Genomic DNA, 57,671 nt, shown 5'->3' on the forward strand with positions numbered 1-57,671 from the left:
CGCATGGTGGACGAGGACCAGTACTGCATCGACGTGCTGACCCAGGTGGCCGCCGCGACCAAGGCCCTGCACGCCGTGAGCCTGGGCCTGCTGGAAGACCATCTCGGGCACTGCGTCGCCGAGGCGGCGCGCCAGTCCCGGGACACCGGGGACGACACCCTCGTGCAGGAGAAGATCGCCGAGGCCACCGCGGCGATCGCCCGGCTCGTCCGCTGACCACGACCGACATCATTCCGACCTCCAGGAGGACTCCCATGACCACCACCGACATCAAGATCACCGGCATGACCTGCGGCCACTGCGTCCGGGGCGTCACCGAGGAACTTTCCGTGCTGCCCGGGGTGACGGGCGTCGAGGTGGACCTGGTGGCCGGGGGTACCTCCGTGGCGACCGTGACCAGCGAGGGACGGCCGCCGGCGCCGGAGGACCTGCAGGCCGCCGTCGAGGAGGCCGGGTACGCCGTGGCCACCCCCGGTCTGGAGTCGGCCTGAGATGAGCGCTGACCACGCCGCGACCGCCCCGGACCGGGCCACCGGGACCCGCAGGGTGGACCTGGACATCAGCGGGATGTCCTGTGCCTCCTGCGTCCAGCGCGTCGAACGGAAGCTGGGCAAGCTGGAGGGCGTGAGCGCCTCGGTCAACCTCCCCCTGGAGACGGCCGCCGTCACCGCGCCGGCCTCCGTCACCGACGCGGAGCTCGTCGCCGCCGTGGACCGCGCCGGGTACTCGGCTACCGTCCGCCGTCCCGCCGGCGTCCGGGGCGACCGTCCGGCGGAGCACGCGGGCGGGGACGTCCGGCGCGAGGACATCCAGCGCGGGGTCGTCCGGCGCGAGGACATCCGGCGCGGGGCCGAGGGGCCCGAGCAGGGTGAGCGCCCGGATCACGCCGAACACGGGGACCACATGGACCACGGGCCCTCCGGCGAGGCGATCCGGCCCCGGCTGATCGGGGCGGCAGTCCTCACGGTGCCCCTGTTCCTGATCTCCATGGTCCCCGCCCTGCAGTTCCCGCACTGGGGCTGGGTCGCCCTCGCCCTGGCCACCCCCGTGACCTTCTGGTCCGCCTGGCCGTTCCACGCCGCCGCGTTCAAGGCCGCCCGCCACGGTTCCTCCACCATGGACACCCTGGTCTCGATCGGCGTGCTCGCCGCCTGGGCCTTCTCCACGGTCGAACTGCTCCTGGACCCGGGCATGACGGCGCTGGCGGGGACGGAACACGCCGGCATGGCGGGCATGGCCTCCATGGCGGACCACCAGCTCTACTTCGAGACCGCCGGCGTGGTGACCACCTTCCTGTTGCTGGGCCGCTGGCTCGAGGCCCGGGCCAAGCGCCAGGCGGGCGAGGCCCTGAGGTCCCTGCTGGACCTGGGCGCCAAGACCGCCACCGTGCTGCGGGACGGCGTGGAGACCACCGTGCCCGCGGCCGCGCTGGTGCCCGGCGACGAGTTCGTGGTGCGTCCGGGCGAGAAGGTCGCCACGGACGGCTTCGTGGTCAACGGCCACTCCGCCGTGGACACCTCCCTGATCACCGGTGAGTCCGTCCCCGAGGAGGTCGGCCCGCAGGACACCGTCACGGGTGCCACCGTCAACACCTCCGGCCGCCTGCTGGTGCGGGCCACCCGCGTGGGCAGCGACACCACCCTGGCCCAGATGGGCCGCCTGGTGTCCGAGGCCCAGACCGGCAAGGCGCCGATCGCCCGGCTGGCCGACCGCATCTCCGCGGTGTTCGTGCCGATCGTGCTCGTCATCGCCGTGGTGACGTTCCTGGCGTGGCTGGCCCTGTCCGGTGACCCGCACTCCGCCTTCCGCGCCGCCGTCGCCGTGCTGGTGATCGCCTGCCCCTGCGCCCTCGGTCTGGCCACCCCGGTGGGGCTGCTGGCCGGCACGGGACGCGCCTCGCAACTGGGCATCCTCATCCGCGGCCCCCAGGTCCTCGAGGACACCCGCACCGTGGACACGATCGTGCTGGACAAGACCGGCACGGTCACCGAGGGCACCCTCGCCGTCACCGGCGTCACCCCCCTGAACGACTTCGACGCGGACACCGTGCTGCGGCTGGCCGGCGCGGTGGAGTCGCACTCCGAGCACCCGATCGCCCGGGCCATCATGGACGCCGCCCGCGAGGCCGGCGGCATCCCCAAGGTGACCGGCTTCGCCTCCTCCGCCGGCGGCGGGGTGCGCGGCCTCGTGCACGACGTCGGCTCACCGGCCGCCCCGGGCACCGTCACCGCCACCGGTGCCACCGGGGGTGACACCGCGCAGCCCGGCCGTGCGCAGCCGCGCACCGTCGCGGCGGGCCGGTCCGGGTACATCGGCACCCTGCTGGACTCCGGCACGCTCACCGAGGCGGAGACCGCGGCCCTCGACGCGGCCGAGGGCGCCGGTGCCACCGCGATCTGGGTGGTCGTCGACGGTCGCGTCGCCGGGATCGTCTCGCTGCAGGACACCCTCAAGGCGTCCTCGGAGCAGGCCATCGCGGAGCTCACGGAGCTGGGGCTGCGGCCGATCCTGCTGACCGGGGACAACGCGCAGGTCGCCGCCCGGGTGGCGACCGCCGTCGGGATCCCGGCCCGGGACGTGTTCGCCGGGGTGCGCCCCGAGGACAAGGTCGCCCGGGTGAGGCAGTTGCAGGAGGCCGGCCGGGTGGTCGCCATGGTCGGCGACGGCGTCAACGACGCCCCCGCCCTGGCGCAGGCCGACCTGGGGATCGCCATGGGGTCCGGCACAGACGTGGCCCGGGAGGCGGCGGACATCACCGTGATGGGCTCGTCCCTGCACCAGGTGGTGCAGTCGGTCCAGCTCAGCCGCAGGACCCTCGGCATCATCAAGTCGAACCTGTTCTGGGCATTCGCCTACAACACCCTGGGCATCCCGGTGGCGGCGTTCGGGCTGCTCAACCCGATGGTCGCCGGTGCGGCGATGGCCGCCAGCTCCGTGCTGGTGGTGGCGAACTCGCTGCGGCTCACGCGCTTCGCCCGGTAGGGGCCTGCCGCGCCGCGCGGGCGAGGACGACCGGCGCCGCGCGGGCGAGGACGACCGGCGCCGTGCGGGCGGTGACGACCGGTCGTCTCCTCCCGCACGGCGCTGAGGGGCGGTCAGGCGCCGTAGATGCCCTCGAAGAACGCCGTCAGCTCGTCCGTGGCGGACAGCGGGAGCACCTGGGCGACGTACTGGTCCGGGCGGACGACCACGACGACGCCGTCGCGGCTCAGGCCGCGGGCCTCGAAGATGTCATCCTCCGGATCCGTGCCCCAGACCTTGTTGAGGTTGGAGATCTGGAACGCGCCGACCTTCGGGCGGAACACGGCCGGCGTCTGCATCAGCTCGACCTCCTCGTGCGGCTGCTGGTAGACGACGTTGACGTCGAACAGCGCGTCGAGGTCCTTGCCCACGGGGGTGAACCGGTGTACCGGGGACTCGGCGGAGTCGAGCCACTCGGCCCAGGCCCGCAGCGCCGAGTCCTGCGCCGAGGAGACGGCGGAATCCGCGAACGCGTAGATCCGCCAGCGGCCGTCGGCCACGTGCTGGTGGCCCAGGTACTTCGGGTTGGTGTCGCAGACGCGCTTGACCGGGTGGGCCTTGAAGCGCTTGCCGAGGGGGAACCCGGTGGCCAGGTCCTGGTGCGTGGCATCGCCCCGGAGCCGCCCCGCCGGGTACTCGGTCATGAACCCGGCCGGGAACTCCGCGGTCTTGACGTAGAAGTCCTCCAGCGCGGTGGCGCTCTCCAGCTCCTCCGGCTTGGCCGCCATCATGGAGGACCACTCGCGGTCGAAGTCGATGAGGTCCTGGGCGATCTGCTGGCGCTCGGCGGTGTACGTGGACAACAGCGAGGCCGGGGCCAGCCCGGTGAGCACGTGGCCCAGCTTCCAGCCGAGGTTGAACGCGTCCTGGATGGACACGTTCATGCCCTGGCCGGCCTTGGCCGAGTGCGTGTGGCAGGCGTCACCGGCGATGAACACGCGCGGATCGCGCTGCCCGGCCTCCTCGACGGGGACGTCGTCGAAGCGGTCGGTCACCCGGTGCCCGACCTCGTAGACGCTCCACCAGGCCACGTCCTTCACGTCCACCGCGTACGGGGTGACGATCTCGTTGGCCTGCCGGATGATCTCGTCCAACGGCGTCTTGCGAACCGCGCGGGCGTCGTCCTGGCTCACCTCGCCCAGGTCCACGTACATCCGGAACAGGAAGCCGCCCTCGCGGGGGATGAGCAGGATGGAGCCGTGCCTGGACTGGATGGCGCACTTGGTGCGGATGTCCGGGAAGTCCGTCTCGGCGAGCACGTCCATCACGCCCCAGGCGTGGTAGGACACCGCGCCCACGTGCTGGGCGCCGATGTCCCGGCGGACTCCGGAGCGTGCACCGTCGCCGCCGACCACGTACTTGGCGCGCACCACGCGCTCCTGTCCCGGGTTCACCCCGGCCTCTGCGCTCTCGCCGGTCCGCCGCAGGGTGACGGTGACCGGGTACTCGCCCTCGCCCATCTCCAGCTTCACGTACTCCCAGCCCCAGTAGGGCTCCGTGCGCGAGGGCGCGTTCTTCGCGAACCGGGCGAAGTAGTCCAGCACGCGGGCCTGGTTGACGATCAGGTGCGGGAATTCGCTCACGCCGGTGGGGTCGTCGACGGTGCGCGCGGTCCGGATGATGTGGTCCGGGTTCTCGGGATCCGGCTTCCAGAAGTTCATCTCGGTGAGGTCGTAGGCCTCGGCGATGATCTCCTCGGCGAAGCCGAAGGCCTGGAAGGTCTCGACGCTGCGGGCCTGGATGCCGTCCGCCTGGCCGATCTCCAGGCGGTTGGGGCGGCGGTCGATGAGGCAGGTCATGACCTCGGGGAAGCTGGCGAGCTGGGCCGTGGCGGTCATGCCGGCCGGGCCGGAACCGACCACGAGGACGTCCATGGTCTCGGGCAGTTCGGGTGAGCGCTCGATGCCCACGCCGGCGGCGGGCTGCACGCGCGGATCGGTGGAGACGTATCCGTGGTGGTGGAACAGCATGGTGACTCCTGCGGTCGTGAATGCGGGGAGAGAAGGGGTGTTCTATAATCGAACATACAGTTCTTATAGCGAACAACTATGCGAGATCATATACGGTAGGTGACACCCCTCACAAGGCGGCGTGACCTGCTCCTCAGGACTCACCATGAAAGGGCCACCGGTGACCGCACCTGCCCACGGATCCTCCGACACCCCGTCCGCGACGCGCCCGAGGAAGGGCGCGGACGCGTCCGGCGGCGCCCCGCACTCCCAGACCCTGTCCCGTGGGCTGCACATGCTGGAACTGGTGGTCTCCGCCCCAGAACCGCCCACGATCGCCGAGGTCTCCGCCCAGCTCGGCGTCCACCGCTCGATCGCCTACCGGATCCTGCGCACGCTGGAGGACCACGGCCTGATCACGCGGGATGCCGCCGGACGGCTGATCGGCGCACCGGGGCTCGCCGTCCTGGCGCGCGGGGTGCAACAGGACCTGCAGTCCGCCGCGCTGCCGGAGTTGACGACCCTGGCCAACGAACTGCAGATGAGCGCCTTCGTGGCGGTCTGGGGACAGGGCGAGTGCATCACCCTGGTGACGGTGGAGCCCTCCCACGGTCACGCCGTCACCCAGCGTCCCGGCACCCGCCATCCCCTCGACCGGGGAGCCCCGGGCCTGGCCGTGCAGGCGGGCATGGGGCCCGAGGAGCTCGCCGAACTGACCGGGGGCCTGCCCCCGCGCCCGGAGGTGGAGCAGGCCCGGCAGCGCGGTTATGCCGTCAGCAACGACGAGGTGCTGGACGGCGTCTCCTCCGTCGCCGTCCCCCTGCGCGTGGACGGGCACCCGCCGGCCGCCGTCGCGGTGGTGTACGCGACCCGCCAGCTGGACGTCGAGGCCCTGGGCAGGAAGCTCGCGCTCAGCGCGGAGCGGGTCGCCGGCCGGCTCGGACAACGCCTGGCCACCGGCCACTGAGCCCTACGGCCACCGCGGCCGCGGTGAGGGGAGCCCGCCAGACGGCCCGCCTGCACGGCGCACGGCAACCGGCCCGCCCGGGGTACCGGGCGGGCCGGGCGGGCCGATGAGGGCCTGTCAGTAGGATCCGCGCGGCGTCGAGGCCGTCGGCCCGGACGCAGCGCCGCCCGGACCGGGCCCCTGGCCCGGGTCCGGGCACCACGTGTCCGCGAGGGCCTCGGAGCCGCGGGCCAGGAGCGCGACGTCGGCGCCGACGTTCACGAAGTCGGCCCCGGCCTCCACGTAGTCCCGGGCGTGGGCCTCGACGAAGGCGTTGACGCCCACGATCTTCCCCGCGGCCTTGACCTCGGCGATGACCGTCTTGACGGCCGCCACGACGTCGGGATGCGCCTGCTGCCCGATCAGTCCCATGGTGGCGGACAGGTCGGAGGGGCCGATGAAGACCCCGTCGACGCCGTCCACGGCGGCGATCTGCGCCGCGTTCTCCACGGCGGTGGCCGACTCGACCTGGACGAGGAGGGTCACCTGCGCCCCGGCGTCCTGGAGGTACCCGACGGTCCGGTTCCACCGGCCGGACCGGGCCAGGGCCGAACCGACCCCGCGCACCCCGCGCGGCGGGTAGTGCATGGCCCGCACGGCCGCCTGCGCGTCCTGGACCGTGTGGACCATGGGCACCAGCACGTTCTGGGCGCCCAGGTCCAGGACCTGCTTGATGACCACCTCGTCCAGGGCGGGGACCCGCACGAGCGCGAGCGTGCCCGTGCCGGCGATCACCCGCAGCTGGGACTGGATGGACTCCAGGGACAGCGGGGCGTGCTCGGCGTCGATGAGGAGGTAGTCCAGCCCGGCACCCGCGCAGATCTCGGCGGCGGTGGGGTCCCCGGAGGACAGGAACATCCCGGCCACGGGGCGCCCACCGCGGTCCCGGACGGCCTCGGCGGTGAACAGGTCCCCCAGGCTCGGTTCAGTGGTCACGCGAATCGGCATGTCACCGTTCCCAACGGTCCGTAGTCTGCGTACACGGTGTCCCCGGCGTAGACCCACATGGGCCGGGTGAAGGACCCGGCCAGGATGATCTCCCCGGCCTCGAGCACGTCCCCGTGCCCGGCGATCCGGTTGGCCAGCCAGTGCACCCCGTTGGCCGGGTGGTTCAGCACGCCGGCGGCCACGCCGGTCTCGATGATCTCCTCGTTGCGTGACAGGATGCCGGCGACCCAGCGCAGGTCCACGTCCCCGACGCCGACCGGGCGCCCGCCGAGCACCATGGAGCCCAGGGCGGCGTTGTCCGAGATGGTGTCCGTGATGGTGCGGCCCTTCATCTCGATGCGGGAGTCCAGCACCTCCAGGGCGGGCACCACGTACTCGGTGGCGCGCAGCACGTCCATCAGGTTCAGCCCGGGGCCGCGCAGCTCGTCCTTGAGCACGAAGGCCAGCTCCATCTCGATGCGCGGGTGGGTGTACCTGGCCCACTCGTACACGTGGCCGGACTCGACCACCTGGTCGTCGAAGATCACCCCGTAGTCCGGCTCGTCGATGCCGGTGGCCTCCTGCATGGCCTTGGAGGTCAGGCCGATCTTGTGGCCGACCTTGGTGCGGCCGGCCTCGACCTGTCGCTCGGCCCAGATGCGCTGGACGGCGTACGAGTCCTCGATCTGCATCTCGGGGTAGCGCGCGGTGAGCAACGGGACGGGCTGGCGGTCGATGCCGGCCCGGTGCAGTTCGTCGGCGATCTTCACGTGGGTCTCATGGTCGAGCAAGCTGGCTCCTCCCAGGGGGGCCCGTGGCATGCCGCCACGGGGTGGGCGTTGTGCCTCGATCGTATACGATAACGGCGCGACCTGCGTCACATGTCGCGGCCCCTGTTGGGACGAGGCGGGGGCGGTGCCGGCAGGCTCAGGGCAGGATGCGCAACCGCCGGGCGGTGGCGACCGCCTCGACCCGGTTGTTGCAGTGCAGCTTCATCATCACCGAGCGCATGTAGCTCTTGACGGTCACCGGGCTGAGGGAGAGGCGCTCCCCGATCTCGGCGTAGCTGCAACCGAGGGCCACCTGCGACATCACGTCCATCTCCCGTCGGGTCAGCGCGGGCACCTCGGCCGGCACCGTCCCCCGGCGCTCGAGGCGCTCCGCCACCGCGCGCACGGCGGCGACCAGGGTGGGGTCGTGGCTGGAGTGGGCGATCGCGATGAGCTCGGAGTGCGCGGTGCGCACGGCCTCCTCGAGGTCCCGGGCGTCACCGGCACCGGCACTGTCGGCCAGGCCGATCATGGACACCCGACGGTCGACCTCGTCGCGCACGCGCAGCTCCTGGGCGATCGCGCGGCCGGTGGACACCATGCCGTGGATCACCCGGTCCCCCACGGTGCCCGCCTGCCGCGTGGCGGCGTACAGCACGGCGCGCGGCCGCTGGCCCACCACCACGGGGATGGCCGCCATGGAGGAGAGCCCCTCGGCACTGACCACCTCGTCGAACTGGTGCGTGATGGACGGCGCGGTGACGTAGTCCTCGACGGTCAGCGGCCGGTCCCGGGCCATCGCCTCGCCGCCCAGCCCCTGGCCCACGGGCACCTGCTGCCCGGCCAGGACCCTGGTCCTGGCGCCCCGCAGCTCGGAGATCTCCAGGCGGCCGTCGTGCACGATCCCACCGAAGCACACGTCCGTGAGCGTCTCCTGGCGCACCTTGCGCAGCCACGCCCGGATGAGCTCCCGGTCATCAGGGCGCAGCAGTTCGACGGACGGGCTCAACACAGGCGGCTCTCCCCTCGTGTGTGATCCACAACACTTTAGCAAACAAGGAAGCCACGGCCCGCGCTGCCGGGCCGTGGCTTCCTGGGGTCGACGCGGATCAGGCGGCGTTCACCGGCTCCGCGGTCGCCTCCTGGGCGCCGAGGTCGGATCCCTTGGTCTCGCGCAGCATGGCCAGGACCACCACGCTGATCACCGCGATGCCCGAGAGCATCAGGCCCACGGCCCCGCCGCCGAAGGTCGCCATCAGGGTGGCCGCGGCCAGCGGCGGCAGGGCCCCGCCGAAGATCCCCGCCAGGCTGTAGGCCAGCCCGGCACCGGTGTAGCGGTACTCGGTCTGGAACAGCTCGGGCAGGAAGGACCCGGCGGCGCCGAAGCTCAGCCCGGCCACGACGAGCGTCCCGATCACGCCGAGGGTGAAGAACAGGAAGCTGCCCCCCTCCTCGGTCATCCCCGTGTTCAGCACCGGGAACATCACGAAGGACCAGACCAGGCCGACCACGCCGGCCAGCAGCAGGGTGCCCCGGCGCCCGATGCGGTCGGAGAGGATTCCCGAGCCCACGGTGGCGATCGCGAAGAACACGGAGGTGATGACGCCGGTGGTCAGCACCTCGTTGCGCTCCAGCTGCAGCACGGTCGTGCCGTAGCTGGTGAGGAACGAGGTCCCGATGTAGAAGAAGGCGAACAGGGAGCTGAAGGCCAGCCCGCCCAGCAGCATCTCCTTCCACTGCCGGCGCACGGACTCCCAGATCGGCAGGGTGCGGGGGGACGCCGACGCCCCGGCCGGCCCACCGGCCCGCACGTCCTCCGCCCGGGCCCTGGCCTCCGCGACGGCCTTGGCCTTGGCCGCCAGGAACACCGGGGTCTCCTCGATGCTCAGGCGGATCCACAGGCCGACGATCACCAGGGCGGCGCTGAGGACGAACGGCACGCGCCAGCCGATCTCCATGAACGCCCCGGAGGAGTCCCCGAGGGTGATGTTGGTGACGAGGAAGGTGCCACTGGCCAGGCCGAACGCGATCGCCGGGCCGAGCATCGGCAGGGAGGCGAAGTAGCCGCGCAGCTTCGGCGGGGCGTACTCGGCGGCCATCAACGCGGCCCCGGCCCACTCACCGCCCACGGCGAACCCCTGCAGGAAGCGCAGGGTCACCAGCAGGATGGGGGCGACGACCGCGAAGGCCCCGAGGCTCGCCGGCGTCGGCAGCAGGCCGATCAGCACGGTGGCCACGCCCATGATCAGCAGGGTGGCCACGAGGGCCTTCTTGCGGCCGATCCGGTCTCCGAAGTGTCCGAAGATGACCGCACCCACGGGCCGCGCGAAGAAGGCGACCGCGAAGGTGGCGAAGGAGGCCACCAGGCCACCGGCCTCGCCCAGGGTGCCGAAGAAGAGGGTGGGGAACACCAGCGCCGCCGCGGTGCCGTAGATGAAGAAGTCGTAGTACTCGATGGTGGTGCCCACCGTGGTGGCGACGGCGACGCGGCCCATCGGCGGCTTCTTGGCGGGCGCGGCGGCCTCGGTCAACGGCTGCTGCCGGTCATGGCTCATCAGGGTCATGGCCTCTCCTCAGTGCGGACGATCAATGTGATGCGCGCCACACTATGAGCCGAAAGGACCGCCCGTTACCTCCCGAAGGAGGTAACGGGCCCAGACCACGACGCCGGCCGGTCCCCCACGACGTGAGGTGCCGGCCGGCGTCGGGAGACGACGGGTCAGAGCTGGTTGCCGAGCTTGAAGCCCTTGGCGGCCTCACCCTTCCAGGTGCCGGACTCGTCGCCCTCACGGGTGTAGGAGAACCCGTCGGCGCCGATGGTCACGTCCATCTCGGAGTCGTCGGTGCGGGCCACGACCTCCTTCGGGTTCCCGTCCAGGTCGAGCACCAGGGAGGCGTTGGTGTACCAGGACGGGACGACCGGGTTGCCCCAGAAGTCGCGGCGCTGGTTGTCGTGCACGTCCCAGGTGACGACCGGGTTGTCCGGGTCGCCGGTGTAGTAGTCCTGGGTGTAGATCTCGATCCGGTGGCCGTCCGGGTCCAGGATGTAGAGGTAGAAGGCGTTGGAGACGCCGTGGCGGCCGGGGCCGCGCTCGATCCGGTCGGAGATGCGCAGGGCGCCCATCTTGTCGCAGATCGCCAGGATGTTGTGCTTCTCATGAGTGGAGAACGCCACGTGGTGCATGCGCGGGCCGTCGCCGCCGGTCATGGCGGTGTCGTGGACGGTGGGCTTGCGCCGCATCCAGGCCGCGTACACGGTGCCGGCCTCGTCCTGGATGTCCTCGGTGACGCGGAAGCCCAGGTCCTGCATGAACTTCGTGGCGCGCGGCACGTCCGGGGTGACCTGGTTGAAGTGGTCCAGGCGCACCAGCGCCCCCGGGGTGTAGAGGTCGTAGCGCCAGGCCAGGCGCTCGACGTGCTCGACGTCGTAGAAGAACTCGTACGGGAAACCCAGCGGGTCCTCCACGCGCACCGAGTCGCCGATGCCCTTGGTGAAGCCCTCCGGGCGGCGCTCCACGCGGCAGCCGAGCTCCTCGTAGAACGCCACGGCCTTGTCCAGCTCCTCGGGGCTGCGCACCCGGTAGGAGAAGGCGGCCACGGCGGCCACCGGGCCCTTGCGCAGCACCAGGTTGTGGTGGATGAACTCCTCGAGGGAGCGCAGGTAGATGGTCTCCTCGTCCTCCTCGGTCACGGTCAGCCCGAGCACGTCCACGTAGAACTCACGGGACTTGGCCAGGTCGGTGACCACCAGCTCCATGTAGGCGCAGCGCAGGATGTCCGGCGCCGGGGCCTTCGGGGTGGGGATCGGGTTGTCGGAGTGGATGGGGGCCTCCTGGGAGACGTAGAAGCCCGAGGACGTCATCGTCCGGTCGTCGAGGTGGGTCATGACTGGTCCTTGCTCTGGAAGGGAATGCTGGAAGGGGGAGGTGGGGGCGGTCAGGCCTGGAGGTCCTCGGCGGCCTCTTCCTGACGCCCGAAGACGGGGTTGTGGACCTCACCGAGGTTGATGTGCACGGCCTGCTGGTCCGTGTAGAAGTCGATGGACCGGTAGCCCCCCTCGTGGCCCAGCCCGGAGGCCTTGACGCCGCCGAAGGGGGTGCGCAGGTCGCGGACGTTGTTCGAGTTCAGCCACACCATCCCGGCCTCCACGTCCTGGGCGAAGTTATGGGCGCGCTTGAGGTCGTTGGTCCAGATGTAGGCGGCCAGCCCGTACTTGGTGTTGTTGGCCAGGGCCAGGGCCTCCTCGTCCGTGTCGAACGGGGTGATGGCCACGACCGGGCCGAAGATCTCCTCCTGGAAGATCCGGGCGTCCGGGGCCACGTCCGCGAACACCGTGGGCTGGATGAAGTTGCCTTCGGGGAACGCCTCCGGACGCCCGCCGCCGGCGGTCAGCCGGGCCTCGGACTTGCCGATCTCCACGTAGGACATGACCTTCTCGAAGTGCTCCGGGTGCACCAGGGCGCCCACCTCGGTGGACTCGTCGTGCGGCAGGCCGACCTTCACGCGCCGGGCCTGGGCGGAGTAGCGCTCGACGAACTCGTCGTAGATGCTCCGCTCGACCAGGATGCGGGAGCCGGCGGTGCAGCGCTCGCCGTTGAGGGAGAAGACGCCGAAGATGGTCGCGTCGATGGCGGCGTCCAGGTCCGCGTCCGCGAAGACGACGGCCGGGGACTTACCGCCCAGCTCCATGGAGAGGGCCTTGAGGTGGGGGCGGCGTTGCCGAAGATGATCTGCCCGGTGCGGGACTCGCCGGTGAAGGAAATCAGCGGCACGTCCGGGTGCTTGACCAGGGAGTCACCGGCGAAGCCCTCCTCGCCGTAGCCGTGGACGATGTTGAACACACCGGCCGGGACCCCGGCCTCCTCGAAGATGCCCGGCCACAGGGAGGCGGACAGCGGGGTGAACTCGGCGGGCTTGAGCACCACGGTGTTGCCGGTGGCCAGGGCCGGGCCCAGCTTCCAGGACTCGAGCATGAACGGGGTGTTCCACGGGGTGATGAGCCCGGCCACGCCGATCGGCTTGCGGTTGACGTAGTTGGCCTGGCGGCCCGGGACCTTGAAGGCGTCGTCGTGCTGGGCGACGATCAGGTCCGCGAAGAACCGGAAGTTCTCGGCGGCGCGCCGGGCCTGGCCCAGGGCCTGCTTGATCGGCAGGCCGGTGTCGAAGCACTCCATCTCGGCCAGGTCCTGGCCGCGGGACTCCACGATGTCCGCGACCTTGTGGAGGATGCGGGAGCGCTCGCGCGGCAGCATCGTGGGCCACGGGCCGTTCTCGAAGGCCTCCTTGGCGGCGGCGACGGCGGCGTCCACGTCCGCGACCTTGCCCGAGGCGGCCTTCAGGTAGGGCTGGTTGGTGACGGGGTTGAGCACGTCGAAGGTGTCACCGTCGATCGAGTCGACGTGCTTGCCGTTGATGTAGTGCTGGATCTTCTCCGGCAGGTTCGCCGGGGCGAAGTCGGTGTTCGGGATGGCCTGGGTCGTCATCGTGGGGTCCTCTCGGTGGGGCAGGCGGACGGCTGGGGTGGGTTCAGTGCTGGTCGGCGGGCGCCATGGTGTCCATGTACGCCGCCAGGGTGTTGGCGCGGTGTTGCCGGGCGGCCGTCTCGATGTCCTGGAACGGGGCACCGGCGGCGATGAGGTCGAGCAGCTGGTCGTGCTCGGCCACGGACTGGGGTGCCCTGCCGGGCACGTGGGCGAAGGTCGACGAGCGCAACGCGGTCAGGCGGTTCCAGCCGCGGTGCACGAGGTCCAGGATGTGCGGGTTCTGGTGGTGCTCGAACAGGGTGGAGTGGAACTCCTTGTTCAGGGCGGTGAACTCGACCGGGTCGAAGTCGTCCAGCAGGGCGCGCATCCGGGCGTTGATGACCCGGGCCCGCTCCAGTTCCCCGGCGGTGACCAGCGGGGCGCACTGGGCCGTGGAGAAGCCCTCCACCAGCGCCAGCGTCTCCATGGTGTACCTGTACTCCTCGGGGTCCACGCCGACGACGGTCGCCCCCACGTTGCGCTCGTAGGAGACGAGGTCGTCGTGCTGGAGACGACGGATCGCCTCCCGCACCGGCACCACGGACATCCCGAGCTCCTCGGCCAGCTGGGCCAGGACGAGCCGGCTGCCCGGGGCGAAACGGCCCTGCTGGATGCCCTCGATCAGCGCCTGGTAGGCCCGGTCCGCCTTGGAGTGGCTCTCCGCGGGGACCACGGTGTCCGGCACCCCCGCCGGCGCGGTGCCCCGGAGGGTGCTCACCGGGACCGCTCCGCGTCCTGCGCGGCCCGGTACTCGGCGTAGCGCTGCTTCCACTCGGCGTTCGGCGGGAACAGCCCGTCCACCGGGTGCCCCTCGGCCACGCGGTCGAACACCCAGGCGTCCTGCAGCTCCTGCGCGTAGGCGTCCTCGACGACCTCGTGCAGCAGTGCCGGCGGGATGACCACCACGCCGTCGTCGTCGCCGACGATGATGTCCCCGGACTGCACGGTGGTGCCGCCGCAGGCGATGGTGCCACCCACCTCCCAGGGCACGTGCCGGCGGCCGAGCACGGCCGGGTGGACGCCGCTGGAGTAGACCGGGATGTCCACCTCGGCGACGGCCGCGCTGTCCCGCACGCCGCCGTCGGTGATCACGGCGTTGGCGCCGCGCACCTTGGCGCGCAGGGCCAGCACGTCCCCGAGGGTGCCGGTGCCGGTCTCCCCGCGGGCCTCCATGACGACGACGTCGTCCTGCTCCACGGTGTCCATGGCCCGCTTCTGGGCGTTGAAGCCGCCGCCGAAGGCCTTGAACAGGTCCTCACGGTTGGGCACGTAGCGCAGGGTCTTGGCGTAACCCAGGATGCGCTGCCCGGGGTGCATGGGGCGCACGCCGTCGATCGTGGCGTTGTCGATGCCGCGCTTGCGCAACTGGGCGGTGATGGTGGCCACCGCGGTGGCGTTGATCGTGGCCTTCAGCTCCTCGGTGAGCAGTGAGCGGTCCGCCGTGGGCGCGGAGGGCACGTAGTGGAAACCCTCCGATCCGGCCCCGGTGGCGCCCTCCGCGGCCGGGACCGGCGGCAGGCCGGCGGCCTCGCGGGAGCCCCAGGCCTCCTCCCGCTGGGTGTCGTCGACCTTCGGCCCGTGTCCGTAGGGCGCCATCGGGTGCTCCCCGGCCACCACACGGGAGACGAGCCGTCCGGTGGAGGGAGCGTCGGGCGCATCGGGGGCGTCCACCTCCACCTCGACGACGTCACCCGGCTGGGCGACCGAGGAACCGGCCGGGGTGCCGGTCAGGATGACGTCCCCGGCCTCCAGGGTCATCAGCTGGGACAGGTCCGCCACCAGCTGGCCGAAGGGGAAGACGAGGTCGGCGGTGGTGTCGTCCTGCACCAGCTCGCCGTTGACCCACGTGCGCACGCGCAGCCCGGTCGGATCGACGGCGGCGGCGGGGATGACGCCCGGGCCCAGCGGGGTGTAGCCGTCGCCGGACTTGTTCTTGATGTTGGAGCCCTTGTCCGCGTGGCGCAGGTCGTACAGGCCCCAGTCGTTCGCTGCGGTGATCCCGGAGACCTTGGACCAGCCCTCCTCCGGGGAGACCCGGCGGCAGTCCTCGCCGATGACCAGGGCGATCTCGCCCTCGTAGGCCAGCAGCTCGGTGCCGGCGGGGCGTTCGATCTCGGCACCCGTGGTGGCGATGGAGGTGCCGGCCTTGAGGAAGTAGCCGGGGAACTGCGGCGAGCGCCCGCGCTGGGCGATGCGCGAGGGGTAGTTCAGGTGCAGTGCGATGACCTTGCCCGGGCGGTGCTCACGGGTGGTGAAGTCCACGGGGCCGGTGGTCGGCACCGCCGTGCCCTCTGCGTTGTCTGCCATGGTGTGTTGCGCCTCCGCGGTCAGGGGGTGGTCTGCGTCGTGTGATCTGCGTCGCTCACCACAGATCGTATACGATTTCGCGCGGAGCGCAACACCCGGGCCGGACCGGGGCCCGGACCAGCGGGTCCTGCCGGGCGGTCAGGCCTCCGGTTGGAGGTACCAGGCGGCCGCGGCGCCGATCGCGCGGCCCAGGAGCAGCGAGAGCGCGATCGCCACGAGGACGGTGAATTCCGTGGAGAGCCCGGGCAGCAGTCCGGACAGCGCGCCGATGCCCACGGAGTAGGCGGACCAGAGGATGCCCGCCCCCAGCGAGTAGAGCATGAAGGCGCCCCAGGGGATGGGGGTGATGGCGCAGGCCACGTTCATGGTCAACCGGCCCAAGGGGATGAAGCGCGAGGTCAGCACCCAGGAGACCGCGCCGTGGTCCAGGCGGTTCCGGGAGGCGTCCAGCGCCTTCCGCGCCCGTTCCCCGCTGAGCAGGCGCCAGTTCGCCACGTCCCGTTGCCGCACCAGTCCGTAGGTCGCCGCGTCCCCGATCAGGGCGCCGGCCAGCATGGACACCACCAGCAGGAAGCCGTTGGGCACGTTCTCCGTGGCCGACAGCGCACCGAGCGCGACGAAGACGGAGGTGCTCGGGACGGGCGGGAAGACCGCCGAGACGGCGACCAGCATCATCCCGAGCGGATAGACCCAGGCGGAGTCCGCAGCGCCGAGCACCTCCCGCACCGCGTCCATCGGTCCACCGGCCTCCGTCATCGCTCGGGTGACTGACGGCACGCCAGCCCCCGACCGGGTGGCCCGGGCCGCCCGGTCACCACCAGCATGCCGCCGGTCACCGGTGCGGACCAAGACCCGGAGGGGAGGAATCTGGCCGGCGGGTCAGTCCCCGGCAGCCAGCCGGCCGCGCAGGCGATCCCGCATGGCCGCGCTCGCCCGGTTCAGCCCGATGACCTCCACGGCCTTGCCGTACCGCGCGTACTTGTCCGTGATCGCGTCCAGGCTGGCCACGGTGGAGGCGTCCCAGACGTGGGAGCGGGACAGGTCGATCACGACCCGCTCCGGGTCCTCGAGATACTCGAACTGGGTGTAGAGGTCGTTCGAGGAGGCCCAGAACAAGGCCCCGTCGACCGTGTAGGTGGCGGTCGCGCCGCCGTCGGGACCGTCCTGGACCGCCCGGTGCACGGTGACCACGTGGGCCACCCGGCGGGCGAAGAGCACCATGGCCGCCAGCACCCCCAGGCCCACCCCGACGGCCAGGTTCCCCGTGGCCACGGTCGAGACCACCGTGATGAGCATGACCGTGGTCTCGGACTTCGGCATGGCCCGCAGGGTGGAGGGCCGGATCGAGTGCCAGTCGAAGGCCGACCAGGCCACGAAGACCATCACGGCCACGAGCGCGGCCATGGGCACCATCGCCACGGCCTCCTCCAGCAGCACCGACAGCACCAGGACCATCACGCCGGCCGTGAGGGTGGACAGCCGCGTCCGCGCCCCGGCGACCTTGACGTTCATCATCGTCTGCCCGATCACCGCGCAGCCGCCCATGCCCCCGAAGAGACCGGCGAGGACGTTGGCCCCGCCCTGCCCCAGGGCCTCGCGGGTCTTGTCCGAGCGGGTGTCCGTGATGTCGTCCACCAGCTTGGCGGTCATGAGCGACTCGAGCAGCCCCACGACCGCCATGGCCAGCGCGTAGGGGCCGATCACCTCGAGCGTCTCCAGGGTGAGGGGGACGTCCGGGATGAGCAGGGAGGGCAGGGCGTCCGGGAGTTCGCCCTTGTCCCCCACGGTCGGCACCGCCAGCTGCGTGGCGATCACCAGCACGGTCACGACGACGATCGAGACCAGCGGGGCCGGGACCGCGGTGGTGAGCCGGGGCAGGACGAAGATGAGGGCCAGCCCGATCGCCACCAGCACGTAGACGACCCACGGCACCCCGATCAGGTCCGGCAGCTGGGAGACGAAGACGAGGATGGCCAGGGCGTTGACGAAGCCGGTCATCACGCTGCGCGGGATGAACCGCATCAGCCGCGCGACGCCGAGCAGGCCCAGCAGGACCTGGATGACCCCGGCCAGGACGGCCGTGGCCAGCAGGTACTGGACGCCGTGGCTGGCCACCACCGGGGCGATCACGAGGGCCGTGGCCGCCGTGGCGGCGGAGATCATCGCCGGTCGCCCGCCGAGGAAGGCGATGGAGATGGCCATGACGGCGGTGGCGTACAGCCCCACCGTCGGGTCGACGCCGGCGATGAGCGAGAACGCGATGGCCTCCGGGATGAGGGCGAGCGCGACCACCAGCCCGGCGAGCACCTCGGTCTTCAGCCATCCCGGCCGCCGCAGCGTGGCCCGCACCGACATCCGGTCCTCCGGGCGGGCCCCGGAGGACCCCAGCGCCAGGTTCTGCCGGACCTCCGGATGGTTCGGTGCGGCGGGCTGTCCGGGGGACGGGGGCTTCTTGGATGACATGGCGGTGCCTCGGGGACGGTGCGGCGGTGGAGGTGACGGCCCCACCCTAGCCCGGGTGGTCCCGTCACCGGCGGCGTGCGCGCGGCGGCGGGTGACGGCAGCGTGCGAACACCGCGGGTGAGGACAGTGCGGCCGTCCCTAGACTGGGGCCATGAGCGATCAGCCCGAGAGTGCATCAGGACGGACCAACCCGGAGACCGGCCTCCCGGTGTCCGCGCCCCAGGCCGCCTGGCCGGAACGGGTGGACACCGGTCCCCGTCAGGTCAGCTACCGGATCACCGTGAACGCCCCCGCCGCCGAGCTGTGGGCGCTGCTGGCCAACCCCCACCGGCACCACGAGGTGGACGGCTCGGAGTCGGTGCAGTACACCAGGACCGGGCCGACCCGGCTGGCGGTGGGTGACGAGTTCACGATGGCGATGCGCAAGTTCGGCCTGCCCTACACGATGAGGCTGGTGACCACCGCCGCGGACGAGGACCGCGTGGTGGAGTGGCAGCACCCGGGCGGGCACCGCTGGCGCTGGCAGTTCGAGGACCGGGGGACGGCAGCACCACCGTCACCGAGACCTTCGACTACTCCTGGACGAAGCCGGTCGTGGCGCGCGCCTACGAACTGAGCCGGCGGCCGGCGGACAACGCCAACGGCATCCGGTCCTCGCTGACCCGGCTGGCTGGCCGGTACCTGTAGGGACGCCGACCATGGAGTCCGCACAGATCGGTTCCCTGATCTCCGCCGTCGCCGACGACGGCACGCGCATCGCCGTCCAGCTCCTCGGCGCCGGATCCGGCCCGCCGGTCCTCGTCCTGCCGGGCGGGCCGTGCCGCTCGCCGGAGTACCTCGAGGACCTGGCCGGACTGGCCGGGGCCCGGCCGCTGGCCGTCCTGCACCCGCGCGGGACGCCGGCCACCGGAAGCCTGTCCCGGGGGTGGTGGGCGGACGCCGGTGACGTGGTGGCCGCGCTCGACGCCCTCGGGCTGGACCGTGCCGACGTGCTGGCCCACTCCGCGGGGGCGCAACTCGCGCTGGCCACGGTGGCCCAGCATCCGGACCGCGTGCGCTCCCTCCTACTGCTCACTCCGTCGCTGACCTGGCTCACCGACACCGCGCACGACGGCGCGGCGATCGCCGGGCGTCGCACGGAGCCGGTGATCAGCCGGGCCATGGCCTCGCTGGCCGGCCCGACACCGGAGGACGAGGCCCGCTTCCAGGCCGATTCACCGGTCCAGCGCCCCGCCGGGTACGCGCGATGGACCCGGCGGGAGCAGGAGCATTCACCCCTCGGGTCGACCTCGCTCGCGGCCTCCGGTGCCTGGTCCCGGGACATCCCGGACGACGCCGCGCACCGCATCCGGCAGGCCGCCCTGCCTCCCACGCTCGTCATCGGCGGCACGGAGGACATCCTCGTCGGCGATGCCCCGGTCCGTGCAGGCGCCCGCGTGCTGGGAGCCCGACTGGAGATGATCGAGGACTGCGGCCACTATCCCTGGGTGGAGCAACCCGAGGCGTTCCGCGGGCTCGTGGATCCCTGGGTGGCACTGGACGCTCCCGGCCCCCGTGTCGAACAGCAGTCCGGCCGGCCCCGGTTGACGCGGGCGCCCCGCCACCACTCCTGACGGCCCGCACCGGGACGGGCCCCGGCGATAGCGCCGGGGCCCGTCCGGGTCAGGTGCGGATCGTCAACAGGACGGCTCACTCCTCCGTGTAGTCGATGACCACGCGGCCGGCGATCTTGCCGTGGTGCATCTCGTCCAGCACCGCGTTCACCTCGGACAGCGGACGCCGCGTGTAGGTGGGGTGGATCAGTCCGCGCGCGTAGAAGTCCAGCGCCTCGACCATGTCCTGGCGGGTCCCGACGATCGAGCCGCGGATCGTCAGGCCCTTCAGGACGATGTCGAAGATCGGCGCCGGGAAGTCTCCCGGCGGCAGCCCGTTGAACACGATCGTCCCGCCGCGGCGGGCCATGGCGATCGCCTGCCCGAAGGCCTTCGGGTGGACCGCGGTCACGAGCACGCCGTGGGCCCCTCCGGTCTTCTTCAGGATCTCCTCGGCCGGTTCGGCCACGTTGGCGTTGACCAGGACCTCCGCACCGTGCTCCTGGGCCAGCGCCAGCTTGTCGTCGGCGACGTCCACGGCGACCACGCGCATCCCCATGGCCACGGCGTACTGGACGGCGATGTGTCCCAGCCCGCCGATGCCGGAGATGACCACCCACTGGCCGGGACGGACCTCGGTCTGCTTCAGGCCCTTGTAGACGGTCACCCCGGCGCACAGTACGGGACCGACCTCGTACGGATCCGCGCCCTCCGGGATGATCGCCGCGAACCGCGCGTCCACCAGCATGTACTCCCCGAAGGAGCCGTCGACGGAGTAACCGCCGTTGGTCTGGCTCTCGCACAGGGTCTCCCAGCCGGTCCGGCAGTACTCACAGCTGCCGCACGCACTCGACAGCCAGGCGTTGCCGACCATCTGTCCCACGGACACGTCGGTCACCCCCTCGCCGACCTTCTCGACGATGCCGACGCCCTCGTGCCCCGGGACGAAGGGCGGGGTGGGCTGCACGGGCCAGTCACCGTCCCGGGCATGCAGGTCGGTGTGGCACACGCCGGTGGAGATCAGCTTCACCAGCGCCTGGCCGGGCCCGGGTTCCGGGATGGGCAGGTCCTTGACGGTGAGGTCCTTGCCGAACGACTCGACGACGGCGGCCTTCATCATGCTCATGGCATCCTCCTAGATGCAGGGAAAGGGGTGTGGTGTCCTGGGCGGTCGGGCTCGGGGCCGGGTCTAGAAGAAGCCCTGCTTGCCCTCGGCGTAGGACACCAGCAGGTTCTTGGTCTGCTGGTAGTGGTCCAGCATCATCAGGTGGTTCTCCCGGCCGATGCCGGAGGACTTGTACCCGCCGAAGGCGGAGTGCGCCGGATACGCGTGGTAGTTGTTCACCCAGACCCGGCCGGCCTGGATGGCCCGCCCGGCCCGGTAGGCGGTGTTCCCGTTGCGGGACCAGACCCCGGCGCCCAGGCCGTAGAGGGTGTCGTTGGCGATGGCCATGGCGTCGTCGAAGTCCCGGAAGGTGGTCAGCGAGACCACCGGGCCGAAGATCTCCTCCTGGAAGATGCGCATGTCATTGGTGCCGCGGAAGATGGTCGGCTGCACGTAGTAGCCGCCCGCCAGGTCCCCGTCGACCTCTGCCGGCGCCCCGCCGATCAGCACCTCGGCGCCCTCCTGGCGGCCGATGTCCAGGTAGGACTTGATCTTCTCGAGCTGGTCGTTGGAGGCCTGGGCGCCCATCATGGTCTCCGGGTCCAGTGGGTTGCCCTGCTTGATGCGCCTCGTGCGCTCGACCACGGCGTCCAGGAAGCGGTCCGCGATCGACTCCTGGACCAGGGCACGGGACGGGCAGGTGCAGACCTCGCCCTGGTTGAGGGCGAACATGGTGAAGCCCTCCTGGGCCTTGTCCCAATAGGCGTCGTCCGCGGACATGACGTCCTCGAAGAAGACGTTGGGGGACTTGCCGCCCAGCTCCAGGGTCACCGGGATGAGGTTCTCGGAGGCGTACTGCATGATGAGCCGGCCCGTGGTGGTCTCACCCGTGAACGCGATCTTGCGGATGCGCTTGCTGGCGGCCAGCGGCTTGCCGGCCTCCAGGCCGAACCCGTTGACGATGTTCAACACGCCGGGAGGCAGCAGGTCCCCGATCAGCTCGGCGAGTACGAGGATGGAGGCCGGGGTCTGCTCGGCCGGCTTGAGCACCACCGCGTTGCCCGCGGCGAGTGCCGGTGCGAGCTTCCAGACGGCCATGAGGATCGGGAAGTTCCACGGGATGATCTGCCCGACCACCCCGAGCGGCTCGTGGTAGTGGTAGGCGGTGGTGTTCTCGTCCAGCTGGGACAGGCTGCCCTCCTGCGTGCGGATGGCACTGGCGAAGTAGCGGAAGTGGTCGATCGCCAGGGGGAGGTCGGCGTTGAGCGTCTCGCGGACGGCCTTGCCGTTGTCCCAGGTCTCGGCCACCGCGAGCATCTCCAGGTTCTGCTCCATGCGGTCCGCGATCCGGTTCAGGATCAGCGCCCGCTCCGCCGGCGACGTCCGGCCCCAGGCCGGCGCCGCGGCGTGGGCGGCGTCCAGTGCCGCCTCGATGTCCTCGGGCGTGCCCCGGCCGACCTCCGTGAACACCTGTCCGGTCACCGGGGTGGGGTTCTCGAAGTACTGGCCCTTCACCGGCGGGACCCACTCGCCGCCGATGTAGTGGTCGTAGCGGGGCCTGAAGCTGACCTTGGCACCCTCGGTGCCGGGGTTCGCGTAGACGGTGGTCTCGGGATCTGCGTAGACGGTCATGTCGACTCCTCGGGGATGGAACGGGCGCTACCCTGCGCTGACTGTGACGGTACTCACAGTGGGGTTGCATCCACGTTGCATCCGCGCGGGGCGTGCCCCCGGCCGGTCAGCCGCCCGCGGTGATCCGCTCGATCGTGCTCACGGCGAGCGCCCGGCGCGGCGAGTCGGCCGGCAGCATGCGCAACGCCGTCGACCACAGGTCCAGGTCCCCCGCGGCCTCCGGACGCCCCAGGTACGACCACAGTTGCTCGAGACCGGCGTCCTGCAGCACGGCCTCGCGCAGGTCCGCGTGCAGTTCCCGCCGGATCTCCAGGATGCCGGGTGCCTCGGAGCGCGGCAGCACCATCCCGACGGCGCAGCGCAGCGCCGTCTCCAGGTCACCGCGGCGCAGCGCGTCCCGGGCGAGGCCGGCGTCCGTGCGCAACGGCCCGCTGATGCGGTACGGGCGCGAGTCGAGCCCGACGGGGCCGGCGTCCCGTGCGCCCCCGGCCCGGCCGGCCCCGGGGGCCAGGCCCGGGGCCGACGGGCCCGGGGTGGACGGGCCCGTCCCGCCCTCCGCGAATCCGGCCAGCATCCGGCGCAACCGGTGCAGCTCGGCCCGCAGGGTCACGTCCTGGCCGCGCCGGCCGTAGAGCATGTCCTCGAGCGCGGCCCCGTCCAGCCCGGGGCGTGCCAGTCCAGCAGGGTGAGGATCTCCGCGTGCCGGCCGGACACCTCGCGCAGGGCGGCGCCGTCCCGCCCCAGCCGGGCCGGCAGCACGCCGGTGACCCGCAGCAGCAGGTCCCGGCCCGCGTCCTCGTGCGCGGGAGCACCCGGACCGGGGGCCTCGCCGCCGATCGAGGCGGCCCGGCCGGACGCGGCGGTACGCACCGCCGGTCCCGCTCCGCGCGCCGCACGGCCGGGCACGACGACGGTGGAGCCGGCCACCCGGCCGGCTCCCGTCCGCTGCCACGTCAGTTCGACGGCGGAGGCCGCGGCGGCCAGCAGCGGCAGGGCCAGCGGGGAGACGGCCTCGTCCCCGCCGGTCAGGTCCAGCACGCCGAGGATCGACCCGTCCGCGGGGTCCCGCAGCGGCACCGCCGAGCAGCTCCAGGGGTGGACCACCGGGTGGAAGTGCTCGGCCCGGCTGACCTGCATGGGACGTCCGGTGGCCAGGGCGGCCCCGGGGGCGGAGGTTCCGACGGACGTCTCGGACCAGTCCGCTCCCGGCACGAAGCCCATCACCTCGGCGCGCCGGGCCGCGGCCGGGTCACCCTCCACCCAGAGCAGCTGGCCCGCGGCGTTGCCCAGGGCCACGATCAGTCCGGCGTCCGTCGCCGGCTGCACCAGCAGGCGGCGCACGACGGCCAGGACCCCCGCCAGGGGGTGCTCGCTGCGGGCATGGCGCAGGTCGTCGTCGGCGAGCACGGCGGGCGCCACCGAGGCGTCGATCCGGCCCCGGACGGCCAGGGACCGCCTCCAGGACTGGACCACGTCCTCCCGCAGCGGACCGCCGTCCGGCAGCGGCAGGGCGGGGAGCCCGGGCGCGGACCCGGCGTCCCCCGCCGTGGCGCCGGCGGCCAGGGCCGCGAGCTCGTGGTGCGCCCGCTCCACGTGCCGCTGGTAGGAGGGCGCCGCGAGCCTGGGGATCACCGAGGGTCCATCAGTCGCGAGCGGATGAGGAAGCGCTTGCCCTCGGGGGCCTCCACCGAGAACCCGGACCCCCGGCCGTCGACCACGTCCAGGGTCAGGTGGGTGTGCTTCCAGTACTCGAACTGCTCGCGGCTCATCCAGAACGGCAGCTCGGTGCCGTCGGGCAGGTCGAAGGTGCCCAGCAGGATGTCCGCGTCACCGGTGCGGAAGTCACCGTCCGGGAAGCACATCGGCGAGGAGCCGTCGCAACACCCGCCGGACTGGTGGAACATCAACGGCCCGTGGACCCGCTGGAGGGCCTGCACCAGGTCCAGCGCGGACCGGGTCATCCCGACGCGCGAGACCTGCTCACCGGGCACCTGGGGGCGGGCGTCGAGCACGGAGGGATGGCCGGCTCCACTCGGAGCCTCCGGGGACGCGGACGTCATCGCGGTCTCCTGGGGGTAGGGGATCCCCTCACCGTATCCTTAAACGTGATCCGCGTCACGATCAGGGAACCCGCGGGTGCGCACGGGGTCCTCCACCGGCGGGCCGGGGGGACGACCGCGACCCACCGCCTCCCCGCACCGGCATCCCGGGCCTGACCGGGGACGGGACCGCTCAGGCGGTCCGGGCCCCGGCACGGCGCTCGGCCGCGGCGGCGATGTCCGCCAGGTCCTGGCGCATCGCCGTCCGGGAGACGGCCACCCCCAGTGGCGCCGTGAGGGCGCCCAGCAGCTTCCGCGCACGACCGCCGTGCGCGTGCTCGCCCTGGAAGCGCATCACCAGCTGGGTCCTCGGGGAGGCAACGGCGCCCCCGGTGACCGGCCGCAGCTCGAACTCAGTGCGGTAGCGCGTGCCGTGGGACTCGGCCTGCAGTTCGGTCCGGCGTCCGGGCTCGACGGCCGTGACGGTCATGTCCTCGGTGGCCTCCTGGCCGAACATCACCCGGGACTCCCGCCAGCGGGTGCCGACCCGGTAGCCGGTGTCCCCGGAGAGCCGTTCCACGCCGCGCACCCCGCCGAGCACCTGCGCGGTGCCCTCGAGGTCGGTCAACACCTCCCAGACGGCGGCGGCGGGGGCGTTGACGTGGACGACGACGGACAGTGGCTTCATGGGGACGGACCTCGGTGGACGGCAGGTGGAGCGGACGGGATCACCGTACCGCTCCACCTGCTGTCCGCTGAACCGTTCCGGCCCAGGACTGAACCGTTCGGGTTCAGTACGCCTTGACGCGCTGCTCGACGATCAGGTGGATGAGGGCGAACCGACCCTCGTCGTCGATCGCCTTGAGCGCGGCCTCCAGGGCGCCGGGCACCTCGGAGTCCTTCTCCACCCGCACGCCGAAGCCGCCGAAGGCCTCCGCAGTCTTGGCGAAATCGGGGTTCTTCAGCTGGGTGCCGGAGACGCGGCCCGGGTAGTCCCGCTCCTGGTGGGTGCGGATCGTGCCGTACTCCTGGTTGTCCATGACGATGATCAGCGGGGTGGCACCGTACTGTGCGGCCGTGGCCATCTCCTGGCCGTTCATCAGGAACTCGCCGTCACCGGCGATGGTCACCACGCGGCGGCCCGGGTAGTTCAGGGACGCCGCCACGGCGGACGGCACCGAGTAGCCCATCGAGCCGTTGCGGGCCGAGACCATGGCCGCGTAGGAGTTGGTCGGGAAGTAGCGGTGCGCCCAGTTGGTGTGCTCACCGGCGCCCAGGGTGATCATGGCGTCCTCGGGCAGGGACTGCACCAGGTTGGCCATGAGGGTGTCCATGCGGGCCTGACCCTCGGAGGGCTCGGCCGGCGGCAGTGCGGCGAACGCCTCCTGCTCACGGCGCATCCGGGCGGTCCACTCCTTCCAGGAGTCCTTCACCTTGAGGTCCATGCGCACCAGGTCGCGCACGAACACGTCCGGCTTGGCCACGATCTGGTGGGAGACGGGGCCCGAGCGGCCGCGCAGGGACGGGTCGATGGTGACCAGGAAGTTCTTCTTGTCCCAGTGCTGGCGGATGGTGAAGCCGTCGGTGACGACGTCGCCCGGGACGGTGCCGACGAAGACGATGAGGTCGGTCTCCTCGAGCAGGTCATAGGTGGGCTTCGGGCGTCCGTAGCCGATCGGGCCCACGTAGGACGGCGAGTTGAAGGGCACGGTGCCCTCGGTGCGCCACTCGGCGGCGGCCGGGATGTGGTGCTCCTCCAGCCACGTGGTGAGCATCTCCGCGCCCTCGGTCGTCCAGTCGTTGCCACCGGTGATGAACAGCGGCTTGTCGGCCTCCTGCAGCGCGTCGTGGAGCGACTTCCAGTCCTCGACGGTCATGCCGCCGGGGGCCACCGGGATGCAGGGGTGCAGCGTGGCGTCGATCTGCTCCTTGATGACGTCCTCGTGCAGGCCGACGATGACCGGGCCGGGGCGGCCGGAGCTGGCGGCGAACATGGCCTCGGCGACGATCTCGGAGGCGCGGCTGGCGTGGTCGAGGGTCATCACGCGCTTGGCGCCGGACTCGAACCACAGCTGCGGGTCGAACTCCTGGAACGCCTCCTTGCCGCGGTGCTCGAAGGGGATCAGGCCCACGAACAGCACCATCGCGGTGGAGTCCTGCCAGGCGGTGTGCAGGCCCACGTGGGCGTTCGCGGCACCGGGGCCGCGGGTGACCATGGCGATGCCCGGGACCGGGTTCATCTTGCCGTCGGCCTCGGCCATGTAGGCAGCCCCGCCCTCGTGGCGGCAGATCACGTTCTCGATGGAGGAGTTGTGCAGGCCGTCCAGCACGTCCAGGTAACTCTCCCCGGGCACCGAATAGACGCGCTTCACGCCGTGGGCCTCCAGCGTGTCCACGATGACGTGGCCGGCGGACTTGGTCTCGGACGTGTTCTGCTCAGTGCTCATCAAGGCTCCTTGGACTGTGTGCGGCGGCGGCGGCACTGCCGCACCGCGACCCGGGTGTTCCCACGGGCGGGCCGGGGTGGACTCCGAGCAAAGATACCCCAGCGCGCCGGACCGCCCGTCACCTGTGGCGGGATGTGTCGTCAGTGAACTGATGATCTCCCGGGCCGGGCCCCGACCCGCCCCGCTGGCCCCTCCGGACGGCCCCGGGCGGGCACCCTCCGCCTCCCACCGGCCGGTGGCGGGGACGAATTCTGTCCTACAGGATCAACCGAAAGTACAGTGCTGAGATGTTCTCCCCCCACACCACGCGCCGTCTCACTCAGGCCGCAGCCCTTGCCAATACCGCCGCCGGTGACCACGGCGGCCAGACCCTTCCCGAACGACTCGACGAACAACACCTGGCCGACATCCTCGCCGACGTGTCCCCCCACGCCGGCGAGGCCCGTCCGGCCGGTGCCGAACCCCCCTCCAGTGCCACCCTGCGCTCGGTGCGCAAGTTGCGGGCCGCCATTGCCGGCATCTGGCACGATGCCGCTGCCGAGGACGCCGGGGCCGCCCTGGCGGGCATCAACCACCTGCTCTCCGCCGCCGGCCCCGTGCAACTGATCCTGCCCGGGGGGCCCGACGGCGAGAGGCCGGGCACCGCGGCCACGGCGCCGCACTCGGCGGGCGGGCCGGCACCGGGCTCCCCGGCCCGGACCCCGGCGGTCCTGGACGCCGGACGCGAGGGCGATCCCGCGGAGAAGGAGCTGTCCACCGCCTTCGCACTGGCGCTGACCGACGTGGCGCTGGCCGGGGAGCTCACCCGGTTGCGGACCTGTTCCGGGGAGGCGTGCGACAACGCCTTCGTGGACCTGACCCGCAACCGCTCCAAGCAGTTCTGCGATGAGGCCAACTGCGCCAACCGGGCCCATGTCCGCGCCTACCGGGCGCGCCGGGCGGCCGAGGCGGGGGGCGAGGAGACCGGTGCGGTGTCCGCGGACCGGGACGTGCGGCAGGACGCGGACCGCGACAGCGCCCCGGACGGGGAGGGTGCGAAACCCGGCAAGAAGGCGAAGAAGGACAAGGGCAAGAAGAAGTCCAAGAAGCACAAGAAGTAGTGCGGGGACGCCGTGGGCACACCGCCGGGTGATGCCCACGGCGTCGATACCGGCCGGCGCTGCCGCGGCGCGGAGGCGGGGAGGGCCTAGTCGGACCCGGGGCTCTCGTCGGAGGCGGCGCGACCGGCCGCCTCCTCGCGCTTGCGGCGGGCCTCGGCCTTGCGCCGGGCCACGGCCTGCTGGTGCAGTTCCTCCGAGGAGCGGTGCACCCCGGAGCCCTGGGACAGGTGCTCCGGGTTGTCCTTGGCGGCCAGCTGCAGCATGGCCACCACCACGAGGGACACGATGAAGAAGACGCCGAACGCGATCAGCCCGATGTCCACGCGCAGGGGGTTGTCCGAGCCTCCGGAGGCGGTGAACAGGGCGACCCCGCCGCCGACGACGGCCAGGGCGAAGGAGAAGACGAGTGGTCCCTTGATCGACGCCAGGAACCCGGGCCTGCCCTCGTCCTTGCGGGCCCCGGGCTGACGGGGGTCCCGGGACTGCGGGCCGGTGCTGGGCGTGCTCACGAACTGTTCTCCTGGTCTACGGGTTCCGGTGCGGCGGCCGTGCGGGGCCGCGGCGCACCCGTCCATTCTACGGGGTGTAGAGAAACCCCTCGACCCCGCACCGGGAAACCGGCCCCTACCTGCGCGGGGCCCGTGGCTCGGCGGCCTCGCGGGCGGCCGGGCCGGCGTCGTGCCGGAAGCCGAAACCGGAGATGGCCAGGAGCACGGCGATGACGATGGCCCCGCCGCCGACGATGCCGAGCATCCCGTGCGGGTCCAGGTGCAGGAAGATCAGCAGGCCGATGCCGGACAGGATGCCGACGCCGCCCGTGTAGAGCTGGTCGCGCGCGGGCACGAACTCCCTGCGGTACCGCGCCCAGGCCACCACCTCGGCGAGGCCGGACCCGATGAGCGCGACCGCGGCGATCAGCCCGGCGACGAACGCCGTGCCGGCGAAGAGCAGGGCGATCGCGCCGACCATGAACACGGCCGCGGCGATGGACAGCGGACCGCGCATGCCCTCGGGCACGGGCTCGCGGCGCAGGTACTCCCACAGCCCCGAACCGGAGAACACGAAGTACGCGGCCAGGCCGTACTTCAGCACGCCCAGCCCCGGCTCCTGCAGGAAGATGGTGGTCAGGCCGAAGATCGCGGCGATGAGGGCGCGCACGAGGATCGGCTTCCACATGATCGCGGCGGTCTCGACGGGGGCTTTTGCGGCAGGCACCCGTCCATTCTAGGCCGGGCGCCGGAACGGGCCGGCCGTGGCCGCTCCGCCCTCAGTGCTCGCCGGTGCGCATCCACGCGTCGGAACGCGCCCGCAGCCCGAGCGTCACGGCGCGGGCTCCCATGAAGACGCCCGCGAAACCGGCCCACAGCAGCGCGAGCTGGACGCCGGCGCCCGGGGACTGGCCACCCTGCGCCGCGCCCGGGGCGAGCCACGCCAGTCCGGCGAGCGCGGGCAGGTACACCACCAGGTTCACGACGCCGGCCAGGGCCAGGTAGCGGGCGTCACCGGCCCCGATGAGCACGCCGTCCAGGACGAACACGAACCCGCTGACCGGTTGCGACGCCGCGAGCACCAGCAGGCCCGCGGTGGCGGCGGCCCGCACCGCCGGATCCGGCGTGAACAACGGCGGCAGCACCCAGGCCAGCACCGCCAGCAGCAGGCCGGTGACCAGCCCGAACCACAGGCTCCACCGCACCATGGTGCCGGTCAGGGCGCGCGCCTCGTCCCTGCGGCCGGCGCCCAGCTCCCGGCCGATGAGCGCCTGGGCGGCGATCGCCAGCGCGTCGAGGGCGAAGGCCAGGGTGGAGTAGACGGTGAACACGAGCTGGTGCGCGGCGAGCGTGGCCACGCCCAGTCCCGTGGCGGCCATGACGGTGGCCAGGATGGCGACCCTCAGGCTCGCGGTGCGCAACAGCAGCCAGGAGCCCACCTGCGCGGTCGCCCGCATGCCCGCCCACGACGGCGCCAGGCCGGTCCCGGCGGCACGGAACCTGGGCAGCAGCACGGCCAGGTAGACGGCGAACATCCCCCACTGCACGATCGAGGTGCCCGCCGCGGACCCCGCCACGCCCAGGCCGAGGCCGTAGACCATGAGGAAGTTCAGCCCGATGTTGAGGCCGAAGCCCACCCCGGCCACGGTCAGGGGCGTCCGGGTGTCCAGCAGTCCGCGCAGGATGCCGGTGGCGGCGAGCACGCCGAGCATGGCCGGGATGCCCGGCATGGACCACTGCAGGTAGGCGACCGCATGCTCCTGGACCGCCCCGTCCGCGCCGATCAGCCCGGCCAGCGGGGCGGCGGTGACCCAGCCGGCCACCGCGAGGGCGAGGCCGAGCAGCAGGGCCAGCCAGACGCCGTCGCGCCCGCGGTCCATGGCCGCTCGCCGGTTGCCCGCGCCCATGAAGCGGGACACCGCCGGGGTGGTCGAGTAGGCCAGGAAGATCATCAGCCCGGTCACGGTGTGCAGGATGGTGGTCCCCACCCCCACGCCGGCCAGTTGCGCCACGCCGAGGTGGCCGATGATCGCGGTGTCGGCGAGCAGGAACAGCGGCTCGGCCAGCAGGGCCCCGAAGGCCGGGACGGCCAGGGCGAGGATCTGCCGGGAGACCGGCCGGGTGTCGCGCGGGGCCGCCCGGTGTTCGGGGCGCTCGGCGTCCCGGGTGGTCATGGGCCCTCGGCGGTGGTCACGGTCCCTCAGCTGACGAGCGGCAGCAGCGTGTAGGCCACCACGATCGAGACGAGGTTGTTGAACACGTGCAGGATCACCACGAACGCCAGTGACCTGCCCGTGAGGACGTAGGTCACGCAGATGGCCGCCGCCAGGGTCAGATAGGGGACGACCTCCACGGGGTTGAACTGGAAGCCCGTGCTGATGAAGTGGATCATCGCGAACAGCACCATGGAGATCGCCACGCAGACCCAGACGTTGATGTACCGGGAGAGCTTGCCGATCATCAGGTGCCGGAAGATGTACTCCTCCACGAGGGGTGCCATCAGCACGGTCACCAGGAGCATGGGCAGGAAGTCGACCTGGGTGGTCATCTCCTCGATGGCCAGCTGGTTGGCGCTCTTGATCGGCTCGCCGGCCGCGAACACCACGAGGGCGTTGACCATGATGCACGCGAACCAGACACCCGGGATGAGGCCCGCCTTCAGCCAGCCCCGGTCCCGGAAGGTCTGGAAGGACCGTACGAACGGCCGCCAGCAGGCGATGAGCACCAGCGCGGAGAGCACCGCGTAGGAGATGAGGTTCACGGCGAAGGTGAACGAGGCCGTGTTGACGGTGCCGTCGGCGTCCGTGAACCGGTCCATGAACCCCGGGACCAGGGCCACGACCGCCGCGCCGCCCAGGATGAAGATCAGCACGTACGCCAGGACCGTGGCCAGGTCCATCCACGTGAAGGGTCCCGGGTCCAGCACGATCCGCTCGCGCTGTGCCCGCCCCGGCCAGCCCGGGGGGATGCCACCAGGTCCACCGTGGGCCGGCTGGACACCGGACGGAGCGCCCGGCATCCCGGCGGTGCGGGGGCCCGATCCGGGGTGACCGTACCGTTGTCCCCGCTTCGGCCACCCGGGCGGGATGTCCTGCGCGGCGGACTGCGGGCCCGGCGGCGGGGCGGAGTGCTGGTACTGCGGTGCCTGCCGCGGGTCCTGGGTCATGAGGCCATGCTATCGGCGGGCCCCGAGGGGTCAGGCGCTGCCGCGGGTGAAGATCGCGGCACGGACGTCGTCGTCCTCCTCGAGCCCGGCCCCGAGCGCCGAGCCGATCGTGGCCAGCCCGCCCACGAACCAGGCGAGCTTGAGGTACTGGGGGAAGTGCGCGGGGTCTCCCGTGACCTCCGCGAACACGTCGGGGTCCACCAGCAGCAGGGCGCCGGCCAGGGCCGCCGCGAACAGCCCCACGTGCAGCACCATCACCCCGATCAGCACGGAGGAGACCGTGGCGATGTTGAACACGGCGACCTGCTCACGCTCGGCGCGGCGCCGCGGCCTCTCCCACAGGTTCGCGCCGACCACGAGGGACACCGTCACGGACAGGACGGCCACGGCGCCCACGAGCGCCATCTGCAGCCCGTTGTACTCCGCCGAGAGCAGCCACAGGTCGGTGGTGATGAGGGTCAGTGCACCGGTCGCCAAGGCAGCGGACAGCGATCGGGACAGGCTCGCGGCGAGCAGCCACGGCCGGTTGGCACGGATGGTGCCGAGCAGCAGCCGGGCGTTCGAGGACCCCACCCGCCAGGCGAACAGCCCACCGCTCTCGGCACCGCGGTCCTCGACGTCCGTGGCCAGTTGGCGCGCCGCGTCCACGGCGGCCCGCAGTTGCTGCGGCGAGGGATCGCTCTCATCCGGGTCCAGGCCCAGGATCCGTGCGACGACGTCACGCACCGCGTCCGCGACGCCCACCCCCGCCAGGTCCAGGGACACGACCCCGGCTGAGTGCGCGGGGGAGACCTGCGCGGTCAGCGTGTGCCGGCCCTGCCGCAACGGTTCCTCGCACACGCCGACCGCGAGGTCCCAGTCCCGGTCGAGCATGCAGTCCCGCGTGGACTCGAGAAGGTCCAGCGAGTCGTCGTCCTCGGCATCCCCGAGGTGTCCCCGCTCCACCTGGACCTGCCAGGACAACCCCGGGTAGGCGGTTGCCAGACCCTCCTCGAGTTCCGCGGCCAGGGCTCCCTCCTGCGCCGGAACGGACACGTCCGCCCGGATCAGCACGCCCAGCCGGACGATGGTCCCGGGACGGGTCGGGTCCGCGCCCGGGGCCCGGTGCTCCGAGGCCCCTGCCCCGTCCGGTGCCCTCACCGGTCGCGGATCCCGGACTCGTCCGGCTCGGGGTCCGTCACCACGGGCCCGGGACCCGTCACCAGGGGAACGGAGCCGGTCACGACGGGGACCGGACCGGCACCGGCCGGGACCGTCCCCTCGCCGCTGACCGGCAAGGCTCCGGTGCCCGGCGAGAGGGCCTCCGCCTCGGCGTCGAGGTCCACGCCCGCGGTGAACTGGGACATGTACAGCCGGTGATAGGCGCCCCCGGCGGCGAGCAGCTGATCGTGGGAGCCCTGCTCCACGATGTCCCCGTGCTCCATCACCAGGATCACGTCCGCGTCGCGGATGGTGGACAACCGGTGGGCGATGACGAACGAGGTCCGGTCGGTCCGCAGCGCCGCCATGGCCTCCTGGACCAGCACCTCGGTCCGGGTGTCCACGGACGAGGTGGCCTCGTCCAGGATCAGCAGGGCGGGATCGGCCAGGAAGGCGCGGGCGATCGTGATGAGCTGGCGCTCCCCGGCGGAGACGTTGGCGCCCTCGTCCTCGATGACCGTGTCGTAGCCGTCTGGCAGGGTGTGCACGAAGCGGTCCACGAAGGTGGCCCGCGCCGCGGCCACGACCTCCTCGTCCATGGCGTCCAGCCGCCCGTACCGGATGTTCTCCCGGATGGTCCCGCCGAACAGGACGGCGTCCTGCAGCACCATGCCCACCTGGCCGCGCAGCACGCCCCGTTGCAGGGAGCGGATGTCCACGCCGTCGAGGCGGATCGCGCCGGCGTCGATCTCGTAGAACCGCATGATGAGGTTCACCAGCGTGGTCTTCCCGGCACCGGTGGGCCCCACGATGGCGATGGTGTGCCCGGGCTCGGCGGTCAGGGACAGGTCCGTGATGAGCGGCTTCTCCGGGGTGTAGGAGAAGGCCACGTGGTCGAACTCGATCCGCCCGAGCACCGGCCGGGCCAGGTCCGCCGGCCGGCGCCCGGACGGGTCCAGGGTGCCCGCGCGCTCCTGGTCGGCCAGGTCCGGGTCCTGTTCCTCGGCGTCGAGCAGCTCGAAGATCCGCTCGGCGGAGGCCACGCCGGAGATGAGCATGTTGGACATGCCCGCCACCTGGCCCAGCGGCTGGTTGAACTCCCGCGAGTACTGGATGAAGGCCGTGACGGCGCCGAGGGTCATCTGGCCCGTGGCCACCCGCAGACCGCCCACCACGGCGATGCCCACGTAGCCGAGGTAGTTCACCCACTGCATGATCGGCATGATCATCCCGGAGTAGAACTGTGCCCGGAACGAGGCCTCGTAGAGCTCCTCGTTGCGCTCGTCGAAGCGGGCGCCCATGTCCTGCTGACGGCCGAACGCCGTCACCAGCTCGTGCCCCGTGAAGGACTCCTCGATGTGGCCGTTGAGCCGGCCGGTGTTCTTCCACTGGGCGGTGAACAGCTTCTGCGACTTCGAGCCGATGATCCCCACCACCACGCCGGACAACGGGAGCGCGATCAACGCGATGAGCGCCAGCTGCCAGGACAGCCAGAACATCATGATGACGATGCCGATGATCGTCAGCGCCGAGTAGACCAGGGTGGCGAACGCCTGCTGCATGGCCTGCTGGACGTTGTCCACGTCATTGGTCGTCCGGGACAGCAGGTCACCGCGCTGCCGGGTGTCGAAGTAGCTCAGCGGCAGGCGGTTGACCTTGGCCTCGATGTCCTGGCGCAACCGGTAGACCACGCGCATGACGATGTCGTTCAGGACCCGCCCCTGCAGCCACATGAACAGCTGGGCCACCACGTACATGCCGAGCACGATGAGGATGAGCCGGGCCAGTTCCGCGAAGTCGATGCCCTGGCCGGGCACGAAGTCCATCCCGGACAGCATCTCCGCCGCCTGGGCCTGGCCGGTGGCGCGCAACCCGTCGATGACCTGTTCGGCGGTCATGCCGGCCGGCATCTGGGCCGAGACCAGGCCGCCGAAGATCACGTTCATCGCGTCACCGAGGATGGCGGGGGCCCAGACGTTGAAGACCACGGCCACGACGACCAGCACCACGACCAGCGTCATGCCGGTCCGCTCGGGCCCGAAGGTGGCGAACAGGCGCTTGGCCGAGGGCCAGAACGCCTTGGCCCTGCGGGGAACCGCGGTGTCGCCCCACTCGTCCGGTCCCACGCTGTCCTGCAGCTCGGCGATCTCCTCGTCCGTGATCGCGACGGCGTCGCCGGCACCCTGTCCCCGGCGGTCCGCCGCGCGCAGGGCCCTCCGGCCCCTCTTCCGGTTCGCTCCGTCCGCGCTCATGCCACTTCCTCCGCACTGATCTGGGAGTCGACGATCTCCCGGTAGGTCTCCGACGTCGCGAGCAGTTCCTCGTGGGTGCCACGGCCGACGATCCGGCCCTCGTCCAGGACCAGGATCTGGTCGGCATCGGTGATGGTGGAGACGCGCTGGGCCACGATGATCGTGGTGGCCCCCCGGGTGTACCCGGTCAGGGCCTGGCGCAACCGGGCGTCGGTCGTGACGTCGAGCGCCGAGAACGAGTCGTCGAACACGTAGACCCGGGGCCGGGCCACGAGCGCCCGGGCGATGCACAGGCGCTGGCGCTGGCCCCCGGAGACGTTGGTGCCGCCCTGGGAGATCGCGGAGTCCAGTCCGGTGCGGGCCGCCTCCCCCTCCCCCGTCGTGCGGTCCCGGACGAATTCCGTGGCCTGGGCCGTGTCCAGGGCCGCCCACAGATCGGCGTCCGTGGCCTCGGGGTTGCCGAACCGGAGGTTGTCCGCCACGGACCCGGAGAACAGGAACGGCTTCTGGGGGACCAGTCCCACGGCCGCGGTGAGCGAGGCCCTGGCCTGCTCGGTCACCGGCACCCCGTCGATGAGGACCTCTCCGCCGGTGGCGTCGTAGAGCCGGGGGATGAGGTTCACCAGCGTCGACTTGCCCGAACCGGTGGAGCCGATGATCGCGGTCGTGCGGCCCGGCTCGGCGGTGAAGGAGATGCCGTCCAGCACGGGCGACTCCGCACCCGGGTAGGCGAAGCGGACATCGCGCAGTTCCACCCGGCCCTCCTGGCGCTCGGGCACCCTCGGGGCGGCCGGTTCCCGGAGCGAACCGGAGGTGGACAGCACCTCACCGATGCGCCGGGCACAGACGACGGCCCGCGGAAGCATCATGAACATGAAGGTGCCCATCATGACGGCCATGAGGATCTGCAGGAGGTACTGCATGAACGCGGTCAGGGCGCCGACCTCCACGAGTCCCTGGTCCACGCGCAGGCCGCCGAACCAGAGCACGGCGGCGGTGGCCAGGTGCAGGACCATGGTGATGACCGGGCCCATCAGGACGAACAACCGGCCGATCCGGACCGAGGTGTCCGTCAGCGCGGCATTGGCGTCGGTGAACCGCTGGGCCTCGTGGCGTTCCCGGACGAAGGCGCGGACCACGCGGATGCCCATGATCTGTTCGCGCATCACGCCGTTCACGCCGTCGATGTTGTCCTGCATCCGTTCGAACAACGGCATGAGGGTGCGCACGAGCAGGCCGACGATGACCAGCAGCAGGGGAACCGAGACCCACACGAGCCAGGACAGGCCGGGATCCTCCTGGATCGCCATGATGATGCCGCCGATGGACATGATCGGGACCATGACCATGAAGTTCAGCGCCATGAGCACGACCATCTGCACCTGCTGGACGTCGTTCGTGCCGCGGGTGATGAGGGTGGGGGCGCCGAAGCGTCCGACCTCCTCGGCGGAGAACCCGTCCACCTGGGAGTACACGGCCTTGCGGACGTCCCGGCCGAGGGCCATCGCCACACGGGCGCCGAACCACACGGCGGCGATCGCCGTGGCCACCTGGACGATGGCGACGCCGAGCATCACCGCCCCGGTCCGCCAGATGTAGCCGGTATCACCCCGGGCGATGCCGTCGTCGATGATGTCGGCGTTCAGGCTCGGCAGGTACAGCGTGGCCAGGGTGGCGGCCAGTTGCAGCACCAGGACCGCTACGACGGAGCGCCAGTAGGGCCTGCCGTAGTGCCGGACGAGTTTCCAGAGCACGGTTCACTCCCGGGTCATAGTGGGGTCCGCGAAGGATCCGCTTCGACGGACGAGGGTGGCGGGACCGTGACGGGACCCCGTGACCGCGCGCCAGGGCCGTGGCGGGGTGGCGGGAGGTCGGGGACCGGAATGGTCCGTGGTCCATCATGCCCTACCCGGTTCGCCGCCGGGGCCGTTGCGGGCCCGGTGGGAGGGATCCCGCAGGATCGGAATCACCCGGCCGCAGGGGCCCGGGGTGCGCGCCGCGGCCCCGGGCCGGGGGGATCAGGTCAGGTGGTCGCAGCGGCCCTCGGCCCAGTCCGCGTGGCGCTGCGCGGAGCGGTGCATCACGGCGCGGGCCTCCGCGGTGATGCAGCCGGTGAAGTTGTCGTAGAGCCGGTCGTAGTCGTACCGGTCCAGGTAGTCGGCGATCCGCAGCGCCACCCGCCCGGACAGGGGCAGGTAGTTCGGGAAGGACCGCATGAACGTGGTCCAGGCCCGGTCCCGCGCCACGCCCACGGTGTCCCCGGCCAGCAGCACCCCCCGCCCGTCCTCGGCGGTGTAGTGCACCACCACGCTGCCCGGGAAGTGGCCACCGGGCTGGGAGGCCGTGACCCCGGGCAGGGGTTCGATCGTTCCGGACCACAGTTCCAGGTTCCCCGGCCGCCGGGCCAGCCACGCGGCGTCGGGCGCGGAGACGTAGACCGGTACGCCGTCGAACGCCTCGGACCAGTCCGACTGGACCCCGTACATGTGCGGGTGGGAGGCGATGATCCCGGCCAGCCCGCCGAGGCCGGCCACCGCCTCCACGGCCGCCCGGTCGATGTGGGCGGGGACGTCCACCAGGAGGTTCCCGGCCGGCGTCGTCAGCAGCTTGGCATGCTGGCCGATCCCGACCCCGCCGCGCACCGGCAGCGCCCAGAGGCCCGGCTCCAGCGGGGCCGGTTGCACGCGGGCACCACCGGAGCGCAGGGCGCCGACGGTCGTCCAGCGCTGGCCGTCGGCCGGGACCCACTGGCGGTCGTCGGCGCAGATCGCGCACGTCCCGGGCAGGGCGTCCGGGTCGTGTTCCACCCCGCAGGTGGTGCACAGCACGGTCCGGTCCCACGGCTGGTCAGGTGTCGGCTGGGTGTCCATGGTCAGTGCAGTGTAGGCGGCGCGCCGCGGGACGGGACAGGCCCCGGGGCGTCAGCCCCCGGCCCACTCGTGGGAGGCCTTGTTGCGCAGGCCGACCAGTTCCAGCGCCCTGCGCTCCAGGGACTGGTCCTGTTCGGTCACCGCCCGCCACTGCTTGACCGGCACGGCCTTGCCGTTCGTCCCGGTGGAGACCATCACGGTGAGCCCGTGGGCGATCAGCTTGGGCTCGCGCTCGCGGCGGTCCCCCGCCCGGGCGCGGATGGAGACGTGCATGGAGCGTGCCGAGGTGTGGACCAGGCGGGCCTCGATCTCCACCAGGTCCCCCACCCGCACCGGCTGGTAGAAGCGGACGCCGCCGGCGAAGACCGCCACGACCGGCAGCCCGGACCAGCGGGAGGCACAGACGTTGGCGGCCTCGTCGATCCAGCGCATCACGGCCCCGGCCTGGACCTTCTCCCCCGGGTAGACCTCCCGGGTGTTGGCCACGAAGCGCAACACCACGGTCTCGGCGGTCAGCTCCCCCTCCGGGGGCGGGGCGGACACCATGGCCTCCTCCACCTCACGGCGGATGGTGCCGCGGACCCTGGCCAACCGCGCGCGCTCCAGCTCCTCCGGGGTAGTCGGTTCCCACGGACGGACGGGCACCGGTGCACCGGCGTCGTCCACGGCCACGTAGACCATGACGCACTCGGTGCACACCACGGCCTTGCCGTGCTCGTCCCGGGTGTCCGGCAGCACCACCCGGGTCTGCACGTGCACCGAGGTCCGGCCCGTGTACACCACGCGGGCCTCGACGATCACGCGGGTCTCCACGGGCACCGGGTTGGCGAAGTGCATGTTCCCCACGTAGGAACCCACCACGTCGCCCCCGGACCAGCTGGCGGCCGCGGCGTAGGCCGTCTTGTCGATCCAGGTCATCACGGTTCCGGCGTCGACCGAGCCGTCCGGGTGGTCATAGGCCTCGGCACGGAACTGGAGGGCGACGGAACTTCGGGGCATGACACGAAACTAGCACCCGTGACGTACGCCACGTTGCCGCCATTCTCACCCAGCGGAACCGGAGGCAGGTGCGCGGGGCGGGCCGGCGGACGTTCACGTTCGGCCGGACACGGCGCACCACGGCAGAATGGAGGTCATGGAGACCGCCCCACATCCGGCCGCGCCCGTCGGCGAGCGCCGGCACGAGATGACCCTGCGCTTCCTGGCCGCCCCCACGGACCGGGGCCACGCCGGGACGGTGGACGCCGGACGGGTCCTGGAGTGGATCGACAAGGCCGCGTTCGCCGCGGCCACCGCGTGGTCCGGTTCCTACTGCGTGACGGCCTACGTGGGGAACATCCACTTCCACGATCCGGTGCAGGTCGGCGAGATGGTCGAGATCACCGCCACGGTGCTCTACACCGGCCGCAGCTCGATGCACATCAACACCATGGTCCGCTCCGGGGATCCGAAGACCGGGCTCCTCGAGGAGCGGGCCCGCTGCCTGGTGATCTTCGTGGCGGTGGACGGCGCCGGGCGCTCCACCCCGGTCCCGGAGTTCGTGCCCCGCACGCTGGAACAGCAACTCGCCCGGGACTACGCCGTCTCCCGCATCCCGGTCCGGGACGAGATCGGCGCCGAGCTGAAGAAGCAGACGTACACGGACGCCGGGACGGCCGAGAAGGTGGTCCTGCGCTTCCTGGCCGTGCCCACGGACGTCAACTGGGGCGGCAAGGTCCACGGCGGGATCGTCATGGAGTGGATCGACCAGGCCGCCTACCTCTGTTCCTCCCGGTACTGCGGGCGGGACACCGTGGCCGTGTTCTCCGGGGGCATCCGCTTCCTGCAGCCCCTGCACATCGGGGACCTCGTGGAGGTCGAGGCACGCCTGATCTACACGGGCAACAAGGGCATGCACATCGCCGTGGAGGTCCGCTCGGGGGATCCCAAGGGCACCGAACTGCACCTGACCACCAATTGCATCACCGTGATGGTGGCCCGTGACGACGAGGGCACCTCCGTGCCCGTGACCCCCTGGGTGCCCGTCACCGAGGAGGACCGTCGCCTGTGGCAGCACGCCCGCGACCTCCTGGCCATCCGCGGCCGGGCCCCGGGCAACCGGCTGCCCAACCATCTCCTGGAGGAGGCCTGATGGACACCCGAGACTGGGACGTGAACCTGCCGGGTTCACCGGACCTGCCCGCACGCGCCCCGGCCCGGCCCGCCGCCGTGCTGGCGGGACTGGACAGCGACGACCGGCAGGTCCGTGAGGCGAGCTGCCGGGTGGCCGCCGCGCAGGGCATCACCGAGGCCGCCGGCCCGCTCGAGCGGTTGCTCACCGACCCGGACCCGCGCGTGCGCAGCGCAGCCGCCCAGGCCCTGGGGGCGGTGGGCCGGGAGAGCGCCGCCCGGGCCCTGAACGGGCTGCTCATGGACCCGGACTCCGTGCTGGCCTCCGCCGCGGAGGACGCCCTGGTGCAGATCGCGGACCGCCTGGACCGTCCCGACCTGCGCCCCCGCACCGAGTACTGAGGCCTCCCGCCCCGGTACCCTTGAGGGCACCATGCAATGCCCCCATTTCGACGCCGGCGAGTGCCGGTCCTGCCCGCTGATGGGCGTCCCGTACCCCCGGCAACTGGCGGATAAGCAGGCCGGGGTGCGGGCCCTGCTGGACCCGGTGGCCGGGGCCACGGCCCCGGACGGCACGGACCTCTGGCTGGACCCGGTCGCCTCGGCCGAGTCGGGTTTCCGCAACAAGGCCAAGATGGTCGTCACGGGCACCGCCGCCCGCCCGCGGCTGGGCATCCTGGACCCCCGCCAGCACCCGAAACACCACGACGGCCGGGGGGTGGACCTGCGCGACTGCGGGCTCTACGAACCCGCCCTCGGCGCCGCCTTCCCGCACCTGGCCGCGGTCATCACCGCCGCCGGGCTCACCCCCTACGACGTGGGGTCCCGTAGCGGCGAGCTCAAGCACGTCATCACCACCCTCTCCCCGGACGGCGGGCTGATGGTCCGCTTCGTGCTGCGCTCCACGGACCAGCTCCCGGCCCTGCGCCGCGCCGTCCCCGCCCTGCTCAGGGCCCTGCCGCACGCCGAGGTGGTCACCGCCAACATCCTCCCGCAGCACCAGGCCCTGCTCGAGGGCGAGGAGGAGATCCACCTGGCCGGGGACCAGACCCTGACCATGCGCCTGAACGGCGTCCCGCTGCACCTGCGCCCGCAGGGCTTCTTCCAGACCAACACGGCAGTGGCCGCCCGCCTCTACGCCGAGGCCTCCGCCTGGCTGGACACCACGGACGCCGCCAGCGTGTGGGACCTGTACTGCGGCGTGGGCGGTTTCGGCTTCCAGCTCGCCGAGGTCCGGCACGGTGACGGCCCGCTGCCCGTAGGCGCCCCGCGGCAGGTGTGGGGCCTGGAGACCAGCGCGGACGCCGTGGCCGCCGCCCGGATGACCGCCGGGGAACTGGGGGTCCAGGACCGGGTGCGCTTCGCCGTCGGGGACGCCACGGACCCGGCGCACCGGCCGGACGGGCTGCCGGACGCCGTGGTGGTCAATCCGCCGCGGCGCGGCATCGGCGAGGACCTGGCTGGCTGGCTGGAGACCTCGGGCGTCCCCCACGTGCTGTACTCCAGCTGCAGCGCGACCACGCTGGCGAGGGACCTGGCGCGGATGCCCGGTCACGTCCCGGTCCGGGCCCGGCTGGTGGACATGTTCCCGCAGACCGGACACTACGAGGTGCTCGTGCAGCTGCGGCGGCGGGACTGAACCGCCGCGCCGCCCGCCCGGCCGCACCCCGGACCCGGTGATCGCACCCACCGGCCCCAGTGATTCCGGCCACCCTTTCACCGGCAGCACACCGCGCCGCAGGGTCCCGTGGCTAGCATGAGCCGCAAGGCTCCCCGCGGGCCATCCGTCCACACGACCGTCCGAGGACCATCCGAGGAACAGGAAGACCGCATGCACCCCCTGACCAAGCCCGTCACCCTGACCGGGCCGGCCCGACGTCACACGCTCCGCCACTTCCGTGCCGTGATCTTCGACATGGACGGCGTGGTCACGGACACCGCCGGAGTGCATGCCCAGGCGTGGAAGGACCTGTTCGACTCCTCGATCAGTGCCGTCGGGGCGCTGCCGCAGAACGTCGCCGCGGTGCAGGCCGACCCGGCCTGCCTGCGCCCCTTCGACGCCGCGAGCGACTACCTCGCCCACGTGGACGGCAGGCCCCGCGAGGACGGGGTCCGCTCGTTCTTCGCCTCGCGCGGCCTGGTCGTCCCGGAGGCCGCCGCGCTCCTCGGTTCGGACGGCGAGCCGGTCCCCGTGGCACCGGCGGCGGGCCCGACGCCGGCGCCCGGCCGGGGCGGGCACCTCACCGTCCAGGCCCTCGCGGCGAAGAAGCAGGGCTTCTTCGAGGCCGTGCTGGCCCGGGACGGCGTCCGGGTCTTCCCCGAGGCCCTCGAGCTGCTCACGCGGCTGCGCTACGAGGCGGTGCCCACCGCGCTGGTGACCTCCTCCCGGAACTCGACGGCGGTGCTCAGCGCCGGACACGTCCAGCGGTTGTTCGACGTGGTGGTGGACGGCAACACGGCGCTTGAGCTGGGACTGCCCGGCAAGCCGGACCCGGCCATGTTCCACCTCGCGGCCCAGGAGCTCGGGGTGGAGCCCGCTGACGCGATCGTGCTCGAGGACGCCGCCTCCGGGGTCCAGGCGGCACGTGACGGTGGCTTCGGCCTGGTGGTCGGCGTGGACCGGGCGCAGGATCCCGGGCGCCTCAAGCAGGCCGGGGCCGACGTGGTGGTCGAGGACTTCACCGAGCTGCAGTTGGACCAGCGCACCACCCGCCCCTTCGACCCGGCCTGGGTGCTCGCCTACGACGACTACGACCCGGCCGAGGAGGGCACCCGGGAGGCGCTGTGCACCCTGGCCAACGGCTACTGGGGCACCCGCGGGTCCGTCCCCGGCACCACCGCCGACGCCGTCCACTACCCGGGCACCTACCTGGCCGGGATCTTCAACCGGTTGGAGTCCACGGTCCAGGGCCGCACGGTGGAGACCGAGCACATGGTCAACAGCCCGGACTGGACCTACATGCGGGTGACCCTGCCCGGCGGGGACGAGCTGCTGCCGGGCAACCCGGACATGATCTCCTACCGCCAGGAGCTGGACCTGCGCCGGGGCCTGCTGACCCGCACCTCCCGGTTCCGGGACCGGCACGGACGCACCACGCGCGTGACCACCCGGCAGTTCCAGTCCTTCGCCGGTCACCACCTGGCGGCCCTGGAGCTGACGGTGGAGGCGGAGGACTGGTCCGGCCACGCCACGGTCCGGTCGATGGTCGACGGCCGGGTGGCCAACCAGAACGTGCCCGATGACCGCGGACTGTCCGCACACCACTGGGAGCCGGTGCAGTCCCGCGAACTGGACGGCGAGACCGTGCTGCTCGAGACCGTGACCACCCAGTCCCGGGTATACGTGGCCATGGCCGCCCGCACCCGCTTCCAGTCCCCCGCGGACGCCGCGGAGCCCCTCCGGACCCCGGTCGAGCTCGGCCCGATGGTGGCCGGCCACGACATCGAGATCGAACTGACCGAGGGCGTGCCGGTGATGTTCGACAAGATCGTGGCCGCGTCCAACACGCATGACCACGCCGTCTCCACCGTGTGGCACAACGCGGCCAAGCGGATCGAGCGGACCGGTTCCTTCCGCCAGCTGCTGACCTACCACGAGGAGATGTGGGGCATCAACTGGAACCGCTTCGCCGTGAAGCTGGAACCGATCCAGGAGCAGCCCGAGATCATGCCCGAGGCCTTCAGCGGCCTGTACGGGTTCCTGGGCGCCAACCAGCGCCACCAGCTGGCCCTGAACCTGCACACCTTCCACGTGCTGCAGACCTCCTTCGGCTCCCGCCGGGACCTCGATGCCGGGCTCGGCGCCCGGGGCCTGCACGGCGAGGGCTACCGGGGCCACGTCTTCTGGGACGAGATCTTCGTCTATCCGATGCTCACCCTGCGCCGTCCCGAGCTGACGCGCGGGCTGCTGATGTACCGCTACCGGCGCCTGGGCGAGGCCCGGGCCAACGCCCGCGCGGAGGGTTTCCAGGGCGCCATGTTCCCCTGGCAGTCCGGTTCGGACGGACGGGAGGAGACGCCCACCGAGCTGTGGAACCCGCGGTCCGAGATGTGGATGCCGGACAACTCGCACAACCAGCGCCACGTCTCCCTCGCGGTCGCGTACTCGGTCCTGCGCTACATCGAGGCCACGCGGGACCACAGCTTCATCTCGGACTACGGGGCGGAGATGCTGGTGGAGATCAGCCGCTTCTTCGTCTCCATGACCCACTACAACGAGGAACGGGGGCAGTACGAGCTCCACGGGGTGATGGGGCCGGACGAGTACCACGACGGTTACCCGGGCACCCCCGGCTCGGGACTGCGGAACAACGCCTACACGAACGTGTTGCTGTCCTGGGTGCTCTCCGAGACGGTGCGCCTGGTCCGCTGGCTGGACGGCCTGGATGACCCGCTGACCGAGTGGCTGGACGTGTTCCAGGACGAGCTGGACCTGTGGGAGCAGATCAGCCTGAGGCTGCGGGTGCCCTTCCAGGAGGGCGGGGTGATGAGCCAGTTCGACGGCTATGAGGACCTCGAGGAGTTCGACTGGGACCACTACCGGGACACGTACGGCAACATCGGCCGGCTGGACCTGATCCTGCAGGCCGAGGGGGACTCGACCAACCGGTACAAGCTCTCCAAGCAGGCGGACGTGCTCATGCTCGCCTACCTGTTCTCCTCGGAGGAGCTGCAGGGCATCCTCGAGCGAATGGGGTACCACTTCACCTCGGCCGATTTCGCCGCCACGGTGGAGTACTACCTGGAGCGCACCTCCCACGGGTCCACCCTGTCCCGCCTGGTGCACGGCTGGGTGGCCGCCCGCACCGACCGGTCCAGTTCCTGGCGCCTGTTCGAGGAGGCGCTCGAGGCCGACCTCTCGGACACGCAGGGCGGCACCACCCGGGAGGGCATCCACCTGGGGGCGATGGCGGGCACGGTGGACATGGTCATCCGTTGCTACGCCGGTGTGGAGACCCGGTCGGACACCCTCTGGCTGCACCCCCTGCTGCCGCTGGAGGCCTCGGGCGTGCAGTTCACCATCCGCTACCGCAAGCAGCCGTTGAGCGTGCGCATCACGCAGTACTGCATCACGCTGGAGCTGCTGGAGGGCTCGGCCCGGCCGATCCACCTGAACGTGGAGGGCCGGGAGAAGACCATGCATCCCGGGGAGAAGTGGACAGTGCCCCTGCTGAACCGGCACCCGTCCCTGACCGCCTCGGTGGACCCCATGGCCTGCGTCTCCCCGGACGCCAACCGGCTCGGGATCCTCTGATGAGCGGTGCCGGCTCCCTGGTGGGCGGACGGGCCGTCGTCGCCGCGCCCATGGCCGGCGGCCCGTCGACGTGGCAGCTCGCCGCCGCCGTGACCCGGGCGGGCGGGATCGGCTTCCTCGCGGCGGGGATGCGCCCGGTCGATCGGCTCGTGCAGGACGTGGCCAGCGCCCGTGGCGCCCTGGAGGGCACGGAGCGCGCCGTCCTCGGGGTCAACCTCTTCGTCCCCGAACCGGCGAACACCGCTGTCCCCGGGGACCGGAAGGCACCCGGTTCTCCGGCCCGACGCCGGCGCGCGGAGGCGGTGCGCCGGTACCGTTCCGGCCTGCTCGCCGAGGCCCGGCGCCTGGGCGTGGAGCTGCCGGCCCCGGAGGCCCTCGACCCGGACGCGATGGACGGCTGGGAGGCCAAGCTCGAGGCGGCCGAGGCCGGTGCCTGGCCGCTGGTGACCTTCACCTTCGGCCTGCCCGAGGCGTCCGTGTTCGACCGCCTGCACGCCGCCGGATCGGTGCTGGGGGTGACCGTGACCAGTGCCGCCGAGGCGCTCCGCGCCCTCGACCACGGGGCGGACGTGCTCTGCGTCCAGGGCCCGCAGGCCGGCGGCCACCGGTCGGTGCACGACCCCGCCGCCGACCCCGGCACCACGCCGCTGCTGGCCCTGCTGGCCGAGGTGCGGGCCGCCGTCGGGACCGGTGCCGGGCAGGACGTCCCGCTGTGGGCCGCCGGCGGGATCATGGATGCCGCCGGCGTGCGCCGGGTGCTGGCCGCGGGCGCGACGGCGGCGCAGTGCGGCACCGCGTTCCTGCTCGCGGACGAGGCGGGAACCTCGGCCCTGCAGCGCGCCGCCCTGGAGCGGTCCGCGTCCGGAACGGGCTTCGCGCACCCGGACGGTTCGGCACGGACCGCGCTGACCCGCGCCTATTCCGGCCGCTGGGCCCGGGGACTGGAGAACCGGTTCATGCGCGGGCACGCGGACGCCCCGGCCGCCTACCCGGAGGTCAATGTCCTCACCGGGCCGCTGCGCCAGGCCGCCACCGCGGCCGGGGACGCGGAGTCGGTGAGCCTGTGGGCCGGCGTCGGGGCCGCGGCCGTGCGCGCCGCCCCGGCCGCGGAGATCGTCCGGGACCTGACGCCCTGACCCGGGGCCCCTGCCCCGGGGACGCACGAGCACCGGGCCCGGATCCCGGCCTGAGGACCAGACCCCGGGATGACGCGGCGGCCGCCCGGACCGGCCTAGGGTGGGACACCGTGAATCCCCTGCGCCGCCTCGACACCTGGTTCCGCAGCCACCCGATCCTCATGGACGTGCTGGTGGCGTGCCTGCTGGTGCTGTTCATCCCCCACTGGCCGTCGGGGCGGTGGCCCCGGTCTCCGGGGGCATGGACCGCTTCTGGCCGTGGCAGCTCTTCGCCTTCCTCTGTGCCGTGGGCCAGTTGGCCCCGTGGGCGATCCGGCGGTGGAGGCCGGTGCTGTCCGCCGGGATCGTGGTGTTCTTCTGCGTGCTGCAGCTGGTGCTCGGGGCGGACCTGCTGCCCTCGCTCATCGCCGTCCCGATGACGGTGCACAACCTGGCCGCCCACGGGCCGCGCTGGGCCTCTTTCGCTGGTCTCGGCACGGCCCTGACCGGGGCGGTCCTCAACGGCATCAAGGTCGCCTACGCGCCGGCTCCGCCCTACAGCCCCGATGCGGCGGCCGTCATGGACAACGGTTCCGGTTTCGAGGGCCAGCCCGCCGCTGAACTGGCCGTCATCGCCTCGGCCATCGCGATCGCCTGCGCGGCGATCGTGCTGGCGGCCTGGGCGTTCGGGGACCTGGCCCGGACCCGGCGACTGGCCATGGAGCAGTTGCGGGACCGGGCCCGTCAGCTCGAGGTCGAGGCCGCCCAGGAGCGGGCCCTGGCCGCCGCCGACGAACGCAACCACATCGCGCGCGAGATGCATGACATCGTCGCCCACTCGCTCCAGGTGATCATCACCCAGGCGGACGGCGGCCGGTACGCCGGGGCGCAGGACCCGGCGGTCGCCGTCGGGACCCTGCAGACCATCTCGGACACCGGACGCCGCGCGCTGGGCGAGATGCGTCGGCTGCTGGGGGTGCTCCGCGGACCGGAGGCGGTGGAGCTCCATCCGCAGCCGGGGTTGGCGGACGTGGACGACCTGGTCGAGACGATCCGGCTGACCGGGCTGGAGGTGGACTTCGCGGTCGAGGGGACCCCGCGCCGCGAGCTGCCGGCCGGCGGGGAGCTCGCCGCGTACCGCGCGCTCCAGGGGGCGCTGACCAACACGGTCCGCCACGGCGGCCCGAACGCCCGTGCGATGGCCCGGCTGGGCTGGACGGCCCGGGGACTGGAGATCAGCGTGCACGACGACGGCCGAGGGGCCGCCGCGTCCGCGCAGACCAGCGGCTCGGGCCAGGGGTTGACCGGACTGCGCGAGCGGATCGGCCTGTTCGGCGGTTCCGTGACGGCGGCACCGCGCCAGGGCGGCGGGTTCAGCGTGCAGGCCACGGTGCCGTACCAGGAGGTCTGAACCCGTCGGGCACGGCGGTCGGCCGATCGTCATCGCCGAGAGGACATGTCCGTGTGGGCCCCCGGGGGACACGTCCTCCCGGGGATGACGGATGCCCGATGATGGAGGGGTGATCCCAGACCCCGCCCCGATCCGCGTCGCCCTCGTGGACGACCAGCAACTGGTCCGCTCCGGACTGGGCATGCTCGTGAACTCCCAGCCGGACCTGGAGGTCGTCGGCGAGGCCTCTACGGGCCGGGAGGCCGTGGCCTCGCCCTCCGTCCGCGGCGCGGACGTCATCCTGATGGACGTCCGCATGCCCCAGCTGGACGGCATCGCCGCCACCCGCGCCCTGCTCGGCGAGGGGGACGACGGCGGCCGCGCACCGGGCGGGGTGGGTGCGGTGGATGGCCCGCGCGTGGTGGTGCTGACGACCTTCGACCTGGACGAGTACGCGCTGGAGGCGATCGAGGCCGGCGCCTCGGGGTTCCTGCTCAAGGACGCCCCGCCCGAGGAGCTGCTGGCGGCCATCCGCACCGTGCACCGCGGGGATGCGGTCATCGCCCCCTCGACCACCCGCCGGCTGCTCGACCACATGGCCCCCACGCTGCGCCGGGACCACGCGGCCGACCGCCGCCGGGAGCGGGAGTCCGCCGCGGTGGACTCCCTGACCCCGCGCGAGCGCGAGGTCCTGGAGCTCATGTCCCGCGGGGACTCGAACCAGGAGATCGCCACCGGGCTGTTCCTGTCCGAGGCCACGGTGAAGACCCACGTGGGGCGGGTCCTGGCCAAGCTCGGGGCCCGGGACCGGGTGCAGGCCGTGGTCACCGCCTACCGCACCGGCGTGGCGCATCCCTGACCGGCGTGCCGGGTCTCGGTCTCCGGGCCCACGACCTGTCATGGTGTGCAGATCAGCATCATTGAGGAAGAGCGAAGAGGAGAGGAGACCAGGCCATGACCGACCAGGCGACGAGGCTGCACGAGTTGCTCCTGGGCGCGGAGGACATCAGCGGCTTCCTGGACGAGCTCGTCGCGGCCACGGCGCAGTCCCTGACCGGGCTGGCGGGCGAGGTGTGGTGCGCAATCCTGCTGGTCCGCCCGAAGCGACCCGCCACCGTGGCCTCCTCCGATCCTCGCGCCCAGGCCCTCGACGAGGTGCAGTACGACTTCGGTGAGGGCCCCTGCCTCACCGCCGCCCGCGAGGGCCGGTTGGTGTACCTGACGGACACCCTCGAGGAATCCCGCTGGCCCAGCTACCGCCAGGCGGCCGCCGAGGCCGGTGTGCGGTCCGCCCTGGGTGTTCCCCTGGACCTGGGCGGGGAGGCCGTGGCCGCCCTGGACGTCTACTCGGACCGCCCCCACGCCTTCGACGCGGACAGCATGGAGATTGTGCACAGGCAGGCGGTGGCCCTGTCCACCACGATGCGCCTGGTGGTCCGCATGGCCCGGCACCGGGACGTCGAGACCGACCTGCGGGCGGCACTGACGTCGCGGACCTCCATCGACCTGGCCGTGGGGATCCTGATGGGCCGGAACCACTGCTCCCAGCAGGAGGCGGTGGAGATGCTCCGGCACGCCTCCAACCGGCGGAACACCAAGCTGCGGGACCTGGCGGAGGAGCTCGTCCGCTCCGTGGGCGACGGCCGGGCGGCGGCCACGCACTTCGTGGACTGACCTCCCCCCGGGGTGCCCTCCTCCGGAGCCGGGGCCGTCCGCGCCCACGTCACGGAGGACTTCACTGTGACCCGCCCCACGGGGATGCCTATAATGGCCCGAGGTCGAGCCATGGCCGCGAAGATCTTTGACGACCCTCGAGGACGACGCCATGGCCCCATTCATCGCCCCCCGGGCTGCCCCGCAGCCACCCGTCGGCGGTACCCCGCACTCCCCCCGTACCCCGGTGACCGACCACGCCGCCGGACCCGACGATGCCGCTGTGCCCGAGGGTGCCGCCGGGGCTGAGAGGACCGTGCCCGCTGACGCCCCCGCCTGCAGTGCGACCGGCAGTGCGCCGTCCGCGACGGAACCGTCCCCCGGGCCGCAGTCGCCGAGCCGGCAGGGGGCCTGACGGTGGCGGGAATCGTCGGAGAGATCGCCTTCCACGGGGACAAGGCCGACCTGGCCACGGTGTGCAGCATGGCCGAGGCCCAGACCCATGCCCCGTACGGATTCGGGACGAGCAGCTGGGGGTGGGTCGCCCTGGGACATCAGCGCCACGGGGCCTCGCCCGCACCCCACGGCGCGGCCCAGCCCCTCGCGGATGACCGCCTCGGCCTCGGACTCGTGCTCGCCGGGGAGGTCGCCAATCGCGAGTCGCTGCGGGAGGAATTGGACGGGGACTTCCCCTTCCGCGGCACAGGGGGCGCCGAGGTCGCCCTGGCCGCCTATCACCGGTGGGGGGAACGCTTCGCGGCGCGGCTCGAGGGGTCGTTCGCCCTGGCGGTCGTGGACGCGTTCAGGGAGAAGGTCCTGCTGACCCGGGACGCGGACGGGACCATGCCCCTCTACCTCGCGCGGGGCCCAGGCCTCGTGCGCTTCGCCTCCGCCACCGAGTCCCTGCACGCCGTCAGCGGGCCGTACCCCTCGAACGGGGTCCACCCGGTCCCGCCGGGCACCGTCCTCCTGTTCGAGCCCTCGGGGCGTTCCGTCACGAGGGTGCTCGGGGATCAGGACGCGCAGGGAGTGGATGCCTGACGGCCGGCCCGCCCGTGCCGGCCGCGGTCAGCCGGCGGCCGGCACCCAGAGCATGGTGGCGACGGCCCAGAGCAGGATGCACGCCAGCACGTAGGGCATGGTGACGCGCAGCATGTTGCCCCGCGTCACGGTCGGCCCCGGCGTGTCCGCGCGCTGGTGCGAGAGGGCCAGCAGGTACGCCAGCTCGATGCGCGCCGGGCTCGTCAGCGTCCCCAGTCCGGCCGCCGCGTTCTGGGAGGCCATCACCCACAGGGGGTCCACGCCCAGGGCGTGTGCCGAGGCCGTCTGGGTGCCGCCGAACATCGAGTTGGCGCCGGTGTTGGAGGCGGTGATGTATCCGCCCAGCCCGCCGATCCACGGCACCAGCAGCAGGTAACCCGCGCCCAGGACGGTCAGCGCCCCGGCCAGGGACTGGGCCAGCCCGCCCCCGGAGACCGCGTAGCCCAGCAGCAGGTACAGGGCGGTGGGCACGGCGGTGCCCCGCCACATCCGCCAGGTCTCCCCGGGCAACCGCACCCGGTGGTCGCGGTCGAGGGACAGCACCACGATGCCGCTGAGGGCCCCGGCCGTGGACCACAGGGCCGGCGACCCGATGACCGCGCCCAGGGCTCCCGGCAGGAGGAACCGCTCCACCATCTGCCCGGCGATGGTCCCGATCAGCAGCACCAGGTAGGGCGTCAGGGCCCGCCACGGGGTGGGGCCCAGCCGTCCCCGGTTGATCACCAGGGCCCAGAGGGCGGACATCAGCAGGGACCCGACGGCGCCCGCCACGGCGGTGCCCAGCAGCAGGTTCGCGCCGAGCACGAGGCCGGCCAGGGCCAGTCCGGAGACCAGGCCGGTGGCGATCCACACGGCATAGGCGGAGCGGGGCAGGCCGGCGCGGCCGGCCCGGCCGGGCTCGCGCCCTCCCGCCGTGTCCCCGGCGCCCCTCCGGGCCAGCTCGGCGGCACCACGGCCTGCCACGACCGCGGCCACCGCACCGGAACCGGCGAACGCCAGGACGTTGAACACCCCGGAGGCCAGGCCGAGGTCCAGCAGCGATACCCCGGCGATCCCCGACCCGAGCAGGGTGCCCGGGGCCATGGAGCCCCACGGGGCCACGGCCAGTCCGAGCAGTGCCAGCGTGGCGGCGCGCACGGGGGTGAAGCCGAGGGAGAGCAACAGGGGCAGGCCGATCATGACGGACACCCCGAAACCGGTCACCGACTCCAGGAACGGCACCACCCCGGACACCATCAGCAGGGCCGAGGCCACCGTGGGACCACCGCCGGCCGAGAGCCAGCCGGCGATGCGCTGCTGCGCGCCGCCGCGGTCCATGACCCGGGAGAGCAGGATGCCACCGGCGATGATGCCCAGCACCTCCACCAGCGTGCCCATCCCCGCGGCGAACGCTCCGGCCAGCTCGGCCGGGGCCGTGCGGAACCACAACAGCCCGGCCAGCAGGGCGGTCACCAGGCCGGTCCCCGGAGCCACCCAGGCCGGGACCGGCACCACGAGCAGGGCCAGGGTCAGCACGATGGGCAGCGCGGCCATGAACACGTCCACCGCAGCCTCCGTCCCCTCCTGCCATCCCTGCAGGTCCGTCCATGTGGCGGGCGGGCCGAGCGCCGCCCCCGGGAATGCTACCGGTCCACCCGGACTCCGGGTGCCCCGTAGTCCTCCCGGAGTCCGGGACACCCCCGAGTCATCCCGGAGGATGACCCGGATCCACCCCGGAACGGCACCCCAGAACGATCCGCGTGCCCCGTCGGGCGGCCAGAGTGGATGTCATGAACCCCACGACTGACCTCACCGCGAGCGTGCCCGCCCCCTCCGGACCCCCCGCCACCGACTCCTCCGCCACCAGCAGGTCCGCCGGCGCCACCGCACCGTCGTCGGGGGCCGCCGCGACGGCGGTCTCCGCGCGCGGCCTGGTCAAGACCTATGGCCGGGGCGAGGCCGCCGTCCGCGCGCTGGCCGGTGTGGACGTCGACTTCGCCGCCGGGCGCTTCACCGCGATCATGGGCCCCTCCGGTTCGGGCAAGTCGACCCTCATGCACTGCCTGGCCGGACTGGACACCGCGGACGCGGGCCGGATCGTCCTGGGCGGCCAGGAGATCACCGGTCTCGGTGACACCGCGCTGACCCGGTTGCGCCGGGACCGGATCGGGTTCGTCTTCCAGGCCTTCAACCTGGTCCCCACCCTGACGGCGGAGCAGAACATCGTGCTGCCGCTGGACCTGGCCGGGAGGCCGGTGGACCGGGACTGGCTCGCCGACGTCGTGGGGATCCTCGGTCTCGGCGACCGGCTCGGGCACAAGCCGCACGAGCTCTCCGGCGGCCAGCAGCAGCGCGTGGCCGTGGCCCGGGCACTGCTCACCCGCCCGGACGTGGTGTTCGGCGACGAGCCGACCGGCAACCTGGACTCCGCCACGGGGGCCGAGGTGCTCTCCCTGCTGCGCCGGTCCTCCCGGGAGATGGGCCAGACCGTCATCATGGTCACCCACGACCCGGTGGCCGCCTCCTACGCGGACCGCGTCGTGCTCCTCGAGGACGGACGGCTGGCCGGCGAGATCAGCGATCCGACCCCCGAGAACGTGCTGGCCTCCCTGGCGAAGCTGGGGGTGGCCTGAGCCATGCTCACGCTCGCACTCTCGCAACTGAGGGACCAGCCGCGCCGGTACGTCTCGGTGCTGCTGGCCATCGTCATCGGGGTCACCTTCCTGGCCTCCGCCCTCCTTGTGGGTTCCTCGTCGACCGCCAGCCTGCGCAACTCCCTGGGCGCCACCTACTCCCGCGCCGATCTCGTCATCGCCCCCGCCCCCGACGCCGGTTTCGAGACCCGGGAGGAACTGGCCGCGGCGGCCGGTACGTCCGCGGAGCCGGGCCCGCTGCAGGACGTGGACGGCGTCCGGGAGGCCTACCCGCACGTCCTCACGCCCGTGGGCGTCAAGCGCCCGGCGGACCGGCAGGGCGCGGGCACGTGGGGTCCGACCACGGACTACGCGCAGGTGGCCAGCGTCCCGCAGGACCCGTCCCTGGTCCCCGAGGACCTCGTGGCGGGCCGCTACCCGGCCGCCGGGTCGGCCTCCGAGATCGTCCTGGACGAGCGCACCGCCCGGGACTTCGGGCTCGACGTCGGCTCCGGCACCTTCCTGATGTCCGGGACGACGGCCTACGCTCCCGGTCGCAAGGTCACCGTGGTCGGGCTCGCCGAGGTCTCCCAGGACCCGAACGCCATCGGCGCCATCCAGGTCCGCGGCGACGAAGCCCTGACCGTTCAGCTCACGGCCGACTCCCTGGTCGCGGCCCTGCCCGATGACGCCGCCGGCGCGCTCAGCACCGAGGAGCAGGCCGCTGAGGCGGAGATCGCCGAGGCCATGACCGCACGGTACGCCGAGCACGTGCTGGTCCGCCTCGAGCCCGGGGCCAACCGTGACGCGGTCGCGGCCGCCCTGCAGGACGCCGCCGACGCCGAGGGGCTGGCCGTCACCGTGGCCACCCCGGACGTGCAGGCGCAGCGGCAGATGGCGCAGATGACGGGCTCCGACGTCTTCGTCTGGGTGCTGGGGGCGTTCGCCGCCATCGCCCTGCTGGTCACCGCCCTGGTCATCGCCAACACCTTCTCCGTGCTCGTGGCCCAGCGGTCCCGGGACCTGGCCCTGCAGCGCGCCCTGGGCGCCTCGCGGCGGCAGGTCCGCGGCTCCGTGCTGGCCGAGGCTGGGATCGTGGGACTGGCCGGGGGCGTGCTCGGCGTCGCCGTGGCCTGCGGCCTGGTCGCCGTGCTCGTCGCCTGGGGCGCCACCAACGAGGGCTTCGGCTTCCTGACCTTCGAGGCCACCTCCCGGGACCTCATCGTCTCGATCGCCGTGGGCGTGCTGCTGACCGTGATCGCCTCCTCCTCGGCCGCCGTCGCCGCCACCCGGGTCTCCCCGCTCGAGGCGATGCGCCCGCGGGAGGACGCCGCCCTGGGCAACCGGGCCGGCGTCGTGCGCCTGGTGGCCGGTGCCCTGCTGCTCGTGGCTGGTGCCGCGGGGCTGGTCTGGGGTGCCGCGAACGTCAACCTGGGGGTCGCCGTCGCCGGCGGGGCCCTGTCCTTCGTGGGCGTGCTGATGCTGGCGGTGCTGTTCGTCCCCGCCGTCGTGTCCGTGATGGGCCGGGCGGCACGCCCGGCCGGGGTACCCGGGCGGATGGCCCGGCTCAACGCGGTGCGCAATCCCGGACGGACCGCGGCCACCGCGGCCGCGCTGCTGATCGGCACCACCCTGGTGGCCATGATGCTGACCGGTGGCCGTACCGCGCAGGTGCAGATGGACACCATCTTCCGAGCCGAGTTCCCGGTCGACCTGCAGGTCGGGCTGGCCGCCGACGGCGGTGCCGCCGAACGCGATCGGGTCGCCGCCCTGGACGGCGTGGGCGCCGCGGTGCTGTTGCTGCCCGCGGGCACCGCCGACGTCGAGGACAACCCCGCGGCCGTGTACGCCGCCGACCCCACGCAGCTGCGCGAGGTCGTGGCCGGGTTGCCGGTCGGCGAGGCGGAGCGCCTGGGCGAGCCCGGCACCGTCCTGGTGCCGAACACCGTGGAGTCCGGGACCCTGACGGTGAGCGGGCCGGAGGGGTCCCGGCAGTTCGACACCGTCCTGAGCGCCTCCTCCGCCCTGGTGCCGGTGATCTCCCTCGAGGATGCCCGGGCCCTGGGCCTGGAGCCGGGGACCGGTGCGGGGACGACCGCCGGCTCCGGGGAGGTGGAGGCCACCCCGCAGCTGTGGCTGCAGGCCGGGGAGAACATCACCCTCGACGGCCTGCAGGAGCTGAACACGGCGGTGGCCCAGGCCGCCGGGGTGAACCAGGAACAGGTCAGCGGCGAACTGGCCGTGCGGCTGCTGTTCACCGTGATCATCGACGGCATGCTCATGGTCGTCACGGCCCTGCTGGCGGTCTCGGTGCTCATCGCCCTGATCGGCGTGGCCAACACCCTGTCCCTGTCCGCCATCGAGCGCACCCGGGAGAACTCCCTGATGCGGGCCCTCGGCCTGACCCGCGGCGGGTTGCGCGGCATGCTCGCCCTGGAGGCGGTGCTGATCTCCGGGGTGGCGGCCCTCATCGGCAGCACGCTGGGCACCGTCTACGGCGGCTTCGGCGCCCACACGGTGTTCGGGGAGATGGCCGCCGGCATCGGCCAGTCGGTCGTCTGGCCGGCCGTGCCGTGGCCCGAGCTCGGACTGATCGTGCTGGTCTCGGTGGCCGCCGGGCTGCTCGCCTCCGTGGCACCGTCCCGGCGGGCCGTCCGGCTCTCCCCGGTGCAGGGGCTGGCCACGACCTGATCGGCCGGTGCGCACGATCGGAGTCGACCCTGGGACCCGCGCGGTCCTAGGGTCGGCTCCATGAGCACCGGACCCGCAGGCCGACGCGATGCCCTCCGGGCTGGGCGACCGGGCCTGCCGCGGGGTGACAGGGGATACGGCGCGGCCCACACTGGAGCGGTGAGGGACCAACGCCTCGAGCATGATGCCGCCGCCCGGCGCGCCGTCAGCTTCATCACGGAACGGGCCGCTGAACCGATCACGGTGGCGGACATGGCCGATGCCGCCGGTTACAGCCCGTTCCACTTCACGCGCCTGTTCGCGGACCGCGTCCGCGTCACCCCGAACCGGTTCCTGGCCGGGGTCCGTTTCCACCGGGCCAAGCAACTGCTGCTGGCCGGGGACGATCCGGTCATCGACATCTGCCACGAGGTCGGCTTCTCCTCCCCCGGCACCTTCACCCGCCGGTTCCGTGAGGAGGTGGGCGTGGCGCCGTCCGCCCTGCGGCAGCTGGCGGACGAGCTGTCCGTCTCGACGCCGGCCCCGTTCACCCTCTACCCGGACGGTGTCACCGAGGCGGACCTCGCCGAGGGCCTGCCGCACCCGGCCACCGGCCTGCTCGGCACGGTGGACGGAACCGTCCACCTGTCGCCCGGCCTGGGCAGCGGCCCCGGACTGGACGCACTGGTCTGGATCGGCTTCTACCCCACGCCCTCGCCCACCGGGCTGCCCGTGACCGGCGTCCTGCGCCTCGGTGAGGGCTCGTTCCGGCTGCCCCTGCTGGCCTCGGCCCCCTGGCTGCTGGCAACCGCCGTGCCGGCCACGGCGGAGCCCCGGGACCACCTGGCCAGCCCGCGCCCCGCCGTCGGGATCCATCCCCGGCCGCTCAGCGGCACCGCCACCGTCCGGCTCGCGCTGGCCCCCGCCGCCCCGTGGCAGTTCCCGGTGCTCTCCGCCCTGCCGGTGCTCGTGCCGGCACACCACCACTTCCTTAGGAGGACGTCATGACCGACCACGTGCCCACCGCCAACACCGACTCCATCGGCATCAGCCACGGATCACCCGTCTGGGTGGACCTCACCGTCCCCGACCTCGCCGAGGTCAGGCCCTTCTACGAGATCATCTTCGGGTGGCATTTCGAGGACTACGGCGAGGAGTTCGGCCACTATCACATGATCACCAACGGCGGCGCCCACGTGGGCGGGGCGATGTCCCAGTCCGGGGACGGGTCCGGACAACCGGCCGCCTGGTCCGTCTACCTCAAGAGCAACGACATCACCCGGTCCCTGGCGGACACCGCCGCGGCCGGCGGGAGCGTGCTCGTGCCGGCCATGCCGGTGGGCGACCTCGGGCAGATGGGCGTGGTCACCACGCCCGGAGGCGAGGCCCTGGGCGTCTGGCAGAACGGGACGTTCGGCGGCTTCACGATGACCCGGACCGTGGGTTCGCCCGTGTGGTTCGAGGTGATGAGCTTCGACTTCGACGCAGACGCCGAGTACTACCGATCCGTCTGGGGCTGGGAGCCGACGCCGCTGGACATGGCCTCCGGTGCGGAGGACCCGGGCACCCGCTACGCGAACAACCGTCCCGGGGAGGCGGCCACGGCCGGACTGTGCGAGGCCGACCCGTCCTGGTTCCCCGAGGGGACGCCGTCCTATTGGCGGGCGTACTTCATCGTGGAGAACGCGGACGAGGCCGCCCGGACGATCACCAGCCTCGGCGGCTCGGTCCTCGACGGTCCCATGGACACCCCTTTCGGCCGCCTCGCCACGGTGGCCGACCCCGCCGGGGCGAGCTTCCAGATCGCCCAGATGCCCCAGGAGGACCAGGCCCGCCGGTAGGACCTCAGCCGGCCTGGCCGGCGGCGACGTCCGCCACGGCTCAGAACGGCCGGCGGCGCAGGATCTCGGGGAACACGGCGGACAACAGGGGCGCCACCCCGCAGCCGTCGGGGGCGGCGGGTGCCTTCGGGTCCATCCAGGCCAGTTGGTCGATCTCCGCGTTGGGCTCCGGCACCTCGTTGCGGGCCAG

General features: G+C 72.4%; 48 protein-coding genes and 1 pseudogene (2 of these 49 only partly in view). 20 read left to right on the plus strand and 29 right to left on the minus strand.

Features of this window, described 5'->3' with window-relative positions; translation table 11 throughout:
• The 3 genes in view from CITRI_RS0106835 to CITRI_RS0106845 are tightly spaced (at most 38 nt apart) and all read left to right on the plus strand, a layout consistent with a single transcriptional unit that may run on beyond the window.
• Positions 1-216 carry the 3' portion of a metal-sensitive transcriptional regulator gene (locus CITRI_RS0106835; protein WP_010143940.1) on the plus strand. The gene continues 168 nt to the left of window position 1, outside the view, so only the last 216 of its 384 coding nucleotides appear in the window; its start codon lies off the left edge, out of view; the stop codon is at positions 214-216.
• A 38-nt stretch (positions 217-254) separates the two neighbouring features.
• The gene (locus CITRI_RS0106840) at positions 255-491 is read left to right on the plus strand and encodes a heavy-metal-associated domain-containing protein (RefSeq protein ID WP_010143941.1); all 237 of its coding nucleotides are present in this window, start codon (positions 255-257) and stop codon (positions 489-491) included.
• A gap of 1 nt (position 492) precedes the next feature.
• Entirely contained in the window at positions 493-2,982 is a 2,490-nt protein-coding gene (locus CITRI_RS0106845; RefSeq protein ID WP_010143942.1) for a cation-translocating P-type ATPase, read from the plus strand.
• A gap of 113 nt (positions 2,983-3,095) precedes the next feature.
• Here CITRI_RS0106845 and CITRI_RS0106850 read toward each other — a convergent pair whose 3' ends face one another.
• On the minus strand, positions 3,096-4,991 hold the full coding sequence (locus tag CITRI_RS0106850; RefSeq protein WP_010143944.1) for an FAD-dependent monooxygenase: 1,896 nt from the start codon (positions 4,989-4,991) through the stop codon (positions 3,096-3,098).
• A gap of 160 nt (positions 4,992-5,151) precedes the next feature.
• Here CITRI_RS0106850 and CITRI_RS0106855 point away from each other — a divergent pair, with 160 nt between their 5' ends.
• Entirely contained in the window at positions 5,152-5,937 is a 786-nt protein-coding gene (locus CITRI_RS0106855; protein ID WP_010143945.1) for a helix-turn-helix domain-containing protein, read from the plus strand.
• Positions 5,938-6,054: 117 nt separating this feature from the next.
• Here CITRI_RS0106855 and CITRI_RS0106860 read toward each other — a convergent pair whose 3' ends face one another.
• The 10 genes and pseudogenes from CITRI_RS0106860 to CITRI_RS0106905 all read right to left on the minus strand — a co-directional run bounded on the left by CITRI_RS0106860 (position 6,055) and on the right by CITRI_RS0106905 (position 17,965).
• Entirely contained in the window at positions 6,055-6,924 is an 870-nt protein-coding gene (locus tag CITRI_RS0106860) for an HpcH/HpaI aldolase/citrate lyase family protein (RefSeq protein WP_010143946.1), read from the minus strand.
• A complete protein-coding gene (locus CITRI_RS0106865; RefSeq protein WP_010143947.1) occupies positions 6,909-7,694 on the minus strand; it encodes a 2-keto-4-pentenoate hydratase in 786 nt (261 codons plus the stop codon). The genes CITRI_RS0106860 and CITRI_RS0106865 overlap by 16 nt, the downstream gene beginning before the upstream one ends.
• Before the next feature lie 136 nt (positions 7,695-7,830).
• A complete protein-coding gene (locus CITRI_RS0106870) occupies positions 7,831-8,682 on the minus strand; it encodes a LuxR C-terminal-related transcriptional regulator (RefSeq protein WP_157998909.1) in 852 nt (283 codons plus the stop codon).
• 100 nt (positions 8,683-8,782) lie between these two features.
• The gene (locus tag CITRI_RS0106875; protein ID WP_010143949.1) at positions 8,783-10,237 is read right to left on the minus strand and encodes an MFS transporter; all 1,455 of its coding nucleotides are present in this window, start codon (positions 10,235-10,237) and stop codon (positions 8,783-8,785) included.
• 155 nt (positions 10,238-10,392) lie between these two features.
• Complete coding sequence (gene hpaD / locus CITRI_RS0106880; RefSeq protein WP_010143950.1) at positions 10,393-11,559, minus strand: 3,4-dihydroxyphenylacetate 2,3-dioxygenase; 1,167 nt, start codon at positions 11,557-11,559, stop codon at positions 10,393-10,395.
• A 50-nt stretch (positions 11,560-11,609) separates the two neighbouring features.
• Positions 11,610-13,156 (minus strand): annotated as a pseudogene (gene hpaE, locus CITRI_RS16710) (5-carboxymethyl-2-hydroxymuconate semialdehyde dehydrogenase).
• A gap of 43 nt (positions 13,157-13,199) precedes the next feature.
• Positions 13,200-13,913 (minus strand): GntR family transcriptional regulator, encoded by a 714-nt coding sequence (locus tag CITRI_RS0106890; protein WP_010143953.1) that lies wholly within the window; start codon positions 13,911-13,913, stop codon positions 13,200-13,202.
• Complete coding sequence (locus tag CITRI_RS0106895) at positions 13,910-15,502, minus strand: fumarylacetoacetate hydrolase family protein (protein ID WP_010143954.1); 1,593 nt, start codon at positions 15,500-15,502, stop codon at positions 13,910-13,912. The genes CITRI_RS0106890 and CITRI_RS0106895 overlap by 4 nt, the downstream gene beginning before the upstream one ends.
• 138 nt (positions 15,503-15,640) lie before the next feature.
• Positions 15,641-16,237 carry a DedA family protein gene (locus tag CITRI_RS0106900; RefSeq protein ID WP_010143955.1) on the minus strand — a complete coding sequence of 199 codons (597 nt, stop codon included), beginning with the start codon at positions 16,235-16,237 and terminating at the stop codon, positions 15,641-15,643.
• A gap of 144 nt (positions 16,238-16,381) precedes the next feature.
• The gene (locus CITRI_RS0106905; protein ID WP_010143957.1) at positions 16,382-17,965 is read right to left on the minus strand and encodes a SulP family inorganic anion transporter; all 1,584 of its coding nucleotides are present in this window, start codon (positions 17,963-17,965) and stop codon (positions 16,382-16,384) included.
• A gap of 151 nt (positions 17,966-18,116) precedes the next feature.
• Between CITRI_RS0106905 and CITRI_RS16715 the strand changes: the two genes are divergently transcribed.
• Positions 18,117-18,581, plus strand: coding sequence for a hypothetical protein (locus tag CITRI_RS16715; RefSeq protein ID WP_237709007.1), 465 nt, complete (start codon positions 18,117-18,119; stop codon positions 18,579-18,581).
• Between the two features lie 82 nt (positions 18,582-18,663).
• Positions 18,664-19,578 carry an alpha/beta fold hydrolase gene (locus tag CITRI_RS0106915; RefSeq protein ID WP_010143960.1) on the plus strand — a complete coding sequence of 305 codons (915 nt, stop codon included), beginning with the start codon at positions 18,664-18,666 and terminating at the stop codon, positions 19,576-19,578.
• Positions 19,579-19,654: 76 nt separating this feature from the next.
• Here the strand turns inward: CITRI_RS0106915 and adhP are convergent, their stop codons facing one another.
• The 7 genes from adhP to CITRI_RS0106945 form a co-directional block, all read right to left on the minus strand.
• Positions 19,655-20,683: an alcohol dehydrogenase AdhP gene (adhP, locus tag CITRI_RS0106920; protein ID WP_010143961.1), complete on the minus strand. Its 1,029-nt coding sequence runs from the start codon at positions 20,681-20,683 to the stop codon at positions 19,655-19,657.
• A 63-nt stretch (positions 20,684-20,746) separates the two neighbouring features.
• Positions 20,747-22,294 (minus strand): aldehyde dehydrogenase family protein, encoded by a 1,548-nt coding sequence (locus CITRI_RS0106925; protein WP_010143962.1) that lies wholly within the window; start codon positions 22,292-22,294, stop codon positions 20,747-20,749.
• 106 nt (positions 22,295-22,400) lie between these two features.
• Positions 22,401-22,931, minus strand: a complete 531-nt coding sequence (locus tag CITRI_RS20180) for a hypothetical protein (protein ID WP_010143963.1) — start codon at positions 22,929-22,931, stop codon at positions 22,401-22,403.
• Complete coding sequence (locus CITRI_RS16720; RefSeq protein ID WP_010143964.1) at positions 22,901-23,926, minus strand: GAF domain-containing protein; 1,026 nt, start codon at positions 23,924-23,926, stop codon at positions 22,901-22,903. Before CITRI_RS16720 ends, CITRI_RS20180 begins: the two co-directional genes overlap by 31 nt.
• Positions 23,923-24,354, minus strand: coding sequence for a DUF779 domain-containing protein (locus tag CITRI_RS0106935; RefSeq protein ID WP_010143965.1), 432 nt, complete (start codon positions 24,352-24,354; stop codon positions 23,923-23,925). The genes CITRI_RS16720 and CITRI_RS0106935 overlap by 4 nt, the downstream gene beginning before the upstream one ends.
• A 172-nt stretch (positions 24,355-24,526) precedes the next feature.
• Positions 24,527-25,021, minus strand: coding sequence for an SRPBCC domain-containing protein (locus CITRI_RS0106940; RefSeq protein ID WP_010143966.1), 495 nt, complete (start codon positions 25,019-25,021; stop codon positions 24,527-24,529).
• A 103-nt stretch (positions 25,022-25,124) separates the two neighbouring features.
• On the minus strand, positions 25,125-26,780 hold the full coding sequence (locus CITRI_RS0106945; protein WP_010143967.1) for a thiamine pyrophosphate-dependent enzyme: 1,656 nt from the start codon (positions 26,778-26,780) through the stop codon (positions 25,125-25,127).
• A 287-nt stretch (positions 26,781-27,067) separates the two neighbouring features.
• On the opposite strand from CITRI_RS0106945, the gene CITRI_RS16725 reads away from it, so the two are divergent.
• Positions 27,068-27,880, plus strand: a complete 813-nt coding sequence (locus CITRI_RS16725; RefSeq protein WP_010143968.1) for a CGNR zinc finger domain-containing protein — start codon at positions 27,068-27,070, stop codon at positions 27,878-27,880.
• 86 nt (positions 27,881-27,966) lie between these two features.
• Here the strand turns inward: CITRI_RS16725 and CITRI_RS19775 are convergent, their stop codons facing one another.
• From CITRI_RS19775 to CITRI_RS0106995, 9 genes are all read right to left on the minus strand, one after another.
• Complete coding sequence (locus tag CITRI_RS19775; RefSeq protein WP_010143970.1) at positions 27,967-28,389, minus strand: hypothetical protein; 423 nt, start codon at positions 28,387-28,389, stop codon at positions 27,967-27,969.
• A 115-nt stretch (positions 28,390-28,504) separates the two neighbouring features.
• Entirely contained in the window at positions 28,505-29,095 is a 591-nt protein-coding gene (locus CITRI_RS0106960) for a hypothetical protein (protein ID WP_141565995.1), read from the minus strand.
• A gap of 52 nt (positions 29,096-29,147) precedes the next feature.
• Positions 29,148-30,542, minus strand: coding sequence for an MATE family efflux transporter (locus tag CITRI_RS0106965; RefSeq protein ID WP_010143972.1), 1,395 nt, complete (start codon positions 30,540-30,542; stop codon positions 29,148-29,150).
• Between the two features lie 26 nt (positions 30,543-30,568).
• Entirely contained in the window at positions 30,569-31,534 is a 966-nt protein-coding gene (locus tag CITRI_RS0106970) for a CPBP family intramembrane glutamic endopeptidase (protein WP_010143973.1), read from the minus strand.
• A 30-nt stretch (positions 31,535-31,564) separates the two neighbouring features.
• Positions 31,565-32,674, minus strand: coding sequence for a hypothetical protein (locus tag CITRI_RS0106975; protein WP_010143974.1), 1,110 nt, complete (start codon positions 32,672-32,674; stop codon positions 31,565-31,567).
• Positions 32,671-34,926, minus strand: a complete 2,256-nt coding sequence (locus CITRI_RS0106980) for an ABC transporter ATP-binding protein (protein WP_010143975.1) — start codon at positions 34,924-34,926, stop codon at positions 32,671-32,673. Before CITRI_RS0106980 ends, CITRI_RS0106975 begins: the two co-directional genes overlap by 4 nt.
• The gene (locus CITRI_RS0106985) at positions 34,923-36,680 is read right to left on the minus strand and encodes an ABC transporter ATP-binding protein (RefSeq protein ID WP_010143976.1); all 1,758 of its coding nucleotides are present in this window, start codon (positions 36,678-36,680) and stop codon (positions 34,923-34,925) included. The genes CITRI_RS0106980 and CITRI_RS0106985 overlap by 4 nt, the downstream gene beginning before the upstream one ends.
• Positions 36,681-36,944: 264 nt before the next feature.
• Entirely contained in the window at positions 36,945-37,796 is an 852-nt protein-coding gene (locus CITRI_RS0106990; protein WP_010143977.1) for a hydrolase, read from the minus strand.
• 51 nt (positions 37,797-37,847) lie between these two features.
• Positions 37,848-38,795, minus strand: a complete 948-nt coding sequence (locus tag CITRI_RS0106995; RefSeq protein ID WP_010143978.1) for an acyl-CoA thioesterase — start codon at positions 38,793-38,795, stop codon at positions 37,848-37,850.
• A 136-nt stretch (positions 38,796-38,931) separates the two neighbouring features.
• Between CITRI_RS0106995 and CITRI_RS0107000 the strand changes: the two genes are divergently transcribed.
• The 9 genes from CITRI_RS0107000 (at position 38,932) to CITRI_RS0107040 (ending at position 50,358) form a co-directional block, all read left to right on the plus strand.
• On the plus strand, positions 38,932-39,927 hold the full coding sequence (locus CITRI_RS0107000; protein ID WP_010143979.1) for an acyl-CoA thioesterase: 996 nt from the start codon (positions 38,932-38,934) through the stop codon (positions 39,925-39,927).
• Entirely contained in the window at positions 39,927-40,307 is a 381-nt protein-coding gene (locus CITRI_RS16730; protein ID WP_010143980.1) for a HEAT repeat domain-containing protein, read from the plus strand. Before CITRI_RS0107000 ends, CITRI_RS16730 begins: the two co-directional genes overlap by 1 nt.
• Positions 40,308-40,338: 31 nt before the next feature.
• Complete coding sequence (locus tag CITRI_RS0107010) at positions 40,339-41,544, plus strand: methyltransferase domain-containing protein (RefSeq protein WP_029139109.1); 1,206 nt, start codon at positions 40,339-40,341, stop codon at positions 41,542-41,544.
• Positions 41,545-41,736: 192 nt separating this feature from the next.
• Positions 41,737-45,159, plus strand: coding sequence for an HAD-IA family hydrolase (locus CITRI_RS0107015; RefSeq protein ID WP_010143982.1), 3,423 nt, complete (start codon positions 41,737-41,739; stop codon positions 45,157-45,159).
• Complete coding sequence (locus CITRI_RS0107020) at positions 45,159-46,295, plus strand: nitronate monooxygenase family protein (protein WP_010143983.1); 1,137 nt, start codon at positions 45,159-45,161, stop codon at positions 46,293-46,295. The genes CITRI_RS0107015 and CITRI_RS0107020 overlap by 1 nt, the downstream gene beginning before the upstream one ends.
• Before the next feature lie 178 nt (positions 46,296-46,473).
• The gene (locus CITRI_RS0107025) at positions 46,474-47,685 is read left to right on the plus strand and encodes a sensor histidine kinase (RefSeq protein ID WP_237709008.1); all 1,212 of its coding nucleotides are present in this window, start codon (positions 46,474-46,476) and stop codon (positions 47,683-47,685) included.
• Between the two features lie 91 nt (positions 47,686-47,776).
• Positions 47,777-48,523, plus strand: coding sequence for a response regulator transcription factor (locus CITRI_RS0107030; protein WP_050813616.1), 747 nt, complete (start codon positions 47,777-47,779; stop codon positions 48,521-48,523).
• Positions 48,524-48,618: 95 nt separating this feature from the next.
• Complete coding sequence (locus CITRI_RS0107035; protein WP_010143987.1) at positions 48,619-49,338, plus strand: GAF and ANTAR domain-containing protein; 720 nt, start codon at positions 48,619-48,621, stop codon at positions 49,336-49,338.
• Between the two features lie 396 nt (positions 49,339-49,734).
• On the plus strand, positions 49,735-50,358 hold the full coding sequence (locus tag CITRI_RS0107040) for a hypothetical protein (RefSeq protein WP_010143988.1): 624 nt from the start codon (positions 49,735-49,737) through the stop codon (positions 50,356-50,358).
• A gap of 27 nt (positions 50,359-50,385) precedes the next feature.
• Here CITRI_RS0107040 and CITRI_RS0107045 read toward each other — a convergent pair whose 3' ends face one another.
• Positions 50,386-51,891: an L-lactate permease gene (locus tag CITRI_RS0107045; RefSeq protein ID WP_237709009.1), complete on the minus strand. Its 1,506-nt coding sequence runs from the start codon at positions 51,889-51,891 to the stop codon at positions 50,386-50,388.
• Between the two features lie 236 nt (positions 51,892-52,127).
• Here CITRI_RS0107045 and CITRI_RS0107050 point away from each other — a divergent pair, with 236 nt between their 5' ends.
• The 4 genes from CITRI_RS0107050 to CITRI_RS0107065 all read left to right on the plus strand — a co-directional run bounded on the left by CITRI_RS0107050 (position 52,128) and on the right by CITRI_RS0107065 (position 57,481).
• Positions 52,128-52,970: an ABC transporter ATP-binding protein gene (locus CITRI_RS0107050; RefSeq protein ID WP_010143990.1), complete on the plus strand. Its 843-nt coding sequence runs from the start codon at positions 52,128-52,130 to the stop codon at positions 52,968-52,970.
• A 3-nt stretch (positions 52,971-52,973) separates the two neighbouring features.
• A complete protein-coding gene (locus CITRI_RS0107055; RefSeq protein WP_010143992.1) occupies positions 52,974-55,661 on the plus strand; it encodes an FtsX family ABC transporter permease in 2,688 nt (895 codons plus the stop codon).
• A gap of 159 nt (positions 55,662-55,820) precedes the next feature.
• Positions 55,821-56,648 carry a helix-turn-helix transcriptional regulator gene (locus tag CITRI_RS16735; protein WP_010143993.1) on the plus strand — a complete coding sequence of 276 codons (828 nt, stop codon included), beginning with the start codon at positions 55,821-55,823 and terminating at the stop codon, positions 56,646-56,648.
• Complete coding sequence (locus CITRI_RS0107065) at positions 56,645-57,481, plus strand: VOC family protein (RefSeq protein ID WP_010143994.1); 837 nt, start codon at positions 56,645-56,647, stop codon at positions 57,479-57,481. The genes CITRI_RS16735 and CITRI_RS0107065 overlap by 4 nt, the downstream gene beginning before the upstream one ends.
• Before the next feature lie 40 nt (positions 57,482-57,521).
• Here CITRI_RS0107065 and CITRI_RS0107070 read toward each other — a convergent pair whose 3' ends face one another.
• Positions 57,522-57,671, minus strand: partial view of an NUDIX domain-containing protein gene (locus CITRI_RS0107070; RefSeq protein ID WP_010143995.1) — the final stretch only. Its footprint extends 303 nt past the window's final position; only the last 150 of its 453 coding nucleotides appear in the window; its start codon lies beyond the right edge, outside the window; it ends in the stop codon at positions 57,522-57,524.

Source organism: Citricoccus sp. CH26A (assembly GCF_000224415.1).
GTDB lineage: Bacteria > Actinomycetota > Actinomycetes > Actinomycetales > Micrococcaceae > Citricoccus.

Coding starts and splice junctions, on each gene's coding strand:
- CITRI_RS0106840 (WP_010143941.1), top strand. CDS start 255: ATGACCACCACCGACATCAAGATCACCGGCATGACCTGCGGCCACTGC.
- CITRI_RS0106845 (WP_010143942.1), top strand. CDS start 493: ATGAGCGCTGACCACGCCGCGACCGCCCCGGACCGGGCCACCGGGACC.
- CITRI_RS0106850 (WP_010143944.1), bottom strand. CDS start 4,991: ATGCTGTTCCACCACCACGGATACGTCTCCACCGATCCGCGCGTGCAG.
- CITRI_RS0106860 (WP_010143946.1), bottom strand. CDS start 6,924: ATGCCGATTCGCGTGACCACTGAACCGAGCCTGGGGGACCTGTTCACC.
- CITRI_RS0106875 (WP_010143949.1), bottom strand. CDS start 10,237: ATGACCCTGATGAGCCATGACCGGCAGCAGCCGTTGACCGAGGCCGCC.
- hpaD (WP_010143950.1), bottom strand. CDS start 11,559: ATGACCCACCTCGACGACCGGACGATGACGTCCTCGGGCTTCTACGTC.
- CITRI_RS0106895 (WP_010143954.1), bottom strand. CDS start 15,502: ATGGCAGACAACGCAGAGGGCACGGCGGTGCCGACCACCGGCCCCGTG.
- CITRI_RS0106900 (WP_010143955.1), bottom strand. CDS start 16,237: ATGGACGCGGTGCGGGAGGTGCTCGGCGCTGCGGACTCCGCCTGGGTC.
- CITRI_RS0106905 (WP_010143957.1), bottom strand. CDS start 17,965: ATGTCATCCAAGAAGCCCCCGTCCCCCGGACAGCCCGCCGCACCGAAC.
- CITRI_RS16715 (WP_237709007.1), top strand. CDS start 18,117: ATGAGCGATCAGCCCGAGAGTGCATCAGGACGGACCAACCCGGAGACC.
- CITRI_RS0106915 (WP_010143960.1), top strand. CDS start 18,664: ATGGAGTCCGCACAGATCGGTTCCCTGATCTCCGCCGTCGCCGACGAC.
- adhP (WP_010143961.1), bottom strand. CDS start 20,683: ATGAGCATGATGAAGGCCGCCGTCGTCGAGTCGTTCGGCAAGGACCTC.
- CITRI_RS0106925 (WP_010143962.1), bottom strand. CDS start 22,294: ATGACCGTCTACGCAGATCCCGAGACCACCGTCTACGCGAACCCCGGC.
- CITRI_RS20180 (WP_010143963.1), bottom strand. CDS start 22,931: ATGCTCTACGGCCGGCGCGGCCAGGACGTGACCCTGCGGGCCGAGCTG.
- CITRI_RS0106935 (WP_010143965.1), bottom strand. CDS start 24,354: ATGACGTCCGCGTCCCCGGAGGCTCCGAGTGGAGCCGGCCATCCCTCC.
- CITRI_RS0106940 (WP_010143966.1), bottom strand. CDS start 25,021: ATGAAGCCACTGTCCGTCGTCGTCCACGTCAACGCCCCCGCCGCCGCC.
- CITRI_RS0106945 (WP_010143967.1), bottom strand. CDS start 26,780: ATGAGCACTGAGCAGAACACGTCCGAGACCAAGTCCGCCGGCCACGTC.
- CITRI_RS16725 (WP_010143968.1), top strand. CDS start 27,068: ATGTTCTCCCCCCACACCACGCGCCGTCTCACTCAGGCCGCAGCCCTT.
- CITRI_RS0106965 (WP_010143972.1), bottom strand. CDS start 30,542: ATGACCACCCGGGACGCCGAGCGCCCCGAACACCGGGCGGCCCCGCGC.
- CITRI_RS0106970 (WP_010143973.1), bottom strand. CDS start 31,534: ATGACCCAGGACCCGCGGCAGGCACCGCAGTACCAGCACTCCGCCCCG.
- CITRI_RS0106980 (WP_010143975.1), bottom strand. CDS start 34,926: ATGAGCGCGGACGGAGCGAACCGGAAGAGGGGCCGGAGGGCCCTGCGC.
- CITRI_RS0106990 (WP_010143977.1), bottom strand. CDS start 37,796: ATGGACACCCAGCCGACACCTGACCAGCCGTGGGACCGGACCGTGCTG.
- CITRI_RS0106995 (WP_010143978.1), bottom strand. CDS start 38,795: ATGCCCCGAAGTTCCGTCGCCCTCCAGTTCCGTGCCGAGGCCTATGAC.
- CITRI_RS0107000 (WP_010143979.1), top strand. CDS start 38,932: ATGGAGACCGCCCCACATCCGGCCGCGCCCGTCGGCGAGCGCCGGCAC.
- CITRI_RS16730 (WP_010143980.1), top strand. CDS start 39,927: ATGGACACCCGAGACTGGGACGTGAACCTGCCGGGTTCACCGGACCTG.
- CITRI_RS0107010 (WP_029139109.1), top strand. CDS start 40,339: ATGCAATGCCCCCATTTCGACGCCGGCGAGTGCCGGTCCTGCCCGCTG.
- CITRI_RS0107015 (WP_010143982.1), top strand. CDS start 41,737: ATGCACCCCCTGACCAAGCCCGTCACCCTGACCGGGCCGGCCCGACGT.
- CITRI_RS0107020 (WP_010143983.1), top strand. CDS start 45,159: ATGAGCGGTGCCGGCTCCCTGGTGGGCGGACGGGCCGTCGTCGCCGCG.
- CITRI_RS0107030 (WP_050813616.1), top strand. CDS start 47,777: ATGCCCGATGATGGAGGGGTGATCCCAGACCCCGCCCCGATCCGCGTC.
- CITRI_RS0107035 (WP_010143987.1), top strand. CDS start 48,619: ATGACCGACCAGGCGACGAGGCTGCACGAGTTGCTCCTGGGCGCGGAG.
- CITRI_RS0107045 (WP_237709009.1), bottom strand. CDS start 51,891: ATGGCCGCGCTGCCCATCGTGCTGACCCTGGCCCTGCTCGTGGTGCCG.
- CITRI_RS0107050 (WP_010143990.1), top strand. CDS start 52,128: ATGAACCCCACGACTGACCTCACCGCGAGCGTGCCCGCCCCCTCCGGA.
- CITRI_RS0107055 (WP_010143992.1), top strand. CDS start 52,974: ATGCTCACGCTCGCACTCTCGCAACTGAGGGACCAGCCGCGCCGGTAC.
- CITRI_RS0107065 (WP_010143994.1), top strand. CDS start 56,645: ATGACCGACCACGTGCCCACCGCCAACACCGACTCCATCGGCATCAGC.